Source organism: Collinsella aerofaciens (genome assembly GCF_040910185.1).
Classification (GTDB): Bacteria; Actinomycetota; Coriobacteriia; order Coriobacteriales; family Coriobacteriaceae; genus Collinsella; species Collinsella aerofaciens_BF.
In genome coordinates this window covers 1-56,449 of record NZ_JBDGBA010000014.1, presented here as the reverse complement: position 1 = coordinate 56,449, position 56,449 = coordinate 1, and the positions used below count along the sequence as shown (strand labels likewise).

Below are 56,449 nucleotides of genomic sequence, written 5' to 3'. Positions count from 1 at the left end.
GCGCCTCTGGCACTTCAACAACATTGTCGCAGCCCCGACCCGCGGTCACGAGCGGGGGCTCCTGTCGTTTCCGTGCCTTCGGATTGGGTCATAGTGTCTGACTCTGCCATTACATCGGTGTTGCCGTGGTTGTTGAGTAGTCATTGGGCGCTTGGCACTTGGGGACGTTCCTTTTGTGCCGGCACCTGGGGACACTCCTTATGTCAAGAGATTGGTGCAAGAGGGATAGATTGCCTTGCATCAATCTAATAAGTTGCGGTGAGATAGTTCTTGAATTGGCTTTTTGAGGGCTAAACAGGAACTATCTCACCGCAACTGCGTTGAGCGTTTTTTTGGCAGCTAGTTTACTTGCTCGCGAACAGCCAGATCAGGATGATCACCAGGATTGCGGCGACGATGCAGACGATGGCGCCGGTGAATTTGATGCGTGAGTCGCGGGTACGCTCGCGCACCGCGTCCTCGGTGGCCTCGAGCTGGGCAACTTCTCGCTCGGTCTCGGCGTGTTCGGCTTTGTCTCGGGCCAAGGATCCTGCAAGCGACTCAGTGATCTCTGGGTGGTCGTGTACTTCGGTCGCCTGCTCGATGATCGACTGCGCATGTGCGGTATCTGCTTGGGCGTTGGCGATGGTCTGCTCCTGGTCGCGGCGTGCCTTGTCCTCGGCGGCGATCTTCTCGCGCAGTTCGCGCTGGCGCGTCGTGGCGGCAGTTTTCGCTGTCTGCAGCTCGTCTCGCGCGGCATCGGCCTCAGTCGTCACGGCTTGGTGTGCGCGTTTGGCTTCGGCAATGGGGGCTTGAGCCTGTTCGACGGCCTGCTCGGCTGCGGCAAGCGAGTGCTCAAGGTCGGCGGTGATGCGCGGGACATCTTCTTCGGCTTTTCGCAGGGCATCTGCCGTGTCGGAGATCTGCATCGAGAGCTCGCTGGTGCGCACCGTATAGTTGGCGGGATTTGCCGAGGGATTGCGTTGCAGCTCGGCATACTCATGACGCAGCGTCTCGAGCTGGGCGCGCGTGGCGTCGACGGTTTGTTGTGCGGCGGCAATGCCGGCGTCTCGCTCGGCCTGCACCTTGTCGCGGATGCGCTTGGAATCCTCAAGACGGCGAACGAGGCGGTTGCCGGTCTCGCGCGAGCTCGCCTCGCGGGCCTCCACGGCATCGAGCGCGGCCTTCAGGCGGAGCTCAGTCGCGTCATCCTCTGTCTTCATTTGTTCGAACTGCCCCTTGAGCTCTGTCGCTTTGGCGGCGTGGGCATCACGGTCAATCTCGGCTGCCGCAGCGGTCTTTTGCGCTGTGGCGATCGCCTGGCGCTGGTCGGCGACGATCTGGTCGTAGCGGCCTGCGATATCCTGGCGCGTCTCGAGTTCCTCGGCCTGATCGGCAATGCGCTGCTCAAGTTCGGCCAGGTGGGCGCGGGCATCGGCAAGTGCCTTTTTCGCGGCGTTCATCTCGCGCATGGCCGAGGCGCCCTGGGCGATAAAGGTGCCCACGGCGTTCGCAGTGTTCGAGACAGCGGTCCCCAGATCGCGGCTCGCGGCGGGGGAGTGCGGGGCGGTCGGGCGAGCGGTGTCGGCAGCGTCCGCATCGGCAGCCTGCGGCGCGGCGATATTGCCGGTACCGCCCTCGACCACAGAAAAGCCTGCTGCGTGCGGATCGACCGCATCGGCGCCAATCGTGGGGTGCTCGAGCTGCAGAAACGAGGGCATGGTGCTGCCCTGGTCGGCAACCGGAGTCTCGCCGGGCACAAAGGTCGAGGCCGCCTCGGCGGCCTCCTCTTCCTCGGCATCGATATCGGCATCGGCGACGGCGTCTTTCATCGCTTTGACAGCATCCATCATGGAGTCCATGACGGCATCGAGCTCTTCTTCCGAAGACACCTCGATGGGGCCCGCTGCTTGCGGGGCGTCGTCCTGTACAGGGGCGTCGTCCTGAGCGGGCGCATCGTCGTTTTGCTCATCGGCGTTTTCTGTTTCGGGGGTTTCCGCCGTAGCGCTTTCGTTCAAGATGGGGTCGTCGATGTCGATACCATCGCAGGTCACAGCGTCAGTATCTGCGGTGACGTCTGCGGGATCATCAATATGCTGTTGAGTCTGGGGGTCCAGCTCGTCTGTCATAGGCATGTGCTCCTCATCGTTGTTTGTCACCCTATGATAAAGTCTCGCGCCGACATCCCGCGCGCCGCAGCAAAGTTTCAAAACGTGTTCGATGGCTCGATCTGATAGCAATAACTCGATCGCTTTATTCAGTTTGTACTTGACAATCCCTTCGCCGAACGACGTGGTGCCGTTCGCCCGCTGTGTCCTTTATTTTTCACTTGAACACGCTAAAGTTGCATTTCAGCTTTTGGCGCGTGAAGTTGGATGCGCGCAGTCGGCGGGCGTGCCCGTCGCGATTTGAAAGGACTTTGTATGGGACTTTTCACTGGTAAGACCGTGATCGTCACCGGCGGCGGCAAGGCCACGCTTAAGGACGGTTCCGCTGGCTCCATCGGCTACGGCATCGATATCGCATTTGCCAAGGAGGGCGCGAACCTCGTCATCACCGGCCGCAACGTCGCCAAGCTCGAGGCTGCCAAGGAATCCCTCGAGGCCGAGTACGGCGTCAAGGTTCTGCCTGTTCAGGCCGATGTTTCAGCCGGTCAGGACAACGAGGCCGTCGTCCAGAACGTCATCGACAAGGCCATTGAGGAGTTCGGCCGCATCGACGCCGTCGTCAACAATGCTCAGGCCAGCGCCTCGGGCGTGACCATCGCCGATCACACCATGGATCAGTTTAACCTGGCCATTTACTCCGGTCTGTATGCTACCTATCTGTACATGCAGAAGGCCTATCCGCACCTGAAGGAGACCAAGGGCTCCGTGGTCAACTTCGCCTCGGGCGCCGGCCTGTTTGGCAACTATGGCCAGTGCAGCTATGCTGCCGCCAAGGAGGGCATCCGCGGCCTGACCCGCGTTGCCGCCAACGAGTGGGGCAAGGACGGCATCAACGTCAATATCGTTTGCCCGCTTGCTTGGACCGCTGCGCTCGAGAACTTCCAGGATGCCTATCCCGAGGCGTTCAAGGCCAACGTCCACATGCCGCCGGCTGGTCACTACGGCGACGTCGAGAAGGAAATCGGCCGCGTGGTCGTTCAGCTCTGCGGCCCCGACTTTAAGTACATGAACGGCGAGACCGTCACCCTCGAGGGTGGCATGGGCCAGCGTCCTTAGGGGTTACGCGGTTTTACCAAACCGCGTAACCAGTTGACGCTGCAAACCCGCCAGAGCGGCAATCTGACGTTCAACTTCAAGGGCGCGACCAGAAGGTCAGCGCCCTTTCGTTTCACGTCACCTTGCTCGCTCTGGCGGGTTTTCGCTGTCGGTGCCATAACATCGGCGTTGCTGTGGCTGTCGGAAATGATCCGTTGGGGACGGAGGAAAACGGATCATTTTTATCCTGGTGCATTGGTGCATTGGTGCATTGGTGCATTGGTGCAAGGGGGCAGGTTTCCTTTGCACTAGTTTCTGTCGAGTCGGTGCTTCTTGCGGGTTGCCCGTATAATGGTTTGCGTATGAACCGCAACCAAGGAGTTCCAGTTTATGGACCAGAGCCTTTTTAAATTCGACCTGATCGCCGAGGATCCGACGACGCACGCGCGCGCCGGCGTGCTGCACACCCCGCACGGCGACATCGAGACGCCGATCTTTATGCCCGTGGGCACCAAGGCAAACGTCAAGGGCATCCCCACCGAGACCGTTAAGCAGCTCGGTGCGCAGATCGTGCTCGCCAACACCTACCACCTGTCCATGCGCCCCGGCGAGGACACCATCGCCAAGCTGGGCGGACTGCACAAATTTATGAACTGGCACGGCCCCATCCTCACCGATTCGGGCGGTTTCCAGGTCTTTAGCCATAACGACGCCGTTAAGCTCACCGACGAGGGCGTGCGCTTTATCGTCAACGACTACGACGGCCGCCACGTGTTCTGGACGCCCGAGGACAACATGGAAATCGCCATGAAGCTCGGCTCCGATATCTGCATGCAGCTGGACCAGTGCCCGGGCTATCCCGCCACGCGCGCCTACGTTGAGCGCGCGGTGGAGCTGTCGAGTATGTGGGCCGAGCGCTGCTATAAGGCCCACACCCGTGATGACCAGGCACTCTTTGGCATCGTCCAGGGCGGCATGCATCTGGACCTGCGCCTGCGATCGCTGCGCCACCTGGAGGAGTGCGGCGACTTCCCCGGCTACGGCATCGGCGGCTACTCGGTGGGCGAGGACCACGAGACCATGTTCGAGACGCTGGCGCCGCTGGTTTCCGAGTACATGCCTAAGCACAAGCCGCGCTACCTCATGGGCGTCGGCAACCCTACCACGCTCGTGCGCGGCGTGGGCGTGGGTATCGACATGTTCGACTGCGTGCTGCCGACGCGCACCGGCCGCATGGGTACGGCGTTCTCCAGCGAGGGTCGCCTTAACTTCCGTAACGCGCGCTTTGCGCACGACGACGGCCCTATCGACCCCACCTGCACCTGCCCGGTGTGCACGGGCGGCTACAGCCGTGCGCTCATCCGTCACATGGTCACGCAGAAGGAGATGCTCGGCGGTATTCTGCTGTCGATGCACAACATCTACTACCTGCTCAACCTTATGCAGCGTGCCCGCCAGGCCATTATCGAGGGTCGCTACGGCGCGTTTGTGAGCGACTGGATGAACAGCCCTGCGGCGGTGGATTACTAAGAGCGGCGCGGGCGCTTGTGGGGGCGTTCGCGCGGTGTCGAGATCGTGTGCCAATCGACCGCGCGCAACCGGCGCCGGGCATCGCATGCGCCGGCATCGGTTGCCCGACCGCTGACCGATAGCTTGCAAGCGCTTGATGCATCGTGGGTACCATACCGAATAGTTGATGTTCGGGCGGGTGTTTGGCGCATGGCGTCGACCCCGCCCGTTTTTCTTTTTCTCGATAGGAGCACCCATGATTAAGAACGAGAATGTCGAGGGCGAGCCTGCCTACGACGAGACGTACCGCCGCGGCCCCGTGGTCATGCGCGGCCCCATGATTCCTAAGGACAACACCTACGCCAACCTGCTGGCGCCCGAGGAGTCGACCGACTGGTTGCATGCCGATCCGTGGCGCGTACTGCGCATCCAGGCCGAGTTTGTCGATGGCTTTGGCGCACTTGCCGAGTTAGGGCCTGCGGTGACCATCTTCGGTAGTGCCCGTACGCCCAAGACCGATCAGCTCTACAAGGCGGCGCGCACGGTCGGCCGTAAGATTGCCCAGCGCGACGTGGCGGTTATCACCGGTGGCGGCCCCGGCATCATGGAGGCGGCCAACAGGGGAGCGGCGAGCGTCAACGGCAAGTCAGTTGGTTTGGGCATTGAACTGCCGCACGAGCAGGGGCTCAACAAATACGTGAACCTCGGTATGGACTTCCGCTACTTCTTTGTGCGCAAGACCATGTTCGTCAAATACAGCTCGGGCGCTATCGTGTTTCCCGGCGGGTTTGGCACGCTCGACGAGATGTTCGAGGTGCTCACGCTGGTGCAAACGCACAAGGTCAAGCGCATGCCGCTTGTGCTGGTAGGCAGCGAGTACTGGCAGGGCCTATTCGACTGGCTTAACGGTCCGGTGATGGACGCCGGTATGATTAGCCCGCTCGATCCCGAGCTCGTACACATCACCGACGACATCAATGAGGCCGTCGACATCGCCCTGAGCGGGCTGATGTAGAGTAGCTAAAATGGGACGGGGCTAAAAAGACTGGTCTGAAACGTTTGATATCAGTCTTTTTAGCCCCGTCCCAAATGAACTGCTTCTAAGTTGCGGTGGAATAGGGATTGATTTGCGGCTGATAAGCCAAAAATAGTCCCTATTCCACCGCAAGCGGTAAAGGTGCCCCTAGTGGATGGGCTGGTAGCGGGGGCAGTAGCTGATGGCGATGGCGTCGACGCCTACATGGGTGGCGATGGTGCAGCCGATGGGGCCGGTGCCGGCGTCTACATAGTCTTGGCCTGCGAGCGCTTGGCTGACGAGCTCCTGCTCCTCGGCGGCACCGGTCGTGAGCACGCGCACGCTGGAGCCCGGATGCTCGGCCAAAAATGCGAGGCAATCGGCCATGGTGTTGGCAACGATGCGCTTGGCGCCGCGGCCCTTCTTGATGGCCTTGATCTCGCCCGATTTCCACTCCGGCGAAACGGCCAGGCGAATGTTGAGCATCTGCGTCAGCTGGCCGGCGAGCTTGGGCGCGCGGCCGTTCTTGACCAGGTTCTCGAGTGTGCGCGGAATCAGCAGCAGATGGGCGTCGGGCAGCGTCGCGCGGATCTGAGCTTCGGTCTCGTCCAGGCTGCGGCCGTCCTCGCGCATGGCGAGCGCGTACTCCACCAGCAGGCCCTCGGCGCCCGAGCCGGTGCGCGAATCGATGCAGCGCGCGTCGAGCTCGTGGGTATCGGCCACCTGGCACGCGTTGGCGTAGCAGGCGGACCACTCGCTGCACAGCGAGATAAAGATGGCGCTGTCGTGGCCGTCGGCGCGCACGCGGTCAAAGAGTGCCTTGAACTCGCCGGCGCTCGGCTGCGAGGTGTGCGGCAGCTGCTCGGAGCCAGCCATGCGCGCGACGTACTCCTGGGCGGTAATCTGCACCTGGTCGAGCAGGTCCTCGCCCTCGATAATCACATGCAGCGGAATCACGTAAATGCCGAGCTCTTGAGCGCGGGCGGGGGAGATGTCCGACGTGGAGTCGGTTATGATGGCAAAAGACATAATTGCACCTTTCGTTGGGGCGCTTTCGCGCCGCCTTCTGAGAGCAAAGTGCGACAAGTATAGTGGAGTTGCTCTACATTGCTAGGTTCAATTGTTGAATAGTCAACAGTTTGAAGTGTCGGTGTGGAAATCATCAACTGGGGAAGAGGAGTGCCGATGGCGGCATTACAGCTATGCGAGCGGCCGGTCGTGCTGTTTGATTTCGATGGCACGGTGGCAGATACGGGTCGGGCGGTGATGACCTCGACGCGCAAGACGCTTGCCGCGCGCGGGTTTTCGGAGGCGCAGATGGGTGACCTGCGTCGCATGATCGGGCCTCCGCTGTGGAAGAGCTTCCATGACTTTTATGGCTTTTCCCGCGAGGAGTCGCTCGTGGTGGCCGACGAGTACCGTGCCTTTTTTGATGAGCTGGGACCGGAAGAGTATCCCGTGTTCGATGGAATCCCCGAGCTGCTCGATGGCCTTGTCGCGCAGGGGCATAGCTTGGCCGTGGCGACGTCACGCATGGAGGCAAAGTGCATTGACATGGTGGGCGAGCTGGGGCTTTCGCAGTTTGAGGCGGTGGTTGGCATGAATCCACCGCAGGGGCGCGAGACCAAGGCCGATTCGGTTCGCGACGCGTTGGCGGCCTTGGGTGCGGCCGCGGACGATGCCGTGATGATCGGCGATCGCTTTAACGATGTGGAGGGCGCGCACGCAATGGGCGTACCGTGCATTGGTATCTATTCGGGTGCGGCGGCGCCGGGCGAGCACGAGGCGGCGGGTGCCGATGCAGTGGTGCACTCGGTGGCCGAGCTTGCTAAACTTTTCGCTATATAAGAATTTGATGTGAGGGGCGGGCACGCTCGCCGCTCATTGGTAAGGAGGTCGTCCATGAATCAGGTGGAGCAGAGCGTTGCCGAGTATGTCGACGAGGTCTGGGAGGATGTCGTCGCCGATATCGAGCAGCTGGTGAGTTATCCGTCCGTAGCCGTTGCTGCCGATGCGGAGCCTAGCGCGCCGTTTGGCCGCCCGGTTCGTGATGCGCTCGATTGCGCGCTCGGCATTGCGCAAAAGCTCGGCTACCAGACGAGCGACGACGATGGGTATGTGGGCATTGCCGATATCCCGGGCCGCGGCGATAAGCAGCTTGCGACTATCTGCCATGTTGACGTGGTTCCCGCCGGTCCCGGTTGGAACACCGACCCGTTTGCGATGGAGCGTCGCGAGGGCTGGCTGCTCGGCCGCGGCGTGATCGACGACAAGGGTCCGGCCGTGCTGTCGCTCTACGCCGGCGCCTACCTGCTCAAGCACGGCATCGTTCCGCGCTACACCTTCCGCGCGCTGCTGGGCTGCGATGAGGAAGTGGGCATGTCCGACGTTCACCATTATCTGGAGAACTACGCGAATCCCGACTTTCTGTTTACGCCCGATGCCGAGTTCCCGGTCTGCAATGCCGAGAAGGGCCAGTTTGGGGCGACGTTTGTGAGCCCCAAGATCGACGGCGGGCGCATCGTGTCGTGGAGCGGCTCCGAGGCGAGCAATGCCATTCCGTCGCAGTCCATCTGCGAGCTTGCGATTGCCGCCGATGAGCTGCCGGCGCCCGTTGAGAACGCCGACCGCCTGGAGATCACGGCGCTTGATAACGGGCATGCGCAGATTTTCGCCCACGGTATTGGCGGCCACGCTTCGATGCCTGAGGGCACCATCAACGCCGTCGGCCTGATCGTGTCGTATCTGCGCGAGGCCGAGGACGCGTTTGGTGCACGCGACGAGCGCCTGCTGACGCCTGCCGAGCACGAGTTCGTCAAGTTCCTGGCCTTTGTGCACGCGGATGCCTATGGCCGCGGCCTAGGTATCGATGCGACGAGTCCGGCGTTTGGCCCGCTTACCTGCAACGCTGGCGTCATCCGCGTGGCGGATGGCCATATTGAGCAGGTCATCGACGTGCGCTTCCCCGATAGCACCAGTGCCGATACCATCCGCGAGCAGCTCGACCCGCTCGTGGGCCGTTTTGGCGTGACGTGTCAGCTGGGTCGCGCTAAGGTGCCGTTCTCAGTCTCTGCCGATGATCCGGCCGTGAAGGCGCTTATTGATACCTATAACGAGTTTACGGGCAAGCATGCTGAGCCCTTTGCCATGGGCGGCGGCACGTATGCGCGCAATTTTGCCCGCGCCGTGTCGTTTGGCCCCGAGGAGACCGGCCTTGAGCTGCCCGCGTGGGGCGGCCAAATGCACGGTCCCAACGAGTGCGCCAACGAGGAACAGCTCAAGCAGGCGCTCAAGATCTATATTGTTGCGATCCTCCGTTTGAATGAATTAGAGCTTTAAGGTCTCGCGGTTTCCCAATCTAAGTTGCGGTGGAATAGTTCCTAGAATGGGCCATTTGATGGCCAAGCAGGAACTATTTCACCGCAACTTTGTTTTTATTGGTGTAAAAGGCGGGTCATGCTTGGTGGCGGGTTTGTTATTCGTTTGTAAAGCCGAGCCGCGCTTGCGGTAAGGGTCTATCAGATGCCCGTAAGAAACCGCAGTTGGCGCGGGCGCTGCCCGATCGAGGTCGTATCTTTCCAAACAGCAAAGCGGGCGGGGTGCCCGCGAGTCGCATGTATGAAAGGAAGATCATGCTCGATCAGGCTTATTCTCGTCGTCAGTTCCTCGGCCTCGCTGGTGGTCTTGCCAGCATCGTCGGTCTCGGTCTCGTTGGTTGCGGCGGCTCCGGCGCATCCGACGCCGCCGACAAGGGTAGCGCCGCTGCTGCCGAGTCCGTCTCCGGCGAGGTGACCTACGACGGCGCCTCCTCGTTCCAGGCTCTCGTCGAGGCCGCTGCCGAGAAGTTCATGGATGCCAACCCGGACGTCTCCGTCTCCGGCTCGGGTAACGGTTCGGGCAAGGGCCTGACCGCTGTTGCCGCCGGCACCGTCACCATCGGCAACTCCGACGTCTTCGCCGAGACCAAGCTCGAGGCCGACCAGGTCAAGAACCTCGTCGACCACGAGGTTGCCGTCGTGGGCATGGGTCCCGTCGTCTCCAAGAACGTGACGGTCGACGACCTGTCCCTCGAGCAGCTCAAGGGCATCTTCTCTGGCCAGATCACCAACTGGAAGGAGGTCGGCGGCGACGACGCCACCATCGTCGTCCTCAACCGCAAGGCCGGCTCCGGCACCCGCGCCACCTTCGAGGCCGCCGTCTTTGGCGACGAGGCCGTCGACTTTAAGGGCGACGCCGAGCTCGACAAGTCCGGCGACGTCCAGACTCAGATGGGCAGCACCGATAACGCCATCTCCTACCTCGACTTCTCGCACTTCGATGACTCCAAGTTCAACGCCATCAAGGTCGAGGGCGTCGAGCCCAAGAGCAAGAATGTCACTGATGACTCCTTCAAGATCTGGGCTACCGAGCACATGTACTGCTCCAAGGACGCCGACGAGGCCACCAAGGCCTTCCTGGAGTTCATGCTTTCCGACGACGTCCAGGGCAAGCTCGTCGAGGAGCAGGGCTTCATCCCCGTCTCTGCCATGAAGGTCGTCAAGGACGCCAGCGGCAAGGTCTCTGCTAAATAAGTAATCGCCCCGGAAAGGTTTGCAATGGCAAAACAGCTGCCAAAGCGCGACCTTGAGAACGTGGGCCTGGGCGTCACGGGCGCGTGCGTAGCGCTCGTGACGCTTGTCGTTGCCGCGCTCATCTTTATGGTCGCCCAAAAGGGCCTCTCGGCTTTTGTCAAGGACGGCGTCTCGGTCGTCGAGTTTTTCACCGGCACCAAGTGGGACCTGGCCAACACAGCCGAAAACGGCCTGCCCTATACCGGCGCCCTGCCCCTGATCGTCACCTCGTTTGCGGTCATGGTGCTCTCCACGCTTATCGCGCTGCCCATCGCCATCGGCTCTGCCATCTTTGCGGTCGAGATTAGCCCTAAGTTTGGCTCTAAGATCTTTCAGCCGCTCATTGAGCTTTTGACCGGCATCCCCTCGGTCGTCTTTGGCCTGATCGGTTTTCACGTGGTCGTCGGTCTTATGAAGAGCGTTTTCCATGTGAGCACGGGCCTGGGCATCTTGCCCGGCGCCATCGTGCTGGCGGTCATGATTCTGCCGACGATGACCACGCTTTCGGTCGATGGCCTGCGCGCCGTGCCCGACGGCTACCGCCAGGGCTCGCTCGCGCTGGGCTACACCCGCTGGCAGACCATCTGGCACGTGGTGCTCAAGTCCGCCATGCCGTCGCTCATGACCGCGGTTATCTTGGGCATGACCCGCGCCTTTGGCGAGACGCTCGCCGTGCGCATGGTCATCGGCGGCATCGAGGCCATGCCGACGTCGCTGCTGTCGCCGGCTTCGACCATCACCACCACGCTCACCACGTCCATGGCAGTCTATGCCGAGGGCTCGGCCCAGGACGATGTTCTGTGGGCACTCGGCCTGCTGCTGATGGGCATGAGCCTCATCTTCATCCTGATCATCCATCTCATTGGCCGCAAGGGGGCGAAGGCTCGTGGCTAGCACGCGCATCCACATCGACGAGGCGAGGCTCGGGCGTGTCCAAAAACAGGATCGCATCGCCACGGGCGTGCTGACGGCGATCGTCGCCATCGTCATGCTCATCGTCATCTCCATGGTGGCCTATATCCTGTTCGAGGGCATCTCGACGCTGTTCCAGCCGGGCTTTCTCACAGAGCCGTCGCGCGCCAACGGAACGCAGGGCGGCGTGCTCTACCAGCTGTTCGACTCGTTCTACCTGCTGCTGATCACTCTGATCATCTCGGTGCCCATCAGCCTAGGCGGAGCGGTCTTCCTGGTTGAGTACGCGCCGAATGGGCCCATCCGCGACATCGCCTCCACCGCCATCGAGACGCTGTCCTCGCTGCCCTCCATCGTTGTCGGCATGTTCGGTTTCCTGGTGTTCTCGGTGCAGCTGGGCTGGAAGTACTCCATCATCTCCGGCGCCGTCGCTCTCACCATGTTCAATATCCCCATCCTGGTGTGCGTGATTCAGCAGGCGCTCGAGGACGTGCCACAGGCCCAGCGCGATGCATGCCTGGCCATGGGCCTTACCCGCTGGGAGGCCACGCTGCACATCCTGATTCCCGAGGCCATGCCCGCCATCGTGACCGGCATCGTGCTTTCGGCCGGCCGCGTCTTTGGCGAGGCCGCGGCGCTGCTCTTTACCTCGGGTATGAGCTCGCCGGTTCGCCTGAACTTCTTGAGCTTTAACCTGTCGAGCCCCACCTGCGCCTGGAACGTGTTCCGCCCCGGTGAGTCGCTCGCCGTGCACATCTACAAGATCTATGGCGAGGGCAGCCCCGAGGCCCAGCAGATCGTCTGGGGCACCGCCGCACTGCTGATGATCTGCGTGCTGCTGTTTAACGTAATCGCCCGCATCGTGGGCAAGCAACTGGCAAGGAAGATGACGGCCGAATGAGCGAGATGAATGCAACGCCCGCAACCGAGGCGGCCACGTCCGAGACCCAGGACTTTCTGTCGAGTGTGGGGGAGAGCGAGAAGCGCGTTCGCGTGAGCGGCAGGGCCGTGAGCGACGAGGTCGTGCTCTCCACCAAGGACGTCAACGTGTACTATGGCGACCACCATGCGCTACACGACACGTCGCTCGACTTTCACAAGGGTGAGATCACGGCGCTCATTGGGCCTTCGGGCTGCGGTAAGTCGACCTTCTTGCGCAGTCTCAACCTTATGAATCGCGAGATTCGCGGCTGCCGCGTGGAGGGCGAGATTAACTACCGCGGACGCAATGTGAACACCAGGACCGAGAACACCTACGAGCTGCGCCGCTCCATTGGCATGGTGTTCCAGCAGCCCAACCCGTTCCGCAAGTCCATTCGCGACAACATTACATTTGCGCCTAGGCGTCACGGCATCACCGACCGCGACGAGCTTGATCGTATGGTCGAGGAGAGTCTGCGCGGCGCGGCACTGTGGGACGAGGTCAAGGACAAGCTCGACAAGAGTGCCTACGCGCTTTCGGGCGGCCAGCAGCAGCGTCTGTGCATCGCGCGCACGCTGGCGCTCAATCCCGACGTGATCCTGTTTGACGAGCCCTGCTCGGCGCTCGACCCCATCTCGACGCTGGCGATCGAGGACCTGATGTCGTCGATCGTTGCCGACCGCGCCATCGTCATCGTGACGCACAACATGGAACAGGCGTCGCGTGTGTCCAACCGCACGGCGTTCTTCTACATGGGCGATATGGTCGAGTACGACGAGACTGACGAGATTTTCCAACGGCCCAAGGATCAGCGGCTGAACGATTACCTCACCGGCATGTTCTCCTAGTCCGGGACATGCTTGAGGCCCGCGGTGGCCACGGTCGCCACGGGACTGATTGGAGAGGCGGGTCATCTCTTGCGGGAGATGGCCCGCCTTTTTGCTCTGCGACCGAAACGACCGCCACAAAGGGGACAGGCGCCTTCGTGGTGGTTTGGGGTGGGGCTCGCTGCTATCATGGACAACGTTGAATTTCTACGAAGGAGCAGGGCATATGGCGATTCTTTTGGGATGCGATTCCGTCAGCCTAGAGTTTCCCACCAAGCATATTTTCGATAGCGTGACGCTCGGCGTGGGCGAGGGCGACCGTATTGGTATTGTCGGTAAAAACGGCGACGGTAAGTCGACGCTGCTGAGCGTGCTCGCCGGCACGTTGGAGCCCGACGACGGCCGCGTGACGCACCGCCGCGACACGACGATTGGATTGCTCGGCCAAAAGGACCAGCTTGTCGACACCGATACCGTGCATCATGCCGTTGTGGGCGACACGCCCGAGTACGAGTGGGCGTCGAGCCCCCGCACGCGCCAGATCCTCGCCGGCCTCATCAGCGATGTGCCCTGGGAGGGCACGGTGGGCGAGCTTTCGGGCGGCCAGCGCCGTCGCGTGGACCTCGCGCGCCTGCTGATCGGCGACTATGACGTGCTCATGCTCGACGAGCCCACCAACCACCTGGATATGCGCACCATCAACTGGCTCGCGCGTCACTTAAAGGCCCGCTGGCAGCGCGGTCAGGGCGCCATGCTCGTGGTCACGCACGACCGCTGGTTCCTGGACGAGGTCTGCACCAGCATGTGGGAGGTCCACGACGGCCAGGTCGATCCCTTCGAGGGTGGCTACTCCGCATATATCCTTCAGCGCGTAGAGCGCGACCGCATGGCCGCGGTTACCGAGGAGCGTCGTCGCAACATGGCGCGCAAGGAGCTCGCGTGGCTGAGCCGCGGTGCCCAAGCGCGCTCCACCAAGCCCAAGTTTCGTGTGGATGCCGCTCGCGAGCTCATCGCCGACGTACCGCCCGTACGCGACGAGCTGGAGCTCAAGCGCCTGGCGGTGAGCCGCCTGGGCAAGCAGGTTATCGATGTGGTCGACGTGGACGCCGGCTATGCGGATACCGATGGCGCGCCCAAGCAGGTACTTTCCGACGTGACCTGGCTCATCGGAGCGGGCGACCGCTATGGACTTTTGGGCGAGAACGGCGCCGGTAAGTCGACGCTGCTCGACGTGATCCAGGGTAAAATTGCGCCCACGCGCGGCCGCGTGAAGATTGGCCAGACAGTGCGCTTTGGCGTGCTGTCGCAGCAGCTCGAGGAGCTCGAGCCCTTCATGGGCGACACGATTCGCGAGGTGCTCAGCAACTATAAGAAGTATTACGTCATCGATGGCAAGGAGACCTCGCCCGAGAAGCTCTGCGAGCGCCTGGGCTTTACGACGCAGCAGCTCTGGAGCCGCATCGGCGATCTTTCGGGTGGCCAGCGCCGTCGTCTGTCGCTGCTGCTGACGATCCTGGACGAGCCCAACGTGCTCATCCTGGACGAGCCGGGCAACGACCTGGATACCGACATGCTCGCGATTGTCGAGGATCTGCTGGACGGCTGGCCCGGCACGCTGATCCTGGTGACGCACGACCGCTTCTTGATGGAGCGCGTGACCGACCAGCAGTGGGCGCTGCTCGACGGCCACCTGACGCATATGCCCGGCGGCGTGGACCAGTACCTGCGCCTGTGCAACGCTACCGCCGAGGGCGAGCCCGTGGGCGCGCCGAGCGCCAAGACCGGCACGTTTGACACCGGTGCCGCGGCGGCTGCGGCCGAAAAGCCTAAGGCAAGCGGTCAGCCCAATGGCCTTTCCAACGCCGAGCGCCAGAAGCTTCGCCGTGAGGTGAGCTCGCTCGAGCGCAAGATGGAGACGCAGCGCGCCCGCGTTGAGGAGGCCGAGGCAGCAATGGCCCAGGTCGATCCCACCAACTATACGGTGCTCGGCGAGCAGCAGGCAAAGATCGACGAGGCTCACGCTGCCATGGACGAGCTGGAGATGGCGTGGCTCGAGGCGAGCGAAAAGCTCGAGGGCGAGGAGTAGGCGAGAATGATCAAAGCCGCGTTTTTCGATATCGACGGCACGCTGCTGAGTTTTAAGACCCACCGGATTCCGGCGTCGGCGCAGCAGGTGCTCGACAGCTTTCGCGAGCAGGGGATTGCGTGCGTGATCGCCACGGGCCGTCCGACCTACCAGATGCCGGACTGGCTGTTCGACCTGGGCTGGGATGCGTACATTACGCTTTCGGGCCAGCACTGCTTTGATGCCGAGGGGGTTTACCGCAGCTGCCCGATCGATCCGGACGACGTCGCGGTGATTGTGGACCAGGTGGCGCAGGGGCGCTACGACTCGCTGTGCATGCAGGGCGAGAACTCGTTTGTGAACCGTCTGTCCGAGCGCGTGGTGACGGCTGGCAGCAACGCGGGAATCGTCTACCACGAGGAGCCGTTTGAGCATGCCTTTGACGCGCCGGTCTATCAGTTCTGCGCCTTCGTGGACCCTGCCGACGAACATATCGTGACCGACGCTGTGTCGCATTCGCTCACCACGCGCTGGTGCGACCTGTTCTGCGACATTATTCCCGCTAACGGCGGCAAGGACCTGGGCGTGGCGGCGACGCTCGAGCGGCTTGGTATCGACGCGAGCGAGGCGATTGCCTTTGGCGACGGCGAGAACGACCTGTCGATGTTCTCGGCCGTGGGCACAAGTGTGGCCATGGGCAACGCACAGGACACGGTGAAAGCTGCGGCGACCTACGTAGCGACCGCCGTGGACGACGACGGAATTTACAACGCCGCGAAGCACTTTGGACTGTTATAACTGCGGCTCGGCACTTAGGGATGCTCCTTTTCTGCCGGCAGCTGGGGGACACTCCTTGCGGGGCGTCCCCATTTTGTTTTCGTCCCGCACGTTTTGTGAAACACGGCTAACTTTTAGACAAAGTAGTAAGACATGGGCAACTTTTGCGGTAAAGTTAGCCGTGGAAAGTATCCAGAGGCTAACTAGCAATCATCGCGAAAGGCGGCCCATGGCCCTACGTGAATCCGGAGAAGACTATCTCGAATCGATCTACGTTCTGTCGGAACGTCAGGGCATCGTGCGCTCGATCGACGTTGCGGAGCACCTCGGCGTAACCAAGGCGAGCGTTTCCAAGGCCATGGCGACGCTGGAAAGCAACGGCTATGTCGAAATGGGCAAGCGCGACGTTCATCTGACGGAGCGTGGTCTGGAGGTCGCTCGCCAAATGTGGGAGCGTCACTGCTTTTTCGTGGGGCTGCTGGAGGATGCGGGTGTTTCGGTTGAGGTCGCGTCGCAAGAGGGCTGTCACATGGAGCACTGCCTAAGCGAGGAAAGCTTCGAGAAGCTGAGGGCGATGCTGGGACGGGACAGCGACCGGGACCAGTAGCCCCGCCAACTAAGTCCAACTCAGACAAGGAACCCCGCCAGCAAGCGATGCCCAAGAACCGCCAGCAACGTTACCGCAGGCCGGGGCCGGGCTTGGTTTTGAAAACATTCCGCAGACCAGAAGTGCCCCCGTTCGTAGCTCCGAAGGAGCAGAACGGGGGCACTTCATTGGTCGAGGACGTTTTCAAAACCAAGCCCGGCCCCGGCCGGACAGCCCACGAACGCTACAAGTTCTTGACACCCATCGCGCGCATGGCGTTCAGGATGGCGATGATCGCCACGCCTACGTCGCCGAACACGGCAAGCCACATGTTGGCGATGCCCAGCGCTGCCAGCACAAGGATCAGCAGCTTAACGCCCAGCGCAAAGATGATGTTCTGCCAGACGATCGTCATGGTCTTGCGTGCCACGCGGATCGCGCGGGAAATGTTGGACGGCTTGTCGTCCATGAGCACGACATCGGCGGCCTCGATCGCAGCGTCAGAACCCATAGCGCCCATGGCAATGCCCACATCGGCGCGCGTAAGCACGGGCGCGTCGTTGATGCCGTCGCCCACAAAGGCGAGCTTGCCCTTGCCACTCTCGGTTGCAAGCAGCGCCTCGACGCGCTCGACCTTATCGCCCGGCAGCAGCTGCGCGTGGAACTCGTCGAGCCCCAGCCGCTTGGCCACCGCAGCAGCCACTTCCTCGCGGTCGCCCGTGAGCATGACGGTGCGCTTGACGCCGGCGGCGTGCAGGTCGCGGATCGTCTGCTCTGCATCGGCCTTTATGGTGTCGGCAATTACAATGTGGCCGGCATAGATGCCATCGACTAGCACGTGGAGGATGGTGCCGACGACCTCGCAATCGGGCGCTTCGACTCCGGCCGCGGCGAGCATCTTTGCGTTGCCAACGACGACGTGCTTGCCGTCGATGGTTGCCGTCACGCCGTGGCCCGCGTCGTTGGCGGAGTTGCTAACGCGCTTGGGGTCGACCTCGCCCTGGTAGGCGACACGTACGGACTGCGCGATGGGGTGATCGGAGAACGACTCAGCAAGGGCTGCGACTTCGAGCAACGACTGCTCGGTATAGCCGGCCTCGGGGTGTACCGCGACCACCGAGAACGTGCCGTTGGTGAGGGTGCCCGTCTTGTCAAAGACGACGGTGTCCACGTCGGCGAGCGTCTCGAGGTAGTTAGAACCCTTGATGAGAACGCCCAGCTTGGACGCGCCGCCGATGCCGCCAAAGAAGCTGAGCGGGACGCTGATCACGAGCGCGCACGGGCAGCTGACGACCAGGAAAGTCAGGCCGCGCAGGATCCAGTCGGACCAGGCGCCGGTGACCAAGCCGCCGCCGAGCGCGAGTACCGCGGCAGCGCCGGTGACGGCGGGCGTGTAGATGCGGGCAAAGCGCGTGATGAAGTTCTCGGTGCGCGCCTTCTTTTCGCTGGCGTTTTCTACGAGCTCCAGGACGCGCGCGACGGTGGACTCGCCAAAGGGCTTGGTGGTGCGCACGTGGATGAGCCCCGTCATGTTGATGCAGCCGCTGATGATATCGTCTCCGGTTTTGGCCGGGCGGGGGACCGACTCACCGGTAAGGGCGGCGGTGTCGAGCTGGGTTTCGCCTTCGACGATGACGCCGTCGATGGGCACGCGCTCGCCGGGCTTGACCACAATCACGGTGCCGACGGCGATGTCATCGGGGAAGACCTGTTCGAGCGTGCCGTCGGGTTGCTCGACGTTGGCGTAGTCGGGTGCGATGTCCATCATGGCGCTGATCGATTTACGGCTTTTGCCCACGGCGTATGCCTGGAACAGCTCGCCGACCTGGTAGAACAGCATGACAGCGGCGCCTTCGGCCATGTGCGGGTCGGTATCGGGGAAGAGCACCATGGCAAACGCGCCGATGGTCGCGACTGCCATAAGGAAACTCTCGTCGAAGGCCTTGCCGCGGCGGATGTTATTGAATGCCTTTTGCAGTACGTCGTAGCCGGCAATCAAAAACGGCACGAGGAACAGCACAAAGCTGGCGTAGATGTCGCCCGGGGTGCCGAATGCGGCAGTGAGGGTGCCGAGCTCATCGAGGGCGTACACCACGGCAAAAATGCCCAGCGCTACCAGGATGCGGTTGCGCTTATGCTCGAGTGACTCTTTCTTCTTGCGCTTCTTCTTTTTCTTCTTGGGGTCGGCGGTGGCCATGACTCGTATCCTCCCATTTGAATGTATGAACACTCGCTCATATAATTTCGCGAGCAAAGGCCGCGGCAATCGCGGCCTTGCAGGTTGGCGTAAACCTGGGCTAGAGAATGATCTCGCAGTCCGGCTCGGCGTCGGCCGTAAACTCTACAACGCGGTTGAGCACCTCGTCGAACTCAGCATCATCGGCCTCGAGCGTCAGCTTCTGGGTCATAAAGTTGACGGACACGGATTTGACGCCCTCGAGCTTGGCCAGCTCGTCCTGAAGCTCGCGCGCGCAGTTGGCGCAGTCGATCTCGTCGAGTTTAAACTGCTTTTTCATGGTGGGTTCCTTTCTCTGTATTTGCGGCTTGGGTGCAGGCCGCGCTGGTACCGTGGTTGGTCGCTATTCGCAGATGTGGCTCATGCCTTGGTTGAGCATGGTGTAGACGTGGTCGTCGGCGAGCGAGTAGAGGATATTGCGCCCGTCGCGCCGGAATTTAACCAAGTGCGACTGCTTGAGTGTGCGCAGCTGGTGCGACACCGCGGACTGCGAGGTTTCGGTCGCTTCGGCGATGTCTGCCACGCAGAGCTCGCGGCCCATGAGGGCATAGAGGATCTTGATGCGCGTGGTGTCGCTGAAGACCTTGAACAGGTCGGCGAGGTCGTAGAGAAGCTCCTCGTCGGGAAGGTCCTCGGGCGAGCAGGTGGTCGGGATCGCGGGTTCGGTGGCCTCGATGTCGAGTTTCGTTTCATCAACGCGGATGCTCATTGCAATATCCTTTCATATGAACATGCGCTCATATAATTTTCTTTCGATTATATGAGTGCATGTTCATATGTCAATGACGTTCAGGTAATTCGTTGTACAAAATGATGGGGAATAGTGGACGAGATCCCGGACTGAGCGTTTTTTGATAGTCGATGCCAAGGTGGGTACCCTCGTGCCGTGCAAAAAATGGAGTATTCTGCAACTATAGGGGGTCCGCTAATTTATTGCAGGTCATATAATGCAGTTCAAAAGTTATCTTAGGGTGTTAATCTGATGAGTTCTTCCTCAAATGTTGCCTAACGCTCTCACGCAAGAGTGATTTCGCTCCACATTTGGATCCACTCGAGGGTGATAGACACCCGACCCTGCTGAATACTCGCAATTTTGCACGTCGCTAGGGTACCCACCTTGTTAGCCGGCCTAGTCTCCGGCCCCGAAGACCCTGCCCTCGGGCGTGAGGCTGCTTGTTTGGGCAAATGATGGGTTGTCGGATTCGACAGTCTGCATGTCATCGATTGTCGGAACTTCATTAATTGTCGGGTCATCCAGCGTGATGCCTTCGAGTGTTGCTTTTTCGAGGTCGATTCGTTGACGCTCTTTGGAATCCTGGCGAAGCTGCTTCTGAATTCGCTTTTTCTCTTTTATAAACCTTCTGAGAACAAACTGTCTCAGGTCCTCTTGCATGATTTGAAAGTCTTTTGGCAGACGCGAGGGGCGTATGCCCTCTTTCCGCTGGATTGCTTCCATGACCCTAACAAAAGAGCTGGCATGCATAAAGGAATAACGGCTGACGGTGATGATTCCGTACCCCATGGACGCAAGTGCATTCTTGCGCTCCTCATCGATGGCGCGGTCTTCTTCCGCGTCATGATAAAAACCGTTGTATTCAATGTCTGTGCGAGATTTCTTTAGATACGCATCCATAAAGAACTTTTTGCGTCTCGTGAGATTCTTTGCGGCAGTGGTGACCTGCACCTCGTAATCGGTCTCAATTCCCTTAATACCAAGCCCTCCTTCGCTTTTGGGCAGCGTTAGCATCATGACAAATGCCGTTTCCATGGGAGACCGGCATCCGTCGCGCACACATTGGATCGCCTTTCGGGCAAGGGCCAGACCGTCGCATCTGGTAATGGAATTAAAGAACTGCTTTAACCTCTCGGTCGAGGTGAGCGCGAAACGCTCGGTATAGGAGGTGGAAGAGTCGGTTCCAAGGGAATAAGCGCCGCACAGTTCAAAGTAGTACTCCACTAGTTCGCGAAAAGAAAGATAGGTGGCGGCCTGAAGTGCGCAAAGCTCAACGCCAACAATGAAGATGCCATCTTTGAGCTCTATAAAGCGTGAGTTCGAGAATCGTTTTGAAGAAACGTGGCATTGACAGTTCATTGCATAGTGCGCATTCCTGCGATCAAACACCATCACCTCGAGGGAATCGTTTGCGTCGAGGGAAACATCATGTTTGGTGAGCCATTCTGCGGCTGCGTCAAGGAGCGTTCCGGTGGGACATGATCCGTAAATCGCGGCAGGGTTACAGGACTCGATGCCTTTCGCAGACACCGAATGCGCGGCCTGGTAGACCGCTTTTGCAGTGGTATGTGACAATACGATACTCATGGTATATATCGTGTCAGCTAATGCCGTGTTGATGGCGCTGAGTGGAAAAGCCGTTTTAGAGGTCTAACCAAATGCTGTCCAAAAGCTTGACGCAGTTATGGGTTGGTATGCCATAAATAAACGTTTTCGCAGCTCGGCTATAGCATAGAAATACTCAATTGCTGCACATTTGATATCGATGCATCACCATCCGACAACGAATTGCGTGTCGGGAATTGGCCGAAATCGTTCAAAATGAGGGTTCAGAATTTGTGATGGCAGATCTATCTGTGGAACGTAGGGCGGCCCCGCTGCGGGGTTTCCCGCTGCGAGGCCGCTCGTGATCTACGCCGGAGTTTGTCGTAGACGTTTCTACTTGGCAAACAGGTTCTTGAGGTTGAACTCGGCCTGAACCGTGCGGAGCATGAGGTCGGTGTCGTCGAGGCCCAGATGCTGCTCGTTGGCGTCGGCGGCGAGGGTTCCACGGCGGCGCGCCCAGTTCTCGAGCGCAGCGGGGGCGGACTCGCGGGGGAGCGAGCGCACGTCGGCGTCCAAGCTGCGGCAAATCTGGCGCGAGTCGATGACGATAATCTTACCCGCGCGGCGTGCCTCGGCGTAGCCGTCCAGGTGGATCTTGAACCAGCTGTCCTCGAACGCGGCGTTATGCGCCATGTACGGGTACTTCTTCATAAGCTTGAGCAGCTGCTTTTGCAGCTCTTTGTTCTCGCGGAAGGGCGTTTTGCCGTCGATGTCGTCCCAGGTGATGTGGTGGATATTCGACAGCGGCACATCCTCGCCGCGGTAGATATCGGGCAGGCCGCAGTAGTGTGCCTCGGCGTCGTGCGGGACGGCGTCGCTGGTGAGCTCCATGATCTCCCAGCCCACGTTGATGATGTAGCCGCGCTCGGGTGCACGGCCGGTGGTCTCGATGTCGATGCCGAGCACTGTGCCTTGGATAGGCTTGCGGGCGTACGCCACGCCGAGCGCGTCGCGGTCGCCGCGGATCTCGCGCATGACGGACGCGGCGGTGCGCTTTTGCATCTTGCCGATGGCGGCGCAGGTGTCGGCGTCTGACAGACCGCGCGAAAGCGTCGCGGGCGTCACGTTGCGCAGGCGCGCCTCGCCAATCTGGTCGCACAGGTCGCGGTTGCGGTCAGCCAGGTCGCGCACGGTGGCAAAGTCGAAGCTGGGGTCGCCCTCGGCGGTAAAGTACTCGGTTTCGAGCACCTTAAGGGCCTCTTCGCCCTTCTGGCGCTCGGACTCCATGGCGCCATGATCGCCATAGATAAACATGGGAATAAACGGCTGGCGCTCGTATTCGAGTGCTTGTGAAACGTTCATATAACTGCTCCTTGGATGGGCCGCGGTGCGGCTTTGAGTCATTAAGATGTGGCGAGATGATAGTTTACCATGGGCAACTATTGGCATCGCGCCTAGGATAACTACAATACCCTAGTTGACCGCTAGGACTTTTACAATGCTGCCGAAAGACACGAAAGGTTCCATCCGTCATGGGTTTGTTGATTGATATTCTGCTCGACGCCGGCAAGGACACGCTCTCGCTGGTGCCGTTTTTGTTGGTGACATATCTGGCCCTCGAGACGCTCGAGCATGTTGCGGGCAACCGCGTTAACGGCGCCATCAAGCGTGCCGGAGCCGCGGGCCCCGTGGTTGGCTCGTTGCTGGGCATGGTGCCGCAGTGCGGCTTTTCGGCAATGGCGGCCACGCTGTACGCCGGTCGCGTCGCGACGCTGGGTACCCTGGTGGCGGTGTTTCTCTCGACCTCCGATGAGATGCTGCCGCTGTTGCTCGCCGAGCAAGTTCCCGTGCAGACCATGGCGATGCTTCTGGCTTCGAAGGCGCTGATCGCGCTGGTCACGGGCTTTATCGTGGACGCCGCCATTCGCGGCCTGCGTCGTAACGCTCGCGCACATGCGGCGATTCGCCGTACCGTGCTGGGGACCGCTGCTAATCCGGCTCATGTGAACTGCGCGCACGACGACCACACTGGCGGTGACATCATCGACGAGGTGGCCGAGGCGGGCGTGAGCGCCGATCACATCCATGAGCTGTGCGAGCGCGACCATTGCGGTTGCGATGAGGACGAGGACGAGGACGAGCACGAACACGGACATGGCCACGATCACGGTCATGAGGACGAGCATGAACACCATGATGGCCACGGTCACTCCCACTCTCACGAGGGCGCGCCCCTCCTGTCGATTATTCGCAGCGCCATCTCGCACACCGTGCAGGTATCGGTATTCATTTTTCTGGTGACGCTGATTCTGGTCGCCGTGCTCGAGACCTTCGGCGAGTCCGCGATCGAGCAGTTCCTGCGTGGCAACGAGACGCTCGCCGTCCTGGGTTCGGCGCTTGTCGGCCTGATTCCCAACTGCTCGGCCAGCGTCGTCATCACACAACTGTACCTGGAAGGCGCGCTGCAGCTGGCCCCGATGCTCGCCGGCACGCTCATCTCTGCTGGTGTGGGCTACCTGGTGCTGTTCCGCACCAACCGCAGCGCCCGCGAAAACGTCCTGTTCCTGATCATGATGTACGTCATCGGTGCCGGCTGGGGCCTCATCCTATCCGCCGTTGGCCTTTAAGTAGATTATTGGGACATGTCTTACGATCTACCCCTGTGACCAGGGCATTCCCCGCTGCCAAAACAAAAAGGTAGATTTTTAGGCACGTCCCAAAAATCTACCTTGGTTAGCGCAGCAGCTCGGTGAGGTTTCGCTTAAAACGAGCGCGGTCTTCGCTGGTAAATGCCGCCGGTCCGCGAGTGCGTCCGCCGGCGCGGCGCACCTTCTTTTCCTCGTGGCGAATAAACAGTTGCATGTCGATGGTCGCCTTGTCGTAGACGCGCCCGCGCACACCGATTGCGGCGGCATCGCGGCCGAGCACCATGCTCGCCAAGCCAATGTCCTGCGTCACGACTACGTCGCCCGCCTGCAGGCGTTCGACAATGGCAAAGTCGGCGCTGTCGGCGCCCACGCTCACATCGAGCGTCGTGACCCAAAAGCCGCGTCGCGCGTGCTCGGCATCACGCGGGTCGTCGCGGCGAATGTGCCGTTCCAGATTTTGCGTGCTGTTGCCGGCGATAACAACGGCGACGCCCGCCCGCCGCGCGCAGTCAATCGACTCGCGCGTGACCGGGCAGGCGTCGGCATCAATAAAGAGCGTTCGCGGCATCTAGTGCACCAGTTTGCCAAATTGAATAGCGCGAACAATCAGCGTAACGCCAAACACCAGCAGCGCGGCGCCGCTAAAGATAACGAGCATCTTGGCCGACCACAGCGGATAGATAAACACGAACATGCCGGCGATGATGGAGAGTGCGCCGCTCAGGATAGCGAGGGCGCGGTTGGACGAAAGCTCGGACTCCAGAATGGACATGACACCTTCGACAATCCAGCCAAAGCCGGCCACGATAACCACCATCGTGGTGAGCGTCGCGGTCGAGAAGGCCTGGTTGCGCAGGATTATGACGCCGCCCAAGATAATGAGTAGGTTGGAGATGATGCTCGTCACGCGCCAGCCGGTGGGCAGCAGCGGCTCAAAAATGGCAGTGAACAGCCTAATGGCAGCAGTGATTACAAAGTAAAAACCCAGGACAGTCGTCAAAAAGACGAGGGACTTGGCGGGTGCAAAAAGCAGCGCGATACCAGCAATGAGCGCTAAGACGCCCGTGATGGCGTAGATCCAGCGTACGGCCTTGACGGCTTTGCCCGCCATGCTTTTCTCGTCAAATCCAAACTGGCTCGATTTTTGGTCATCGTTCTTAAAGATGCCCATAATGTCTCCTTTCCGTGCGGCGTAAGCCTTGATCGTTACAACCAGTATCGCTTAAAGGCGCTGGCGTATGGGTCGGGAAGGGCGAAACGTAACCCAAAGGTCCCGAATTGTTTCCGTTGTTCCCCACGTCGCGATTTTCTATTCAACAGGTGTAGAACATTGCAGCCCTGTTCGTTATTGCCTAGGTTTTAGGTTAGATTCTCCTAAGGACAATTGGCTTGTATTGGGGGTCCCTATGAACGAAGCAGTTCCCGAGACGCCGTCGGGTGTCGAATCGATGGCAAAGCAAGGTTGTGAAAAGCTCGGCTTGGACGCGTTTGATGCGTTGGTTCGCCGCGCCCGCACGTGCCGTCGCTTTGACGAGTCCATGCGCGTGCCGCGTGAGCTTTTGCTTGAGCTGGCGGAGCTGGCGCACCTGACTCCCTGTGGTGCCAATGCTCAGCGTCTTCGTTTTCATGTGGTGAGCGGTGCCGAGGATTGCGCGCGTGTATTTGATGAGCTTGCATGGGCCGGCGCGCTTAAGGATTGGCCGGGTCCTGCCGAGGGCGAGCGCCCGACCGGCTACATCGCGATTTTGGCCGAGCGCGCCGTTCCGGGTAAGCCCGCCGCTCCCATTACCGAGGTCGACACGGGCATTGCCGCACAGACGATGATGCTCGCCGCCCGCAGCGCTACGCCCGAGGTGGCAGCCTGCATGTTCAAGGCCTTTACGCCCCACGCAATCGATGCCATGGGGCTCGATAACGACAAGTATGAGCTCAAGCTGATCATGGCGTTTGGCGTTCCGGCCGAGACACAGGTGATCGATGCGATCGATTCCAACCCCGACGGCTCCATCAATTATTGGCGCGACGAGGCGCGGGTGCACCACGTACCCAAGCGTCCGCTTGCAGACGTGCTGCTGTAGTTGTGCGTCGTTGCGGCGCAATCCGGCGGCAAAATCACCACAAAGACTCCTGTCCCCTTTGTGGTGGTACGAGGGGAGGGTGTGTGGCAGATCTGTATTTGGTGCGGCATGGGCAGACTGAGCTCAATGTGCAGAGCATTTTGCAGGGCTGGCACGATTCGCCGCTTACGGCGCGCGGGCGCGAGCAGGCGCTGACGGCGCGTACGGCGTTTGCGGCGCGTGGCGTGGCCTTTGATCATGTGTATTCCTCGCCGTTGGGCCGGGCGCGGCATACGGCCGAGCTTATCGTTGGCGAGGGCCGTTCCATTGAGCTGGTCGATGACCTGCGTGAGTGGCATTTTGGCTCGCTGGAGGGCACATCAAATCGCGAGATGCCGCCGCGGCCCTGGGGCGATTATCCGGTGGCCTTTGGCGGCGAGTCGGAAGTGCAGCTTCAGTCGCGCATGGTCGCGGCGCTGTCCCGCATCATGGCCAGGCCGCAACACGACTGCGTGCTGGCGGTTTCCCACGGCTCAGCCTGCCAGGAGTTTCTTGAGTATGTGACTGGCGAGGGAGAACTACCCGACAACGGTGCCGTGCTTCATTTTGGCTATTGCGACGGGGCGTTTTCGCTCTTGGGTTGGTAACGAACGAAAGGACCCCTATGAATAAAGATCTGTATCTGGTCCGTCATGGACAGACGATATTCAACCTTAAGCGCATTATTCAGGGCTGGAGTGACTCGCCGCTTACGCAGTTGGGTTGCGACCAGGCGGCGCGCGCCGGCATGTTTTTACGTGCTCGCGGCATTGAGCCCGATCATGCCTACACCTCCACGCTTCATCGCACCGAGCAGACTATCGCCAACTTGTGGCCGGGCTTGGCGTACGAGCGCCTGGACGGCCTGCGTGAGTGGTTCTTTGGCGACTTTGAGGCCGAGCGCGTGGTGCTCATGCCTGAGCGCCCGTGGCGCGACTTCTATCGCCAGTTTGGCGGCGAGGGCCAGATGCAGGTGCGCGAGCGCATGGTGGCGACGTTGACCGAGCTTATGCAGCGTCCGGACCATACGTGCGTGCTCGCGGTAAGCCATGGCTCTGCCATCAAGGAGTTCATGGACCACGTGAAGGGCGCGGCGGCCGACGAGCGCGACCGTGTGTCGGGCAACTGCTCGGTGCTGCACTTTGCGTTTGACGACGAATCCGACACGTTTGAGCTGATTGAGATTTTTACGCAGGAGGATTACGCACGCGAGCTGGGCCTTGAACCGCTTGTGGCTACTGCAGGTCCGCAGCGCGGATAACGCGAGCGTGGCGGCTCGGGTCGCCGGCATAACTTCTCGACGCAAAAGGGGCGGAGATGCATGCACCTGCTGCATCTCCGCCCCCTGTTTGTTGAGCTGCCGATTTTTGTGCCGGGCGGTTTGGTCTTGCTAGAACCGTGCGACCTGGTGCGTGAGCAGACCCGTCGGAACCTGCGGCACGCCGCCGCTGACCTGCGCGGCGGGGAAGAGCACAGCTACGGTAAAGTTGAACGGCTCTTTGCCCGTGTAGGTGCCGGCGGCACGGGCATCGTCGGCCAGGAGCTGTGATGCCCCGACCAGCGCGGCAGCGTAGGCGGGGTCGTCGGCCAGTGTCGGCTCCGGCGCCTGGTCGAGCATGGCACGGATGGCGCCGACGGCGTCCTCGCGCTTGACCTCCCACACGCGGTGCGTAATGCCGGCGGGGTCGGTGACGGCATAGAGTGAAGCGCCCTCTTTTGCGGCGCCGAGGATGATATCCATGACGGGCGAGGCTTCGTAGGCGAGCGACACGGGGCGCGGCTGAACTTTGAGCTCGGCGATCGCGTGCGCAGCGGCGGCCACGTCAGCGCTGGCATCGCCCTTGCCGCCCGCAAGTACACTCGTCGGGCAAATCGCCACGACACCCGTCACGCGTCCCGGCTCGCCCGAGCATTCGTACACGTAATACGCCGCACCCGGGTCTTTGAGCATCAGGCCATCGGCAAGGGCGCCGCGCAGGGCGTCGTTGCCGCTCAAGATGCCGCCCATCTGCGGCAGCGCTTCGAGCACGCGGTCCTGAGCCGGGCGGATGCAGGGAAACGGAAGTGCTTTCATGGGCGGTCCTAACGCGCGAGTCGGTTTGTTCGCGGCATATTATGCCCCAACTTGGCTATCCGCGCTCCAGAGCACGTTATCGGCGAGCGCGATTAGCACCTGCTGACAACGAACGATATCGGCGTGGGGCACATATTCGTTGGGCTTGTGCGCGAGCGCGAGCGACCCGGGACCGTAGCTCATGCAATTGCGGTTACCTGTCTTGCCGGCAATGACGGCGGTGTCGGTGTAGCCGGTAAAGAAGCCGACGGTCGTGTCCACGTCCGTCACGTCATCGGCGGCACGCATGAGCGCTGCTAGAAGGGGAGAGTTCGGGTCGCGCTCGATGGCGGGGCGGTCGCCCGTCACGGTGTAGCTGCCATGGCAACCGGGAACGGCGGCTTCGGCGACGGCGATGGCCTGCTCTACCATGCGCGTCGCGGCGGCCGTATCGGTCGGCGGGGTCAGACGCATGTCGACCCAGACTTTGGCGCGGTCGGGCACGACATAGGGGCGATATCCGCCCTCGATTTGGCCAAACGTGATGGTCGAAGTCCCCAGCTCATCGTGCGCGGGCAGCGCCATAAACGCGCGACGGAGCGAACACACGACCTCGGCTATGGCGGCGACGGCATCCGCGCCCTTCCAGGGCTGGCTCGCATGCGCCGTCACGCCAGCCATTTCAATCTCGAACCACGTACGCCCCTTGTGCGCCACCTGGATCTGTCCGTCGGTGGGCTCGGTGTCCAGCACCCATTCGCGCGAACCGACCCAGCCGGCATCGATGGCTGCCTCGGAGCCTCGCATAAAGTCTTCCTCGTCGACCGAGCAGATGAGCGAAAAGCCGCGGCGGGGCAGCGCGCCATCCGCCGCCACGCGCTCGAGCGTATGGACCAGTGCGGCAATGGCACAGGCCAGGCCACCCTTCATATCGCAGGCACCGCGGCCGTAGAGCTTGCCGTCGCGCACGACCGCCCCGAGCGGCGTAATGTCCGCGTCCCAGCCGTCGCCCAAGGTAACGGTATCCATGTGGCAGATATAGACCAGCCGCGCCTCGTCGCCCAGTCCCGGCACGGTGACCATAAGGTTGCGGCGCCCGGGGAGTACTTCGAGCTCTGCAATTTGCACGGCATCGAGTACCGGATGGCTCAGCTGCGCTAACCGTTCCTCAACCAACGCTTTGATATAGCGTTCAATCTCGCCCTCATACGCACCTGGGTCGGAACTGTCGATCCGCACGAGTCTTTGCGTAAGCCGCCAAGCAAAATCTGTATCAACCATAGGCACCTCACAGATAGTTAGGTCAACATACAGATTGTATGCCAAGAAGCGGCTCGGTGCATTTAATGGAGTGCTTACAAAAACGGGGGCGCCTCTCATGCGAAAGGCGCCCCCGCGGGCATTCAATGTCAGTAACGGGCAGGCCACATGGGGAACTGCCCGTCAGATCAGCCGGCGCTATTTGATTACGCGCACGCGATACATCGACGGAATCTGCTTGAGCGCCTCGATGGTGCTGCTGTCCAGGTGCTCATCGGTGTCGAACATGGTGTAGGCGTTCTCGCCAGCGGACTCGTTGGTCATACGCTGCACGTTGGCGTTGTCCTTGGCGAGAATGGCTGTGATCTGGCCGATCATGTTGGGCACGTTGGCGTGCAGACAGGCGATGCGGCTCGCGGCGCGCGCCTTGCCCATGCTGCAGGCGGGATAGTTGACGCTGTGTGCGATGTTGCCGTTCTCCAGGTAATCCTTGAGCTCGCTGATGGCCATATCGGCGCAGTTGGCCTCGGCCTCGCCGGTGCCGGCGCCCGAGTGCGTGGTGATAAACGTATTGGGCATCTTGACGGTCTTGGGCGTGGCAAAGTCACAGCTAAACCAGCTCAGCTTGCCCTCGCGCAGGGCAGCGTCGACGGCGTCCTCGTCAATGATGGTCTCGCGTGCGTAGTTGATGAGCACGGCGTCGGGTGCCAGCAGGTTAATCTGCTCGGTGCTGATCATGCCGATGGTGTCTGCCTTGCTGGGCACGTGCACGGTGAGGTAGTCGCAGCCGCGGCACAGATCCTCGAGCGTGCCCACGCGCTGCACCTCGCGGCTCAGCACCCACGCGTGCTCGACGGAAATGAACGGATCGTAGCCGTAGACGTCCATGCCCAGATCGACGCAGGCGTTGGCTACCTTGGAGCCCACGTTGCCCAGGCCGATGACGCCGATGCGCTTGCCCTTGAGCTCGCGGCCCACAAAGGCCTTCTTGGCCTTCTCGGCATCGACCTGGATCTCGGGGTCGTCGGCGTTGTCGCGCACCCAGTTCATCGACTGCACTACGCCGCGGCTCGAAAGCACCAACATGCCCAGGACGAGCTCCTTGACGGCGTTGCTGTTGGCGCCGGGGGAGTTAAAGACGACGACGCCCTTCTTGGCGTACTCCTCGACGGGGATGTTGTTGACGCCGGCGCCGCAGCGGGCGATGGCGCGGATGCCCTCGGGCAGCTCGTAGCCGTGCAGGTCGGTCGAGCGCATCAGGATCGCGTCGGCCTCTTCGGCGGTGCTTACAAATTCGTAGCCCTCGCCAAACTCGACTTTGCCGTCTTTAGTGATGTCGTCGATGGTCTTAATCTTACGCATGGAAAAACTCCTTAGCAGGTTTTGATCTAAACAGGGTGGTCTGAGATGGCTGGTCGGCCCGCGGGTTGCGGGCTAGTTAGATCGCGGACTCAAACTATGCTGCGCTTCGAAGTCCTTCATGTACGTGGCCAGCGCCTGCACGTCCTCCATGGTGACGGCGTTGTACACGCTGGCGCGCATGCCGCCGACGAGGCGATGGCCCTTGACGTTTTGAATCTGGTACTCGGCCGCACCTGCGACAAAGGCCGCGTCGAGGTCGGCATCGCCGGTACGGAAGGTGACGTTGGCGATGGAGCGGCTTGCCTCCTGCGCGGTGCCATGGAACAGCTCGCTTTGCTCGAGCAGGTCGTAGAGCAGGTTGGCCTTGGCCCAGTTGCGGTCGGCCATGGCTGCAAGTCCGCCGGTCTGTTCAACCCAACGGAACACCTTGCCGCACACGTAGATGCCAAAGGTGTTGGGCGTGTTGAGCATGGAACCCTTGGCGGCCTGGGTCTTAAGGTCCATGTACTGCGGCGTCTGCGCAAAGGCCGGGCCGTCGGCGATCAGGTCGTCGCGCACGATGACCACGGTGACGCCCGCGGCGCCGGCGTTTTTCTGCGCGCCGGCGTAGATGAGTCCGTAGCGCTCAACGTCGAGCGGCTGTGACAGAAAGCAGCTCGAGACATCGGCGACCAGCGGCACGTCGCCGCAATCGGGCAGCTCGTGGAACATGGTGCCAAAGATGGTGTTATTCTGGCAGATGTAGACGTAGTCGAGCCCGTCGCCCGCGGCCTCGGCGGCAATGCGCGCGTTGATGTCGGCCATGTTGGGGATGCGGTCGAAATTGGTGTCCTCGGAGCTCGCGAGCAGCACGGCCTCGCCGTACTTGGCGGCCTCTTTGTACGCCTTGTTGGCAAAGTTGCCGGTCACGACGTAGCCGGCGCGGCCGCGGCGCATGAGGTTCATGGGGATGCCCGCAAACTGCAACGTGGCGCCGCCCTGCAAAAACAGGACACGGTAGTTGTCGGGGATGCTCAGCAGCCGGCGCAGGGTTGCCTCGGCGTCATCGATGATCTGCTGGTACATGCTAGATCGATGGCTCATCTCGAGCACGGACATGCCGCAACCGCGGTAGTCCATCATCTCGTCGGCGATCTCGGCGAGCACGCTTGTAGGTAGCGCGGCCGGGCCAGCTGAGAAGTTGTGCACACGTGCCATCTTCTAGTTCCCCCTCGTAGTCGTTTGAACGTTCGGGATACTTTAGCACAGTGCAGCGTCAGGCGCGACCGCATCACAGCAAAACCCGAGTGCGCCGCTATGATTTACAGGGTTGTTACATGGGGGGAGGGTTTATCTCGAGGCTCGCATCCGATCCGCCTCGGCCTTCGCTTGTTTCCAGGGGCGCACGCGACCGTTGGTGAGGTCGTCGTAACCATGAGCGATGGTACGTTGAATGTGATCTTCGCGTTCCTGAATGGTAGTTAGCGCGCGCGTCTGATCAGAAATAGGCTTTACGACAGGCATATGAAACTTCTTACATAGAATCATATGTATAACTCTATGTTGAGCGTAGCGGAGGGTGGCGTTGGGCGTGTGCGTGCCTGCATTCGTAAGCGCGGTTGTCTGGCAAGTGTGATTTGGGGCGACCTCGTTAAAGTTTCTAAACTGCGAAAATGACCGTTAACCGGATTAAATTTTGTTACTCAACATTTGACACTCTGGGCGTGGTAACTTTTTACCAACAGGTATGATTATTGTCATGTGCGCCGCGCCTGCCTGCCGGGTTGCGGCGCACTTGTGACAGCCTTTGACACCCTTGGAGCGTGTACTGTGGATGTAACCACAAAAAGCGTTCGGGGGGGGGGGGTGCTCACTCGCGAGCAATTCCTCCCGCATGAGATGCGCATCGTCGCTGCCCTTCGTATGCAGGGCGCAAGCGACGAGCAGGTCATTGTACGCGTAAAGAGCGAGAACCTCTTTCAATATCCCACGGAGCGCATGGTCGCCAACCGCGCAACCGTGTGCCTTCGCCGCCTTGACGCCATGGTGCCCACGGACGCCGTATGCGCCGCGCGCGGCATCGACCCCAAAACCGCCGTCGAGGCTGCGTCATCCCTAACCAGGCTCATGGCATCCGGCACTCCCACGCAGGCGGACCAGGCCATCTTCTACAGCATGATCTGCCGCTACGATATCGTGCGCGAGTTCGTGTTCGTCGAGGTAGGGGAGCGCCTACAAAACTTCGATTATGCCTTTACGGCGGTTGACCTCAACGCCTTTATGACACGCTTTACCACGGAGTATCCGGACGCGGCCCGCTGGACTGAGGCCACGGTCAAGCGCATTAAGGGCTCGCTCCGCCAGACGCTCCGCCATGCCGGTCTTATCGGCGAGGGCCAGGGCCCGGAGTCCGAGCGCCTGTCACCACTCTTCCTCGATTCCGATGTCGAGCGAGCCTTGGTTCAGCTGGGCGAGCAGTCGCTTATCGCGGCCCTTACCGGCAGGGTGGTGATGTAGCGTGGCTCCCGTCAAAAGCGCCGTCGACCCTGTTATCACCCCGGCGACCGATCTCACCACCAATATCGGCATCCATTCCCGCAAGAGCGTCGTGGCGGCGCATGCCCGCTCCGAGCGCGCCTGTCAGGAATTTGAGCGCCGTGCGCAGCTTCTGCGCGAGTGCCTGTGCAGCGAGGACTTTTTGGCCAACAAGGGCATAGGCAATGAGATCGGCTTCCACACTTTTTGCTATGACCCCGCGCTGGAGTTTGAGGCGCGTGCATTATTTGACACCCTTTCACGCGATGCCGAGGCCGACAAGCTTCCATGCACGCTCAAGGTCGTGAACCTTTACGACGCCGTGCTGGCAATTCTCGAAAAGCGCCGTGTCCTCAAGGCTATCCCGCACCAAGAGGAGCGCCGCGGTACCCAGCGCGTGCTCGAGGACGTGGCCAAGTTCGCCTCGCCCGAGAAAGTCGCCGCGTACATCCTTGAGCAGACCGAGCCGCACGCGCCTGGAGACGTCGTTCTCCTCACCGGCGCGGGCGAGGTTTTCCCGTTCTTTCGCATACACACGCTTCTCCACTGCATGCTTGCGGATTTTGGTGAGGTGCCTGTGGTCGCCGCCTATCCGGGCAGTTTCAACGGCTCTTCTTTCCAGCTCTTTAACCGTCTGCCAGCCGACAACTACTACCGCGCCATCGATATCTCGTAAGCAAGGCTCCCCGCAGGCAAGTCCCTGCCGCTGGTAACAACCCTTTGCCATAACGTTCCCAAACCCAAAGGAGCACCCATGGACAACACGATCATTCGCGACCTCTTTGCAAAAGACATCAACCGCTCCATCAACGGCGTGGTCAAGGTCCAGGATTCAAAAGATGGGTCCATCCGCCAGGAGCTTGACGAGTACGTGGTGACGCGCGAGTTGCAGAGGCACTTTGCCACGTTCTTCAAGGCCTACGGCGATGCTATCGATGCGCGCACCGACAAGATCGGCGTGTGGATCAGTGGTTTCTTCGGTTCCGGTAAATCGCACTTCCTCAAGATGCTGAGCTACCTGCTCGAGAATCGCCAGATCGGCGGCAAGAGCGCCATCCGCTACTTTGACGGCAAGATCGTCGACCCCATGGTCGCGGCTGCCATGGAGCGCGCCTGCTCGGTGCCCACGCAGGCCATCCTCTTTAACATCGATAGCAAGGCGGGCCAGTGGAAGCAGGGCGATACGGCTCCCACGGCGCTGCTTCGCGGCTTTGAGCGCATGTTCTACGAGGCGCGCGGCTTCTACGGCGAGGACCTCAAGCTTGCAAAGCTCGAGGACTACATCGATTCCCTGGGCAAGACCCAGGAGTTCCGCGAGGCCTTTGAGCGCGTCAACGGCGAGTCCTGGCTCCAGGCCCGCGACACCTACAGCTACTTTGAGGACGACGTCGTCGAGGTGCTGCAGAGCGTGCTCGGCATGAGCGAAAAGGCCGCATGGAACTGGCTTGAGGGTTCTGAGGACGAGGTTTTGGCCCCCGATGTCTTTGCCAAAAAGGTCAAGGACTACGTGGACGCTCAGACGGCGGGCCACGGCGGCAACTTCCGTTTGCTCTTTATGGTCGACGAGGTGGGTCAGTTTATTACAAACGACAAGGACCCAAGCCTTATGCTGAGCCTTCAGACCATCGTCGAGGAGCTGGGTGCTGCCTGCGGTGGCCGCGTGTGGGTGATGGTCACGAGCCAGGAGGCCATCGACAACCTGAGCCTGCCCGTGGGCAACGACTTTTCAAAGATCCAGGGCCGTTTCAATACCCGCCTTTCGCTCTCCAGCTCCAGCGTGGACGAGGTCATCCAGCGCCGTGTGCTCGAGAAGACCGCGCCGGCGGCCGATATGCTTGCACGGGTCTACGAGCAAGACACCGCCGTGCTCAAAAACAACTTTACCTTTGAGGGTGGCTCGCGCTCCGACCTTGCCGGCTACGCCAACTCCAAGGATTTTGTGGCCAGCTACCCGTTTGTGGGCTATCAGTTTAAGCTCCTGCCCGACGTGATGACCGAGGTGCGCAAACACGGTGTCAAGGCCAAACACATGTCCACAGGCGAGCGCTCCATGCTGAGCGCGTTCCAGGAGAGCACTCAGGCCATCCAGCATGACCAGACCGGTGCACTCGTGCCGTTCTGGCGCTTCTTCAACACTATCTCCAAAGACCTTGAGCACGGCATCATCCAGGTGGTCGATCGCGCGGTCCGCGCGGCCGAGGACGCAAAGGGCCTTGAACCCTACGACGTTCAGGTGCTCAAGCTTCTGTACCTGATTCGTTACATCGGCTACGTCAAGGCCACGGTCGAGAACATCTCCATCTTCATGATAGACGGCATCGACGTGGACAAGCGCGCCCTCAAGGACCGCGTCAAGGAGTCCCTTGCCCGTCTGGAGCGCGAGAACTACGTGGCGCGCCAGGGCGATACCTATAGCTTCCTCACCGACGAGGAGCAGGAGATAGCGCAGGAGATCGCACGCACCTCGATCGATAACGCGCAGGTGATCGAGTCTATCAAAAAGCGTCTGTTCGACAGCATCTATACCGCGCGCAAACTCAACCGCGGGGCCAACGACTTTCCGTTTGACCGCTATGTGGACGGCTCAATCCACGGTACCAGCATGGGCGGCATGGAGCTTTACGTGGCGACTATGGCGAGCGACCTGGGCCGTGCGGACGATACCGAGCTGGCCTTGGCTTCTTCGGGCAAAGCCATCGTGGTCTTGAGTGACGAGGCGGATTATTGGGAGACGCTCGTCAACGCTGCCAAGATCCGTAAGTACGCCAAGACGCGAAATCTCCAGGAGCTTCAGCCGAGTACGCGCCAGATCGTCGAGTCCAAGATGCGCGAGGCGGCCTATAACGAGAAGGAGGCCGATACCCTTTTGAGCGAGGCCGTGCTCCATGCACGTTGCGCGGTCAACGGCCGCATGGTTGAGGTCCGCGCGGCCAAACCCGCCCAGGTCTTTGAGCAAGTGCTGGCGCAGCTGTGCGATGTGGTCTTTGAAAAGGCCGACTATATCGGCGCGCCGGTCACGAGCGATTCCGATATCCGCTCCACTCTGGCGGGCAACGTTCAAGCGGGGCTCGCTGGCATGGGCGCGGGTAACACGCGTGCGCTCAAAGAGGTCGAGGACTACCTCAAAGTTCAGCACCAGCGCCACCTGGATACCGCTATGGGCGATATCCAGCGCCAGTACCAGCAAAGGCCCTTTGGCTGGCGCGAGGTCGACATCGCAAATGTGGTGGCGCAGCTTGTGGTGGAGCAGCGCGCACGGGTGCTGTTTGGCGGTCAGACGGTTCAAGCTAACGACAGCCGCATGGTGGCACTCCTTCGCAAGGATGCCGATAAGGCCCAGGTGCGCTTGCGCATGCGCATAAGCGACCGGTTACTGCGCGCCACGGGCGAGCTCATGCGTGACCTGTTTGATCTCAAGACCGTGCCCTCCAACGAGGATAAGCTCGTGGCCGAGCTCAAGGAGCGCCTTGAGGACTTGCGCGAGGCGTGTCTCGCCATAGCACGCGACTACTACACGGGCATCAAGCCGGCCTACCCGTATCCCGGCGAGAACGAGTGCGAGAAGATGCGCTCGGAGGTCGCCGACGTCCTTAAGGATCAGAGTGAGTCCGAGGCGTTTTTGACTATGTTTACCAAGCATGAGGACCGCTTGCTCAATGCCAAGGAAGATTTTGACAAGGTGGTTGAGTTCTTCGAGTCCAACCAACGAACAGCGTTTGACCACGCCAAGGATTTCTTGAGCCGCACCGAGGGTATCGAGTATGCCTCCGATGACATTCCTAGCGCGGTTGAGAACGTGGCAAAGGTTCGCGAGATCCTCAAAGATCCCAAGCCCTACGGCCGCATTAAAGATCTGCAGCCGCTTATGAATCCCGTCGAGGACGACATGAAAAAGCTGCTGGGTATCCGTCGCAATGAGTTTTTGTGCCGCATCGAGAATGATCTGCAAGACCTGCAGGCGCAGGCTGAGAGTCAAAAGGGCTTTGTCAATCAAGCCAAGGATGCCATAGCGGATGCCGGCGCCAAATACGAGTCGTTCAAAAACCGTGCCCACAGTGCTCAAAGCCTCAACGAGCTGAGCGTTGCTGCGACTAACTGGGGCGACTGGCTCAGCGCGGCAGCCAACGAGATGTACGACGCCGTGGATGAGGCCCGCATGCGTATGGACAACGAGCGCCGCAGCATCGAGGTCACGAGTACGGGTGAGGTGGTCAAGAAGATCTCCAACAAGGGTGCCGCATCGTCTGCGCCCGTGCCCGCGTCCAAGCCCCAGCGCAAGATCAAGACCGTGCGCCGCGCCGATCTGGCCAAGCCGAGTCGTCTCTTGTCCGCAGAGGACGTGGAGCGCTACGTGGACGACCTGCGCTCTCGCCTTATGCAGGAGCTCGCTGCAAACGACGAGATCCGTATCAACTAACCCGCGGAGCCACCGGTACCAAAGCGCGCACCGGTGGCTTATGGCGTTTAGAAAGGCTCATCAACCATGAACGATTCTGCTCTTAAGAGCTTCTGCACCTGGGCCCGTACAGAGCTCATCAAAGGCGTGGAGGCACAGATGGTGCGCTACGGCATCACCGAACCTGCACCCGCGCCCGTTGGGTCCGAGACCGTCAACGGCCTGCCCCTAAGTCCGGCTGAGATTGAGCAACGCGACGAACTGCTGCGCATGCAGGCGGAGGTGGGTCACGAAGCGCTGCGCGACCGCGCGGCCTACACCTGGTTCAACCGCATCGTGGCCATTCGCTTCATGGATGCACGCGGATGGCTTCCCAGCCGTATGCGCATGCTAAGTCGTGCGGACGGCAGCCATGGCAGCGAGGCCGTGGAGAACGCACTGGACGTGGAAATAACGACGGCCGATACCGATCGCATAGCCGAGCTCAAGATGGCGGGCTTGGATGAACCGTTGTGGCGCTACCTGTTTGTTGCTCAGTGCGAGGAGCTTGCCGATTGCCTGGCGGGCGTCTTTGAACGCGTGGGCGGAGCCATGGAGCTGCTGTTGCCCCAGGGCCTCATGATGGCTGACAGTGTGGTGGGCAAACTCAATGCCATCCTCGCTGACGAGGACTGGCGCGAGGGCGTGACCGTTCTGGGCTGGATGTATCAGTACTACAATGCCGACGTTAAAGACGAGTTCTTCAAGTCCAAGCGCAAGGCAGCGGCGGCGGACATCGCGCCCGCCACGCAGCTCTTCACCCCCGAGTGGATCGTGCGCTATATGGTCGAGAACTCGCTCGGCCGTCTGTGGATGCTCAACAATCCGGGGAGTTCGCTACGCGAGCGCATGGAGTATTACATCGAGCCCGATGCTGAGCACGAGGACTTCATCCGCATTTCGAGTCCCGAGGAGATAACCCTCTGCGACCCCGCATGCGGCTCGGGCCATATCTTGGTCTATGCGTTTGAGCTGCTCTTCCATATGTACGAGGAGCGCGGCTATCGTGAGCGCGAGATTCCCGAGCTCATTCTTACTAAAAACCTTGCAGGTATGGAAATCGATTCCCGCGCGGCACAGATCGCGGAGCTGGCGCTTGCCATGTGCGCCCGCGAGCACGACCGTCGCTTCTTTAGGCGTGGCGTTCGCGCCGACGTTACCGTGCTCTCGAGCATCCCGCTAGGGGAGGACGAGCTGCCGGGTAACAAGAAGCTCGCCGAGGAGCTGAGTCATTTGGGCGAGATCGGTTCGCTGCTCAATCCCTCAGAGGACGAGATCGACGAGCTCAAGGCTGCCGCCGCGAGTTGTTCCGATGACCTTTTTGCCGCTACGGCCAAAACTAAGCTCGAAAGCGCTGCCGCCATCTGCGAGAAGCTGTCCCGTCGTTTTACCTGCACCGTTGCGAATCCTCCGTATATGGGCAGCAGCAGCTTTAACCCCTTCATGAGCAAGTGGGTCAAGAAGAACTACCCCGACGTGAAGAGCGACCTCTTCTCCAGCTTTGTCGTTCGCATGTTCAGTCTCGCCAAGGACCACGGCGAGTGCGGAGTCATGTCGCCTTTCGTCTGGATGTTCATCGGAAGCTATGAGAAGCTCCGCAACGAGATTATCGACAACAGAACGCTTACCTCCCTCATTCAACTTGAGTACTCGGGCTTCGCTGGCGCGACTGTGCCCATCTGCACCTACACGTTTCACAACTCACTCATCAAAGGCTACAAGGGAGGCTACGTGCGCCTTTCTGACTTCGTTGGCGCCGCTGTCCAGGCTCCCAAGGCCCTCGAGGCAATCCAAAACCCCGACTGCGGCTGGTTCTACCGCCGCAACGCCGAGACCTTCAGGCAGATCCCCGGCACCCCCATAGCCTACTGGGCCAGTGATGCCCTTGTTGAATCGTTCACAAAAGGAAGGAGGCTCGATGCTGTTGCTACTCCGCGACAGGGCTTGGCGACGAGCGATAATGGCCGCTTTTTGAGGAAATGGTGGGAAGTAGCGCCTTCCAACACATCGCGAGATTGTAGCGGCAGGCCTGAGGCAAAGCAGAGTGGCTCCCGTTGGTTCCCGATTATTCGGGGCGGCTCCTATCGAAAGTGGTGGGGTGACTACGACGAGGTGGTTAACTGGTTTGATGACGGTCGGGAGATGAAGGAAGCAATTCTGTCCAAGTATACTTATCTCTCTACACCTGATTTTGTGATCAAGAACCAGAACGACTATTTCAAGCCCGCAGTTTCCTGGTCTAAAATTTCTTCCAGCCTCGCCTCCTTTAGGTTTGCGCCTCGAGGGATGCTTTTTGAGGTAGCTGGAGCATGTCTTTTTGCGGAGCCGAACGAGCTCCGATACATCCAGGCTTTCTGCAACTGTTCCATTGCCGAAATTGATTTGGCGTTTATGTCGCCGACTCTAAACTTTGAGGTAGGCCAAATCGGTCAGTTGCCAATCATCCAAGATGAGGCTGCCGAGCCGACTGTCTGTTCACTCGTTGAAGAATCTCGCTCAATTTCAAAGGCGGACTACGATTCGTTTGAAACCTCTTGGGATTTTAAACGTAATCCTCTTGTCTAGGTGATCGCCATGGCTGAAAAGAAGAGGCGCAAGCCTGTCGATAAGACAAAAATTGAATATGTCGAACCTAAGCCAAGCTGGATAAAGGCTGTTAAGGTTAATGACCATAACGATGTCATGGGTTCTATTATTCAGTTTTTTCTGGTTGAATCTCCTTGTAAAGGTGTGAGTAGCAGAGGGATATCGCTTCTCGATTATGGATGGGCCGATAGTGTTCCTCCTAAATCCGGGTACCTTCACCGAAGATTATTGGAAGTGGCCAATCTCTGCGATGGGTCGACGCTATTTACGGCCACACGAAAAGAAGAGATGAAAAATAGGTTTGTTGATGCTGATATGCCTGGCAATTTTGCTTCAACTTGTACCTCAAATCGCGTTGTGGCGCTCATCAACAGCAATTTTGTGCTTGATTTATTTCGGATTATTAGAAATTCGTTGGCACATTGTCGCTTTCAATTGGTCGAAAAGAACGGTGTGGATTTCATTGCTTTTGAAAACGGTATGCCAGGAAAAGATCTTATTGGAGCGGATTCATTTGAGGTGAGCTCTCGTTTATTTCTTAAATGCAGCACTCTCATTGATTGGATTGCTGTGGTTAAGTCCGAGGCTATATATGAGGCGGAAGAAATTGCCCGCAAGAAAGAGACCTCAGAACGGGAGTGGGAAAACAAGCGTCAATTGGTTTTGTCTCGAATCTCGAGTGGGTCCTACTCAAATAAAGATGATCTCGGGAAGGACTGTGAGCTATCTAAGCGTAATTTAGATAAATTGCTTGGCGAGCTGAAGGCCCAAGGGCTTATTGCTTATTCACGTTCTAATCGAAAATGGGAACTTACTGGTGACGCAAATCCGTGAGTAAGAGATGCTTCATCTTTGATTGCAAAGAACGGCGTGTCGAATGAGCTTCTAACGTTTTTTATTGCAAAGAGACTCGCTGTCTCTCGAAAGTGACCTTTTAAATGAAATTAGTCGGCGTTTTTAAATGAGAGGGCGGTCAAATATGGCCACTTTACTTCAAGAAAAATACGAGGCTCGCAAGGCCGAGGTCAACGCTCGCTTTGAGCAGCTTCGCGCCAACGAGGAGGAGCTCAACCGGATCTTTGCCAAGATCTACAACATGGAGGGCGAGGTGCCCATCGAGGTCGAGGACAAGTACGTCTCGGTGGCGCGCATCTTCGATACGGCAGAAGAGATTCCGGAGAGCTACAAGGGCAACAAGTACGTGCGCACCAAGCGCGACGAGATTACCTCGCTCATAAGCTATGCCGTGGGCTGCATGTTTGGCCGCTATTCGCTCGATGTCGATGGCCTGGTGCTGGCAGACCAAGGCGCCACCGTTACCGACTATCTGGCCAAGATGCCCGACCCCGCGCATGTGACCTTTATGCCCGATGCCGATAACGTGCTGCCCATCACCGACGACGAGTACTTTGACGACGACATCGTGCGCTACTTTATCGACTTTGTGCGCACGGTGTATGGCGAGGAGACCCTCGAGCAGAACCTCGCGTTTATTGCCGAGGCCCTTGGCGGCAGGGGAGCCTCGCGCGAGGTGATTCGCGGCTACTTTTTGAAGGACTTCTTTAAGGACCACTGCCAGACGTATAAGAAGCGCCCCATCTACTGGCTGTTCGACAGCGGTAAGAAGAACGGTTTCAAGTGTCTTGTTTACATGCATCGCTACCAGCCTGACCTATTGGCTCGCATCCGCACCGACTATGTGCATGAGCAGCAGGAGCGCTACCGTGCCCAGATCGGCTATGCCAACGATGCCCTTGCTGGTGCCGAGCGCGGCGAGCGCGTGCGCTTGGACAAGCGCGTCAAAAAGCTCAACGACCAGCTCAAAGAGACCATTGGCTACGAGGAGAAGCTGCACCACTTGGCAGACCAGATGATTAAGATCGACCTGGATGACGGCGTCAAGGTCAACTACGCCAAGTTTCAGGATGTGCTAGCAAAGATTAAGTAACTGCAGATACGTAAGGATATTCATGCCCAAGATCGATGTAGAAGAACAGCTCAAGTTGCGGTTTTTGCAACCGTTGCTCGCATGCATGCCCCGCCGTGTGGTGGTTTGGCACGATGCGGACGGCGAGTTTGCTCCTGAGTTTGAACGTTTGGCCGCCGAGGGCTTCGACGGTGCGGGGACTGATGACAGCGTTATGCCCGCTCACGGTGACTTTGAGCGCCCAGTGCGGTTTGTTGAAGCCTGCGAGGGCCGCATGTTTGCCGTCAAGAAGCTCGTCAACCGCGATGACCTTGTGAGCGATATCTTGCTGTATCGCCGTTGCCCGCGCGGCAGGCTTGAGGGTGATTTGCTTGCCGATGTTGAGCTGTATGCCGATCAGTTCCAGGCTGACTATCTTTCGCTTTTGGCCGATCAGCTAGGCATCGAGAATATCGACGCCGTGCGCGAGAGCCTGCGCGAGCACAAGACGTTCTTTGATGCCAAGACCCGCTGCGCTAAGTTTGCCGCGTGTGTTCCGCATGCCTCGAGCGCATCCGATATCGAACTCGGCATCCTTACGGTGATTTTTGGCGGTAAAGAGCTTGGTGACGCGCGCCCCGCGTTTGTGCTGCGTGGCTGTATGACCATGCTGCTGCACGAGGGTCCCGAGGCGCTGGCCGAGTTGGTGGACAAGTACTGCGTGCATGATGTACTCTCTGCCTTCATCGTGCGTTGCTATGGGTTTGATGGGCCGCTTTACGAGCGTGACTCATTGCTTATGCTTGCATCCCATGTGCTCCTTACGGCGGCATCCACCGCGCTTCCCGAGGGAGCGCTCAAGGGACTCGAAAGCTATGTGGCTCCCGCCTACGGCTCCTATTGCCTTGAGGCGGTGCGTACGTGGGACCAGACCGCCGATACCCAGGCGTCGAGCGAGGACCTATTTGAGATTTGCCGTTTGGTTGAGGACGCCCGCGGACTCTTTGCACGGTTCGAGACCTTGCCGATCGATGTGCTGACCTCGCTTGATGTGTTTCCGTGCGTCAATGAGGCCGTGCTCTCGCAGCTGTTCTGCTCGTTTGCACAGGGCGCGGACCGTGTTGAGGATGCGCGCGCATTTGCTGCGCGTCGCTGCGACCTAAGCTGGTACCGTCGTGTCGAGAGCTACTTTGACCTGCTTGCCGCTGTGGCCGATATGTGCGCGTTTAGGCAGTCGCACGCGGGTGGCTTCCATCTGGCGCAGCCCCAGCAGGTGTGGGATGCCTATTCGTCCGATTGGTATGCCATGGATGCTGCCTATCGCCATATGTGCACCGCGTATCTGCGGGCACGCTCCGTCGAGTGCGATGCGCTCGAGGAACCTGCCCGCGCCGTGGCGGACTGGGCGGAGAATCTCTACAGCAACTGGTTCTTGGCGGATGCCAATGTCTGCTGGGCGGCTGCTGCGCAAGGGGAGTGGGCCGATTGCGGCTACATCGATGGTCCCGCACGGCAGGATGAGTTTTACTGGCATGTGCTGCCCGCCTTTGTGGGTTCTGCCAAAACAACGGTCGTTATCGTGAGCGATGCGCTGCGCTATGAGGTTGCCCGCGACGTTGCGGCGCTGCTCGAGCGCGAACGCGGCGGCAACGTCAAGGTTTCTAGCATGCAGGCGGTCTTTCCCTCCATTACCGAGGTGGGCATGCCTGCGCTGCTGCCGCACCAGGTGCTTGAGCTTGCAGAGGATGGCGCGTTTGTGTTGGCTGACGGCATGCCCACTGCGACGACTCCGCAGCGCGAGGCCGTACTTACCCACGTTGAGCCCACGGCCCGCGCTTTGCGCTCGAGCGCATACCTCAACATGGCGGGAACCGAGCGCAAAGCGCTGCTCAAAGACTCCAGGCTCGTTTATCTCTACCACAACAAGATCGATGCCACGGGCGAGAAGGCAGCTACGCAGGATGACGTTTTCGATGCCTGCGCGGACACCGTGGAGGAACTTGCCGCGTTGGCGCGCCGCGTGTGCACCGACGCCCCGGGCGCGCGTGTTGTTATGACGGCGGATCACGGCTTCATCTACACGCGTCGTGAGCTCAACGAGTGCCAGATGCTCGGCAAGCCAGACCTTCCCTTCCTTGACGCTCCTGTCATGCACGGCAAGCGTCATCTGGTGGTGCCCAACGAGGCCGTGGCCAAGCTTTCGGAAGAGGCATGCGAGATGTTTGTTAATGTTGGCATGGGACGTTTAGGTGCCGGTTTTGAGGGATTTGCCCCGCGCGAGAACGTGCACTTCAAGCGTCCCGGCGGCACTAACAACTACGTCCACGGCGGCATGAGCCTGCAGGAGCTCTGCGTGCCCGTTATCGGATTTTGGCGTGCGCGCTCGGGTTCCAAGGACTTTGTCGATACGCGCGTGGCGACGCTGCGCGTGCTAAGCGAGGGACGCCGAGTGACCAACTCGCTCTTCTCGGTCAACTTGATCCAGGAAGAACCCGCCCAAGGCAAGGTCTTGCCGTGCGAGTATGAGCTGGTGTTTACCGACGCAAGCGGCAACGAGGTGAGCGATACAGTCAAGGCGCATGCCAACAAGACTTCTGCTAACTCGCAGGAGCGCGTCGTGCATGCCAAGTTTGCGCTGCGTGCAGCGGATGGATTCTCGGCCAAGGGTCCGTACTATCTGGTCTGCCGCGAGCGCGAAACGGGCAAGATCGTTTGGCGCGAGACGTATACCATCGCTGTTTCGTTTGCCCCTGTTGCTGACTTTGGTTTTTAGGAGTGTGCCCTATGTTTGATAGCCATGACGACGGTCTGTGGGAAGTCCCCTTGATTGATGAGGATGTGCCTGCGGAGGCTGCGGTGCCTGAGGCCGCGCCCGTGAAGGCCCCGGAGGTCGAGACCGCTGCGCCTGCCCCGGAGACGGCGACTGCTGCTGCGCCCGCTGAGGCTGCGGTGGCCGCCGAGGACGAGTCCTCGACCGATGGCTATGACCAGGCTGCGGCCGAGGCTCCCGAGGATGAGGGCTACGACATGGACGGGCTGGACGGTAAGCTGCTCGAGCACTTTGGCGGCAAGATCGTGCGCAAGGACCTGACGGCCTTTATGAAGCGCGGCGCCAACGTGCCCACCTTTGTGTTGGAGTATCTGCTGGGCATGTACTGCTCAACCGATGACGAGGAAGCCGTGGCAGAGGGCCTGGATCGCATCCGCAGGATCCTCACCGATAACTACGTGCGTCCCGACGAGTCCGAGCGCATTAAGTCCAAGATTCGCGAGCTGGGCCGCTTTACCATCATCGACAAGGTGACGGCCAAGCTCGATGAGTACAAAGACATCTACGTGGCATCGTTTGCCAATCTGACCATCGAGCCGTTTGTGATGCCTGCCGAGTATGTGCGCGACTATTCCAAGATTCTGCAGGGTGGCATTTGGTGCATTATGAGCATCGAGTATCGTCACCCCTTGGATGAGGAAGACGAGTTTGGCATGGAGGTCTTTGGCGACGATGCGCCGCGCCGCTCCAAGGCCAAGCGCAAAAAGCGCGGGCCCGAGGACTCTCCGTTTAGCGTGGCGTCGCTCACGCCCATTCAGATGCCCAACCTGGACCTGGATGCCATGGTCGAAGAGCGCCAGTATTTCTCGCGCGACGAGTGGCTCAACATGCTGCTGCGCTCCGCTGGCTACGAACCCAGCGAGCTTTCCGAGAAAGAGCGCCTGCACTTTATCGAGCGTATGGTGCCGCTCATCGAGCGCAACTACAACCTGTGCGAGCTGGGTCCCCGCGGTACCGGTAAGAGCCACATCTACAAAGAGGTCTCGCCCTACGCCATTTTGCTTTCGGGCGGCCAGACCACCACGGCCAACCTGTTCGGCCGTATGAACTCCATGCGCGCCGACCGCGTGGGCTTGGTAGGTCACTGGGACTGCGTGACGTTCGACGAGGTCGCCGGCATGCGGTTTAAGGACACCAACGCCGTGCAGATCATGAAGGACTACATGGCGAGTGGCAGTTACGCACGCGGCCGCGATCAGATTAACGCCGACGCCTCCATGGTCTTTGAGGGCAACATCAACGACACCGTGCAAAATGTCCTTAAGACCACGCACCTGTTTGATCCGTTCCCGCCGGAGTTTAACAACGATTCGGCCTTCTTCGACCGTATCCATTACTACCTGCCGGGCTGGGAGATTCCCAAGATGCGCTCGAGCCTGCTGACCGGGCATTATGGCCTGATCACCGACTGTTTGTCGGAGTTTTGCAAGGAGATGCGCCGCAAAGACTTTACGCACCATATCGACCGGTATTTCCGCTTTAACAGCGACTTTAACAAGCGTGACGAGATTGCCGTGCGCAAGACCTTTAGCGGCCTTGCCAAGCTGCTGTTCCCCGACGAGGCCATGGACAAGGACGATGTGCGCTGGCTGCTGGACTACGCCATCGAGGGCCGTCGCCGCGTCAAGGAGCAGCTCAAGATTATGGCGGGCGTCGAGTTTATCGACGTCAACCTGGGCTATATGGATGCCGACAACCCGCAGGACGTGCACGTGGTGCGCGTGCCCGAACAGACCGAGGACACGCTGATTCCCGACGGGCCGCTGCTGTCCGGCCACGTATTTGGCGTGGGCAGGTCGCAGGGCGGCGAGGTTGCCGTATACAAGCTGGAGAACAAGGCCGTTGCCGGCGAGTGCAAGTTTAAGTACGAGGGCGTGGCCTTTAACAAGCCAGTGCGCGGTACGCTGGAAGCCGCGTTCGACAACTTTGTGAACCTGGCGAACCGCGTGGCGCCGGGCATGCACATTGGCTCCAAGGACTACCTGCTGTTTTACAACGACCTGCAGAGCAAGGGCCTGTCCGAGGAAGTTTCGCTCGCCGAGTTTGTGGGACTTTGCTCTGCGGCGTGCAACCGCCCGGTGATGCCTGCGCTGGCGATTCCGGGAATCTTGCGCATGTCGGGCTCTATGGACGAGATCCGCGGGCTCGAGGACATTATGCGCGTGACCAAAAACGCCGGCGCCAAGCGCGTGATTTTGCCGCTGAGTGCCATCGCGGGCCTGCAGAGCGTTTCGTCCGAGATTATCTCGGGCTTGAGCCCGGTGTTCTACATGGATGGCGATCCGGTTGATGCCGCGAAGAAGGCGCTAGATCTGTAGGAGTGCGGGCGTGCGGGCTTGCGTGCGCGTGGGCCCGCGGGCGTGTTGGCGTGTTCGAGTAGGGAGGCTTTGCCATGGCGGGTGAGCGTTCTGTTGGCGAGTTGCTCGACGAGCTGTTTGGCTTTGAGTCGGTGGCCAAGCGCCAGGCCGCGCTTGAACGGTACGATCGCGGAGAGTTGGTGCGAAAGGCGCGCTCCCACGAGCTGCTGGGCGTGCTTAGGGACGTCGAGGCTGCCGAGCGCGCTGCGCGCGAGTCTGCCGTACGGGCTGTTGACGGGTATGTCCGTCGTGTTGAGGGCGCTGCGCTTGCACACGCTCGCAAGCAGGCGGGCATTGTTGGTCCGCTGCGGATGGAGCGTCGCTATGCTGCCTTTTTGCGTATGGAGGACAAGGCCGAGCTGCTGGTCCGTTTGGAGCAGACGCTTGCGTTTATCGAGGTAAAGCTGCGCGCCAATACGGCGGACAGGGTTCGTGCGGCGTACGATGCTGCGGGGGCTATGGTGCTGCTGGACGTGGCGCGTCTGAGTGACGTGCGCATTGTGGATGCCGTGCCCCTAGATGTCGATCTGCTGTGCACGCAGCTGGAGCAGTTGCGTTGTGCCGCCGACGCAACGGACCTTGCGGGTATGATCGCGGCGACGTTTGAGTCTGAGCTGAGCGCGACCGGGCCGCAGGGCACTGACGGGTTTGCGGGCGATGTTGCTGGTGACGTGGCGTTGGAGCGTGAGCTTACCAACGTGCGCGGCGCTGCGCAGCGAGCACGCTTGGCGTCACAGGCATATCGGGCCGAGCGCGCCGCCCGCGTCGCGGGGAGCACGGTGGAGCCGGTATCGTTGCCCGAGCCTGCGTGCGTTGCGATCGAGACTGCGTGCGATACCGGAGAGCTTTCCGAGTTGCTCACTCAGGTTAAGAAGTCGTTTGAGACCTACCGTCGTGTTGTTGCCGACGGCGGGTTGTTCTGCGCGTTTGGCACGGGCTCGCCGCACGGCATTTGTTGTGGTACGAGCTATTTGGACTACGATTCTCGGCTTGATGAGGACGTGCTGGTGGGCGAGTACGATGGTGCAACCAGGCATACTGTTCGGCATGAGGTTGCGATTCCCGAGCTGGTGGATGGGGCTTCTGCCGAGGGCGGCGATTCACTCAAGGTTGCCGTGGCGCGCATGCGCGAGTTTAACGGGCGTCGCTACGATGGTGTGCTGGATGAGGATCCTGTGCGCCATGTGAATGCGTTTTGGTATGGACTCAAAAAGCTCGGCCAGTATTGTGAGGCCGCCGTGCGCGTGGATGAGCGTGCTTGGGATTGCTTTATCGATAAGGTGCAGTTCGCCTACGATGAGCCCGTGGGGCGTTTGGCTGCGCAGATGGACGACAAACAGGCGGCGGCTTTTGTTGCTGCCGTGGATGTGCTCGGCGTTGATGGGTAAGGTCCTGGTCTGGTAGGAGGCTACACCATGAAGATTGACGTTGATGTAGACCAGCTGCGCGAGAGCCTGCTCGACCGCGCGGGGTCTGCGGCGGGCGTGGGCTTTCCGGCCGCCATGCTCGACGCGATGGATATCGAGGACGAGTCGCCCCAAGAGCTCCTAGCCCGAGCCGAACGCGAAGGCCTCGACCTCCGCGACTTTGCCGTCGATGACGACTGCGGAGCGTCTGACGACTGGTGACCCCGGGTCAGTTCATCCTTTTCTTCCTGAGATATAAGAGAAATCCCTTTTTGAACGTCCTTCGGGTTCCAAAAAATAGCCGATCAGTCTTTGTATCTTCCTTGCTGTCAAACTTGATAGCCGTTAGCTCGATCGTACAGATGTAGTCAGCAACTTGGAATAGCCGGTAGGCTCGTGGTGTGGCTTCTCGGTATACGATGACATCCCTTGCTAGAACGTACTCAAGCGCAGAATGAATGACCTCCGTTACAATCGGTTGGCCGTTGTCGTAGTAAATCTTAACGGTGTCGTATCGCTGGAAGAATTCCAGATGGTCGAAAAGTTCAACTGTGAGGTCTCGCCTCATTCTCTCCGCGAGACCGTTTTGGTTGCCGGCGAATTCGCTCATTTGGTATTGCAGACAGAGATAGCGTATGGGGAGATGCTGAATGAACGCGCGAAATGCGCTCAACATGTGCCTTCGCTGCTCCTTGGGAAGATCTTTGTAGTCGCCGTTTCCATTCAGTAGGGGTCCTGCATGAAAAGGCGTATTGGGAAGCGAGGACTGCGACAGGGCGCGCTCGTAGCGGTCAATGCGTTCAACGATTGCATCGTTTTGATCGTGAAAAACGAGGGTGACGAGGTAGTAGTTGGAGACGCCTCCGAGGTCGCCAGATTCGTCAACAAAGACGGAGAGTTCGCTCATGATGAGCCTCCATTTTTGCAAAAAAAATGCCGGGGGTAAGACCCCGGCTCTTGGAGGCCCCTCTTTTGGAGGGAACCGTATTCTTTATACCATGAGATAAGGGGTGCTTTCAAGTAATATTATAATAAGCAAACATATGTTCGTCAAACTACCTGCGAAAAGTCCTTAGCCGTCCAGAGGTGGGTAGAGCGGCTCGTAAATTGCTGACGCAATGGGCCGGCGTTTTCCCGAGAAGTATTTAGTCTTGACTCGCATAAAAAATGCCGGGGGACATCCCCCGGCTTTTTTCATTTCGGTGTCAATTCAAATGTTTTTCAATCCATCCCCTCAATAAGTTGCGGTGAAATAGGGACTGAAATGGCTGTTCAGAGGCCTATTCAATCCCTATTTCACCGCAACTTATGGGTGGGGATGGCTGCGACGCGAGCGTGGCGATGACGGCTTCGTCGCCGGCGTATATTAGGGTGTTGCCGTCGGGGATGATCGTTTGGCCTTCGCGCTTGAGCATCACCACAATAAACGGATGCTTGCCTTGCGGCACATCGCGCAGGCGCTGGCCGGCCAGGCGACCGTGGGGCGTCACGGTGACCTCGCGCAGCGTAACCTCGGCACGCTCTTCAAACGTCGGGGCAGCCATCACCAATAGGTCGCCTTCCTCAATTACGGTATCGCCGTTGGGCAACACCGGGTGCGCACCGTCGCGCAGTACCAGGACCACCAGCATGTCCGTCGCGCTGCCAATATCGGCGAGCGAGCGTCCGGAAAACGGATGGCCCGCGCCCACCTTGAACTTGACAAACGACATGCCGTCCTCGTCGCGGTAATCGTTAAACGTACGGCGCACGTCGCCTTCCGCGTCGATCATATTGAGCTTTTTCGCCACCGCCGGTAGCAGCGAGCCCTGCACCACAATGCTCGACACGGCAATCACAAATACCAGGTCAAACAGGTCGTGACCGCCAGGAACACCGGCCACCACGGTAAAGAGGCTAAACACGACCGAAGCCGCGCCGCGCAGACCCGCCCAGCTTACGAGCGCAACCTGGCGAGGGTTCGTCTTAAAGGGCGCTAGGAGCACGCCGACGGCGATGGGGCGGCTCACAAAGAGCATAAACGCCATGAGCGCCAGGCCCGGCAGCAGCATCTGCGGCAGGCGTGCGGGCGTTACGAGCAGGCCGAGCAAGAAGAAGATCGTCATCTCGGCCATCTCGGTGAGGGTATCGAAGAAGTGCGCCATCTCGACCTTGCCGGTGATGTCGCTCGCACCCAGCACAATGCCGGCCAGGTACACGGCCAAAAATCCGTTGCCGCCCAGGTAGCTCGGCAGCGCGTAGGCGACGATGGCCACGGCGAACAAAAAGATGGTCTGCGCGCCCTCGGCCGTTGCGTGCGCGCGTTCAATCAGGCGGCCCGCCGCCCAGCCGATGGCGAGCCCCAGGCCCACGCCCAAGATAATCTGCTTGGCCAGCAGTGCGGGAATGTTGATGTCGCCGCCGGCCGCGAGTGTGGCGAGCACGGCGGTGAGCATGTAGGCGACGGGGTCGTTGGAGCCCGATTCGACCTCGAGCAGCGAGTCGGTGCCGCCCTTCAGCGACAGGCTGTGCTCGCGCAGAACGCTAAAGACGCTGGCCGCGTCGGTGGATGCCACGACTGATCCCAGCAGCAGGCCGCCGATCCAGTCGAAGCCCAGCACGAAGTGGGCGAACACGCCGGTGATGCCTGCGGTGATGACGACGCCGAGCGTGCTCAGCAGCACCGCGGGCACGGCGACGGGCTTGGCGCGGTCGATGTTGGTGTTAAAGCCGCCGTAGAACATGATGAACAGCAGCGCCGTGCTGCAGACGGTTTCGGTGAGCGCGTAGTCGCTAAAGTCGATATGCGCCGGGCCGTTGACGCCCAACAGCATGCCGAGCGCGATAAAGATGAGCAGGGTGGGGAAGGGGAGTTTTTTGCCGACGGGTTTGATGGTCAGGCACAAAATGATGACGAGGCCGATAAAGAGAAGGATCTGGTTCATAGATGGTGTCCGCTCCTGGGTGGTTGGCGTGGCACGGTCAGTTGTCTGCGGTTATTTGTACCCAAAGATGGTGGGTTTATGGGGTTGGATTGCGGGCGTGCGCGATATCGTCATAGACGGCTGCCGTCTTTGCCTCTGCTCGGAAACCCTTTCCAGCTTTATTGCAACGGAGTACAATGGGTAACGTTTAAGTTCAACTTGAAGTTTTAGTTGCGGCACCGGGCTTCGGCCGCAATGCAAGGAGAGGCGTACCATGGCGATCTATGTGACATCTGACGCTCACGGGCACGTGCGTGCGCTTGACGAGGCCCTGTCTAAGATCTCGTTGACGTCCGACGACACACTGTACGTGCTGGGCGACATGATCGATCGCGGGCCCGATCCGGTCGGTGTTATTAAGCTCGTGCGCTCGCTGCCCAACGCCCGCGTGCTCAAGGGCAATCACGAGCAGATCATGCTCGATGCCATCATTGGCCAGGATCCGCTCGATGCCGAGACCTGGGATATCAACGGTGGCTGGACGACGCGCGAGCAGCTCAACGACATGGAATTTGAGGCATACGAGGAGCTCGTGCGATGGATGGCCGCGCTGCCGCTCTACGCGGTGGTCGAGACTGCCGAGCGGCCGTACCTGCTGGTGCACGCCGGCATTCAGACCGAGGCGGCGCGTGCGTTTTTGCTTGAGCATGGTGTCGATTGTGCCGATGGCGTCGGAGCGGTGGGTGCTGATCGCGAGCTGCTGCAGCAGATGCTCGCAGTGCAGTCGTCCGATGACCTGCTGTGGATTCGTCACGGCTATTGGGATGTGCCGACCGGGCTGCTTTCTGCCGAGGGCAAGGGTCCGGTCGTGGTGAGCGGTCACACGCCAACGGTGTCGCTCGGGCGTTATTGCGAGGTCGGTGGTCTTGCGGGGCTCGATGAGGAGTCGGGCCGCGGGCAGATCGTGCGCCTGGGCGGCGAGGATGCCGCCGGTGTGCCCGATCGCATCGACATCGACTGCGCTGCCGCCACCGGCTCCGAGTTCGGTCGCGTGGGCATCCTGCGCCTGGACGACGGGGCGGAGTTCTACGCGAACATCAACCCGGGCGAATAATCGGTGCAAGGGGTAGCTAATTTGGGACGGGGCTTTTTTGACTACTTTTGCCCTTCTGCCCGCTAATTGATTTCTCTGGGACGGGGATTAAATAATCATTTGGCTGCCCGCTGGCTAAGTGAGTAGACTTTTTTGGAAATGCCGAGCACCCAACATATTTGCCTCAATAAAACCGCAGGTCACAGACTTGTGCTCTGTTGGTGTGGTCGGAGATTCGGTAAAAGTCTACTCACTTAGTTTTGCGTGATGAATATTGTCCGCAACGAGACCCCAGACGGGGTGATTCCATCGCAAATTCCGGTGACCGGGCAGCTAATTAGGCGCCGTATGGGTTGCGGTCGCGTTCTATGCGCTGGCGGATGTGGGCGTACTCGATTATCAGTAGCACCAGGAGTAGGGCCATGATGGCTAGGTAGCTCACCACAGCGCCCATCAGACCCAGCAGCTTAATCAAGATCACCGGCAGCACCACGCTTACGGCGAAGCAGATCAGGTAGATCTTGGTGACGTCTCCAGCGTGGCGTAGCACCGTGATGATGGCGTAGATAAAGTCGATGGCCGCGGTGACGCCGCCGGCGACGACCATCAGCAACGCCAGCGTACGGTAGCGCTCAAAGCTGAGGCCGTACATAAAGCTCATGAGGGGAATACCGGGACCTGCCATAAATGCGGCGCACACGCCGGTGATGGCCACGATCAGCGCCATAACGGCAACAATAATCAGGTCAAAGCGACGACGCTTGCGAGGATTAGCCCAAATGCTCGACAAGCGCAGGAGCTGCGGTTTATAGATAAATCCAATGCTCAACAGAATAGCCTGCGCCGGAAAGAACAGGGCATTAAAGTACAGCTGATATTTGTATGCCAGCTTGCCTTCCATCACAAACTTGGGCATGCTCTCAATTAGGTTGAACAGGAATAGCGCGCCAAAGAGTGGGGCGCACTGGACAAACAGGTGGCCGACCTCGCGCAGGCTTACGCGGCGCGATTTTTCGGTCTCGAGCAGGGCGAGCGGCGCGGTGACCAGCACGAGCGAGGCGATCGCGGCGATGCCCATGGCCATGGCCGCGATGGGCATGCTACGCGTGAGGAACAGCGCCACGCTGAAGACCGCGATGACGCCGACGGAGCGTAGCGTTTGACTCATGCCAGCCAAGTAGAGCTTGTCGGCCTGCTGCAGGCGGCCTTCGTACACGTCGGCGACGCCGTCGATCACCTTGTAGAGGTAGACGCCCAGGCCGATCGTCGCCATATGCGCGTCATAGCCGCGGGCGCTGCTGTACATGAGGCCGCAGCCTAGGGCGAGCGCTCCGCAAAGCCAGCGGTTGAGCTGGTAGGAGGCAAAGGACGTCTTTTCGTCGATGTCTGAGACCTGGAAATTGCGCACGCCGTAGTTGCACGCGATCATGATGAGCGTGCCGGTGACGAAGGCGATGGAGAATTTGCCTGCTTCTTCGGCGCCCACGAGCTGTGTGGACACGATGGTGAGCAGAGGAAACGCCATGCCCCACACGGCGGTGCCCAGGGTATTCCAGAGATAGTCGCGGCGGGTGGTGTGCTCCTCGTATTCCGCTTCCTGCATGGAGAAGCCGCCGCCGTAGATGGCGCCGAGCAGGCGGTTCCACCAAGCGTTGACCATGCGGCGGACGGGGCCGGGCTCCTGATCGCGTTCGCGCCGGCGACGTGTGGCTTGGCTGCTATCGGGTCCGCCGGCGTTGCGCTGACTCAGCTCCTGGATGCGTGCGAGCTCTTCGGCCGTGTGGGAGGCAGGGAAGAGGCCGTTCTCGATGCGGCCGCCCTGGGCCTTCGCGGCGCCGTCTTTCAATGCAGCGGGGTTGGAGATGCCGTTGCGGCGGGCGATGGCGCGGCGAATGCTATCGAGGGGCGTGATGCTCAAAGCGGGGTCCTTTCTATTGCTGCGCTCTAGTATAGTCGCGGTGGTATCCATTCGTGTTTTTGAACAGGTTGTTCAATAATTTCGGCGGCGCCATTCAGTAGTCGGCACTTAGGGACGTTCCTTATGTGCCGGCACTTTGGGAACGTCCCTAAGTGCCGGCATCCGGGGACGCTCCTTGAATGTTGCCTGTTCAAGAGTGTCCCCAATGACTAGTCGTTTAAGAACGTCCCCAATGACTGGGCCGCTTGCCTGCGATTTTTGACCGTTGGGCGGGCTTGCCGCCCTTGCCGCAAAAACGTTTTTGCATATCGGGTACAACGGGCTTTACGTGAGTAAAGTGCGCGCCGCGTCCACGTGCCGCGTTTTTAAAGGAGGCCCCATGCCTGGTGTTACCCCTGCAGAAGTTCTGTCCAATTTTGGCATTACGCTGGTCGAAGACCCCGCTGAGAACCAGCCCCGCCTGCTGGTTGACCTGCCGGCAGCCGAGCTCGTCGAGCATGCCATCCGCCGCAACGAAGGCCGCATGGCATCCAACGGCGCGCTGGTGATCGAGACGGGGGAGCGTACCGGACGTTCGCCCAACGACCGCTTTATCGTTGACACCCCCGATGTCCACGACAAGATTGCCTGGGGCGCCGTCAACCGCCCGCTGTCCGTCGAAAGCTACGAGGTCATCAAAGCCGGCATCGTCGACTATCTCAACGAGCGCGATGTGTTCGTCACCCGCGGCATGGCCGGCGCCGACCGCAACCATACGCGCCGCCTGCTCGTCGCCTGCGAGCGTGCCAGCCAGGCGCTCTTCATTAAGCAGATGCTCGCCCGCCCGCTCGCCCGCGAAATCGCGCGCACCGGCGAGCCGGACTTCTGCGTGCTCGCCGCGCCGGGCTACCAATGCGACCCTGCCATCAAGGGCCTCAACTCCAGCGCCGCCGTGGTCATCAACTTCCAGGAGCGCGTGATTTTGGTCGCGGGTACCGGCTACTCCGGCGAGATCAAAAAGTCCATCTTCAGCGTTATGAATTACCTGCTGCCCGTCGAGGACGACGTGCTGCCCATGCACTGCTCGGCCAGCATGGATCCCGTCACGCACGAGACCGCCGTGTTCTTTGGCCTGTCCGGCACCGGCAAGACCACGCTTTCGGCCAATCCCACGCGCCTGCTGATCGGCGACGACGAGCACGGTTGGTCCGACATGGGTATCTTCAACATTGAGGGTGGCTGCTACGCAAAATGCGAGGGCCTGGACGCCTTCCACGAGCCCGAGATCTTCAACGCCGTCCGTTTTGGCGCCATTTGCGAAAACGTGGTGCTCGACGAGAACCGCAAGCCCAACTATGACGACATCTCGATCACGCACAACACGCGCGTGGCCTATCCCGTGGAGCACATTCCTAACGCGTGGACTAAGGGCATGGGCACCACTCCGAGTGTCGTGCTGTTCCTGACTTGCGACGCTTTTGGCGTGCTGCCGCCCATCTCACGCCTGACGGCCGATGCCGCCATGTACCACTTTGTGACGGGCTTTACGGCTAAGATTCCCGGCACCGAGGTCGGCGTCACCGAGCCCACGCCCACGTTCTCTTCGCTGTTCGGCGAGCCGTTTATGCCGCTCGACCCCATGGTTTACGCCAAGATGCTTGGCGAGCGCATTGCCGACGGCCGCACGCGCGTGTACCTGGTCAACACCGGCTGGATTGGCGGCGGCTACGGCGTGGGCCATCGCATCGAGCTGGCCTACACGCGCTCGCTGGTCGCGCGCGCCCTCGATGGTACCATCGAGGACAGCGAGTTCGTGCACGACGACATCTTTAACGTCGACATTCCCACGACGTGCCACGGCGTGCCCGATGGCATCCTGGTGCCGCGCCAATACTGGCAGAGCACCGCGCGCTACGACGAGGCCGCGCACAACCTGGCTGTGATGTTCGAGGAGAACTTCGAGAAGAAGTACTCGCACCTGCCCGAGTCCGTCAAAGCCGCCGGCCCGCACGCCCAGGTGCCCGTCGAGGCCCGCCATCGCGGCCGCGGCCTGCTGGGACTCCGCCACTAGCGTCGCCTCAGACCCAAAACCACCACAAAGGGGACAGTGAACTGCGCCCCGAAACTTGGACTGAATAAATAGCGACTACGCCGCAAGGGCCCGGTTCCGGAACTCCTCCGGCG

The 56,449-nt window shown here is 60.2% G+C and carries 44 protein-coding genes; 28 read left to right on the top strand and 16 right to left on the bottom strand.

Annotation, left to right across the window (positions count from 1 at the left end; translation table 11 throughout):
* Positions 1-344 precede the first annotated feature (344 nt).
* Positions 345-2,108 carry a coiled-coil domain-containing protein gene (locus tag AB5Z54_RS06820; RefSeq protein WP_368160948.1) on the bottom strand — a complete coding sequence of 588 codons (1,764 nt, stop codon included), beginning with the start codon at positions 2,106-2,108 and terminating at the stop codon, positions 345-347.
* 294 nt (positions 2,109-2,402) lie between these two features.
* Here AB5Z54_RS06820 and AB5Z54_RS06815 point away from each other — a divergent pair, with 294 nt between their 5' ends.
* The 3 genes from AB5Z54_RS06815 (at position 2,403) to AB5Z54_RS06805 (ending at position 5,706) form a co-directional block, all read left to right on the top strand.
* A complete protein-coding gene (locus AB5Z54_RS06815) occupies positions 2,403-3,203 on the top strand; it encodes an SDR family NAD(P)-dependent oxidoreductase (RefSeq protein ID WP_006235414.1) in 801 nt (266 codons plus the stop codon).
* A 369-nt stretch (positions 3,204-3,572) separates the two neighbouring features.
* Positions 3,573-4,712, top strand: coding sequence for a tRNA guanosine(34) transglycosylase Tgt (tgt, locus tag AB5Z54_RS06810; protein WP_260700054.1), 1,140 nt, complete (start codon positions 3,573-3,575; stop codon positions 4,710-4,712).
* Between the two features lie 235 nt (positions 4,713-4,947).
* Complete coding sequence (locus tag AB5Z54_RS06805) at positions 4,948-5,706, top strand: TIGR00730 family Rossman fold protein (RefSeq protein WP_368160946.1); 759 nt, start codon at positions 4,948-4,950, stop codon at positions 5,704-5,706.
* Positions 5,707-5,874: 168 nt separating this feature from the next.
* On the opposite strand, the gene AB5Z54_RS06800 is transcribed toward AB5Z54_RS06805, so the two are convergent.
* Positions 5,875-6,735, bottom strand: coding sequence for a DegV family protein (locus AB5Z54_RS06800; protein WP_368160944.1), 861 nt, complete (start codon positions 6,733-6,735; stop codon positions 5,875-5,877).
* 156 nt (positions 6,736-6,891) lie between these two features.
* Between AB5Z54_RS06800 and AB5Z54_RS06795 the strand changes: the two genes are divergently transcribed.
* From AB5Z54_RS06795 to AB5Z54_RS06755, 9 genes are all read left to right on the top strand, one after another.
* On the top strand, positions 6,892-7,554 hold the full coding sequence (locus AB5Z54_RS06795; RefSeq protein ID WP_368160942.1) for an HAD hydrolase-like protein: 663 nt from the start codon (positions 6,892-6,894) through the stop codon (positions 7,552-7,554).
* Between the two features lie 54 nt (positions 7,555-7,608).
* Positions 7,609-9,045, top strand: coding sequence for a M20 family metallopeptidase (locus AB5Z54_RS06790; protein ID WP_368160941.1), 1,437 nt, complete (start codon positions 7,609-7,611; stop codon positions 9,043-9,045).
* A gap of 293 nt (positions 9,046-9,338) precedes the next feature.
* Positions 9,339-10,277 carry a phosphate ABC transporter substrate-binding protein gene (locus AB5Z54_RS06785; RefSeq protein WP_260700045.1) on the top strand — a complete coding sequence of 313 codons (939 nt, stop codon included), beginning with the start codon at positions 9,339-9,341 and terminating at the stop codon, positions 10,275-10,277.
* 24 nt (positions 10,278-10,301) lie between these two features.
* Positions 10,302-11,210 (top strand): phosphate ABC transporter permease subunit PstC, encoded by a 909-nt coding sequence (gene pstC / locus AB5Z54_RS06780; protein ID WP_006235426.1) that lies wholly within the window; start codon positions 10,302-10,304, stop codon positions 11,208-11,210.
* The gene (gene pstA, locus AB5Z54_RS06775) at positions 11,203-12,129 is read left to right on the top strand and encodes a phosphate ABC transporter permease PstA (protein ID WP_368160938.1); all 927 of its coding nucleotides are present in this window, start codon (positions 11,203-11,205) and stop codon (positions 12,127-12,129) included. The genes pstC and pstA overlap by 8 nt, the downstream gene beginning before the upstream one ends.
* Entirely contained in the window at positions 12,126-12,998 is an 873-nt protein-coding gene (pstB, locus tag AB5Z54_RS06770) for a phosphate ABC transporter ATP-binding protein PstB (protein ID WP_368160936.1), read from the top strand. Before pstA ends, pstB begins: the two co-directional genes overlap by 4 nt.
* A 205-nt stretch (positions 12,999-13,203) precedes the next feature.
* Positions 13,204-15,063, top strand: coding sequence for an ABC-F family ATP-binding cassette domain-containing protein (locus tag AB5Z54_RS06765; protein ID WP_368160934.1), 1,860 nt, complete (start codon positions 13,204-13,206; stop codon positions 15,061-15,063).
* A gap of 6 nt (positions 15,064-15,069) precedes the next feature.
* Positions 15,070-15,840, top strand: coding sequence for a Cof-type HAD-IIB family hydrolase (locus AB5Z54_RS06760; RefSeq protein WP_368160932.1), 771 nt, complete (start codon positions 15,070-15,072; stop codon positions 15,838-15,840).
* 208 nt (positions 15,841-16,048) lie between these two features.
* Positions 16,049-16,426: a metal-dependent transcriptional regulator gene (locus AB5Z54_RS06755; protein ID WP_349130136.1), complete on the top strand. Its 378-nt coding sequence runs from the start codon at positions 16,049-16,051 to the stop codon at positions 16,424-16,426.
* A gap of 223 nt (positions 16,427-16,649) precedes the next feature.
* On the opposite strand, the gene AB5Z54_RS06750 is transcribed toward AB5Z54_RS06755, so the two are convergent.
* From AB5Z54_RS06750 to AB5Z54_RS06730, 5 genes are all read right to left on the bottom strand, one after another.
* Positions 16,650-18,602 carry a heavy metal translocating P-type ATPase gene (locus AB5Z54_RS06750; RefSeq protein WP_368160930.1) on the bottom strand — a complete coding sequence of 651 codons (1,953 nt, stop codon included), beginning with the start codon at positions 18,600-18,602 and terminating at the stop codon, positions 16,650-16,652.
* Between the two features lie 100 nt (positions 18,603-18,702).
* Positions 18,703-18,921, bottom strand: a complete 219-nt coding sequence (locus tag AB5Z54_RS06745; protein ID WP_035137286.1) for a cation transporter — start codon at positions 18,919-18,921, stop codon at positions 18,703-18,705.
* 63 nt (positions 18,922-18,984) lie between these two features.
* On the bottom strand, positions 18,985-19,350 hold the full coding sequence (locus AB5Z54_RS06740) for an ArsR/SmtB family transcription factor (protein ID WP_035137284.1): 366 nt from the start codon (positions 19,348-19,350) through the stop codon (positions 18,985-18,987).
* Between the two features lie 420 nt (positions 19,351-19,770).
* On the bottom strand, positions 19,771-20,961 hold the full coding sequence (locus AB5Z54_RS06735; RefSeq protein ID WP_368160928.1) for a putative endonuclease domain-containing protein: 1,191 nt from the start codon (positions 20,959-20,961) through the stop codon (positions 19,771-19,773).
* Positions 20,962-21,312: 351 nt separating this feature from the next.
* Positions 21,313-22,281 (bottom strand): 3'-5' exonuclease, encoded by a 969-nt coding sequence (locus AB5Z54_RS06730; RefSeq protein WP_035137278.1) that lies wholly within the window; start codon positions 22,279-22,281, stop codon positions 21,313-21,315.
* Between the two features lie 170 nt (positions 22,282-22,451).
* Here AB5Z54_RS06730 and AB5Z54_RS06725 point away from each other — a divergent pair, with 170 nt between their 5' ends.
* Positions 22,452-23,546 (top strand): putative manganese transporter, encoded by a 1,095-nt coding sequence (locus AB5Z54_RS06725; protein WP_035137276.1) that lies wholly within the window; start codon positions 22,452-22,454, stop codon positions 23,544-23,546.
* Positions 23,547-23,652: 106 nt separating this feature from the next.
* On the opposite strand, the gene AB5Z54_RS06720 is transcribed toward AB5Z54_RS06725, so the two are convergent.
* Both AB5Z54_RS06720 and AB5Z54_RS06715 read right to left on the bottom strand, forming a co-directional pair.
* Positions 23,653-24,135: a YaiI/YqxD family protein gene (locus AB5Z54_RS06720; protein ID WP_006235439.1), complete on the bottom strand. Its 483-nt coding sequence runs from the start codon at positions 24,133-24,135 to the stop codon at positions 23,653-23,655.
* Positions 24,136-24,738, bottom strand: coding sequence for an HdeD family acid-resistance protein (locus AB5Z54_RS06715; protein ID WP_117797862.1), 603 nt, complete (start codon positions 24,736-24,738; stop codon positions 24,136-24,138).
* Between the two features lie 235 nt (positions 24,739-24,973).
* On the opposite strand from AB5Z54_RS06715, the gene AB5Z54_RS06710 reads away from it, so the two are divergent.
* From AB5Z54_RS06710 to AB5Z54_RS06700, 3 genes are all read left to right on the top strand, one after another.
* Positions 24,974-25,645, top strand: coding sequence for a nitroreductase family protein (locus AB5Z54_RS06710; protein ID WP_368160926.1), 672 nt, complete (start codon positions 24,974-24,976; stop codon positions 25,643-25,645).
* Between the two features lie 83 nt (positions 25,646-25,728).
* Positions 25,729-26,271 carry a histidine phosphatase family protein gene (locus AB5Z54_RS06705; protein WP_346978777.1) on the top strand — a complete coding sequence of 181 codons (543 nt, stop codon included), beginning with the start codon at positions 25,729-25,731 and terminating at the stop codon, positions 26,269-26,271.
* Positions 26,272-26,288: 17 nt separating this feature from the next.
* Positions 26,289-26,924 (top strand): histidine phosphatase family protein, encoded by a 636-nt coding sequence (locus AB5Z54_RS06700; protein ID WP_368160924.1) that lies wholly within the window; start codon positions 26,289-26,291, stop codon positions 26,922-26,924.
* A 129-nt stretch (positions 26,925-27,053) separates the two neighbouring features.
* Here AB5Z54_RS06700 and AB5Z54_RS06695 read toward each other — a convergent pair whose 3' ends face one another.
* From AB5Z54_RS06695 to serC, 4 genes are all read right to left on the bottom strand, one after another.
* Positions 27,054-27,737, bottom strand: coding sequence for a DUF1015 family protein (locus AB5Z54_RS06695; protein WP_368160922.1), 684 nt, complete (start codon positions 27,735-27,737; stop codon positions 27,054-27,056).
* A gap of 39 nt (positions 27,738-27,776) precedes the next feature.
* Complete coding sequence (locus tag AB5Z54_RS06690) at positions 27,777-28,955, bottom strand: M20 family metallopeptidase (RefSeq protein WP_368160919.1); 1,179 nt, start codon at positions 28,953-28,955, stop codon at positions 27,777-27,779.
* 219 nt (positions 28,956-29,174) lie between these two features.
* On the bottom strand, positions 29,175-30,338 hold the full coding sequence (locus AB5Z54_RS06685) for a phosphoglycerate dehydrogenase (RefSeq protein ID WP_006235446.1): 1,164 nt from the start codon (positions 30,336-30,338) through the stop codon (positions 29,175-29,177).
* A 72-nt stretch (positions 30,339-30,410) separates the two neighbouring features.
* The gene (gene serC, locus AB5Z54_RS06680) at positions 30,411-31,535 is read right to left on the bottom strand and encodes a 3-phosphoserine/phosphohydroxythreonine transaminase (RefSeq protein WP_368160917.1); all 1,125 of its coding nucleotides are present in this window, start codon (positions 31,533-31,535) and stop codon (positions 30,411-30,413) included.
* Positions 31,536-32,183: 648 nt separating this feature from the next.
* Between serC and AB5Z54_RS06675 the strand changes: the two genes are divergently transcribed.
* The 10 genes from AB5Z54_RS06675 (at position 32,184) to AB5Z54_RS06630 (ending at position 48,594) form a co-directional block, all read left to right on the top strand.
* Positions 32,184-32,834, top strand: coding sequence for a DUF1819 family protein (locus AB5Z54_RS06675; protein ID WP_368160915.1), 651 nt, complete (start codon positions 32,184-32,186; stop codon positions 32,832-32,834).
* A 1-nt stretch (position 32,835) separates the two neighbouring features.
* Positions 32,836-33,528, top strand: coding sequence for a DUF1788 domain-containing protein (locus AB5Z54_RS06670; RefSeq protein WP_368160913.1), 693 nt, complete (start codon positions 32,836-32,838; stop codon positions 33,526-33,528).
* A 78-nt stretch (positions 33,529-33,606) separates the two neighbouring features.
* A complete protein-coding gene (brxC, locus tag AB5Z54_RS06665) occupies positions 33,607-37,269 on the top strand; it encodes a BREX system P-loop protein BrxC (protein WP_368160912.1) in 3,663 nt (1,220 codons plus the stop codon).
* Between the two features lie 66 nt (positions 37,270-37,335).
* Positions 37,336-39,852, top strand: a complete 2,517-nt coding sequence (pglX, locus tag AB5Z54_RS06660) for a BREX-1 system adenine-specific DNA-methyltransferase PglX (protein WP_368160910.1) — start codon at positions 37,336-37,338, stop codon at positions 39,850-39,852.
* 9 nt (positions 39,853-39,861) lie between these two features.
* On the top strand, positions 39,862-40,707 hold the full coding sequence (locus AB5Z54_RS06655) for a hypothetical protein (protein ID WP_368160908.1): 846 nt from the start codon (positions 39,862-39,864) through the stop codon (positions 40,705-40,707).
* A 145-nt stretch (positions 40,708-40,852) separates the two neighbouring features.
* Positions 40,853-41,821: a BREX-1 system adenine-specific DNA-methyltransferase PglX gene (locus AB5Z54_RS06650; RefSeq protein ID WP_368160906.1), complete on the top strand. Its 969-nt coding sequence runs from the start codon at positions 40,853-40,855 to the stop codon at positions 41,819-41,821.
* 22 nt (positions 41,822-41,843) lie between these two features.
* Positions 41,844-44,552: a BREX-1 system phosphatase PglZ type A gene (gene pglZ, locus AB5Z54_RS06645; RefSeq protein ID WP_368160904.1), complete on the top strand. Its 2,709-nt coding sequence runs from the start codon at positions 41,844-41,846 to the stop codon at positions 44,550-44,552.
* Positions 44,553-44,563: 11 nt separating this feature from the next.
* Positions 44,564-46,927, top strand: coding sequence for a protease Lon-related BREX system protein BrxL (gene brxL / locus AB5Z54_RS06640; protein WP_368160902.1), 2,364 nt, complete (start codon positions 44,564-44,566; stop codon positions 46,925-46,927).
* Positions 46,928-47,001: 74 nt separating this feature from the next.
* On the top strand, positions 47,002-48,354 hold the full coding sequence (locus AB5Z54_RS06635) for a hypothetical protein (protein WP_368160900.1): 1,353 nt from the start codon (positions 47,002-47,004) through the stop codon (positions 48,352-48,354).
* A gap of 27 nt (positions 48,355-48,381) precedes the next feature.
* Positions 48,382-48,594 (top strand): hypothetical protein, encoded by a 213-nt coding sequence (locus AB5Z54_RS06630; RefSeq protein ID WP_368160898.1) that lies wholly within the window; start codon positions 48,382-48,384, stop codon positions 48,592-48,594.
* A gap of 7 nt (positions 48,595-48,601) precedes the next feature.
* Here the strand turns inward: AB5Z54_RS06630 and AB5Z54_RS06625 are convergent, their stop codons facing one another.
* Together AB5Z54_RS06625 and AB5Z54_RS06620 are read right to left on the bottom strand one after the other, a co-directional pair.
* Positions 48,602-49,279 carry a DUF3800 domain-containing protein gene (locus AB5Z54_RS06625; protein WP_368160896.1) on the bottom strand — a complete coding sequence of 226 codons (678 nt, stop codon included), beginning with the start codon at positions 49,277-49,279 and terminating at the stop codon, positions 48,602-48,604.
* A 373-nt stretch (positions 49,280-49,652) separates the two neighbouring features.
* On the bottom strand, positions 49,653-51,296 hold the full coding sequence (locus tag AB5Z54_RS06620) for a potassium/proton antiporter (RefSeq protein ID WP_368160894.1): 1,644 nt from the start codon (positions 51,294-51,296) through the stop codon (positions 49,653-49,655).
* A 253-nt stretch (positions 51,297-51,549) separates the two neighbouring features.
* Here AB5Z54_RS06620 and AB5Z54_RS06615 point away from each other — a divergent pair, with 253 nt between their 5' ends.
* Positions 51,550-52,389 carry a metallophosphoesterase family protein gene (locus tag AB5Z54_RS06615; RefSeq protein WP_349076683.1) on the top strand — a complete coding sequence of 280 codons (840 nt, stop codon included), beginning with the start codon at positions 51,550-51,552 and terminating at the stop codon, positions 52,387-52,389.
* 316 nt (positions 52,390-52,705) lie between these two features.
* Here AB5Z54_RS06615 and AB5Z54_RS06610 read toward each other — a convergent pair whose 3' ends face one another.
* Entirely contained in the window at positions 52,706-54,286 is a 1,581-nt protein-coding gene (locus tag AB5Z54_RS06610) for a lipopolysaccharide biosynthesis protein (protein ID WP_368160892.1), read from the bottom strand.
* Positions 54,287-54,665: 379 nt separating this feature from the next.
* On the opposite strand from AB5Z54_RS06610, the gene pckA reads away from it, so the two are divergent.
* Entirely contained in the window at positions 54,666-56,336 is a 1,671-nt protein-coding gene (gene pckA, locus AB5Z54_RS06605; protein ID WP_368160890.1) for a phosphoenolpyruvate carboxykinase (ATP), read from the top strand.
* The last annotated feature ends 113 nt before the right edge of the window (positions 56,337-56,449 follow it).

What these genes read in the sequence shown, in the direction of transcription:
- AB5Z54_RS06820 (WP_368160948.1), bottom strand. Translation starts at nt 2,108, where the DNA reads ATGACAGACGAGCTGGACCCCCAGACTCAACAGCATATTGATGATCCC.
- AB5Z54_RS06815 (WP_006235414.1), top strand. Translation starts at nt 2,403, where the DNA reads ATGGGACTTTTCACTGGTAAGACCGTGATCGTCACCGGCGGCGGCAAG.
- tgt (WP_260700054.1), top strand. Translation starts at nt 3,573, where the DNA reads ATGGACCAGAGCCTTTTTAAATTCGACCTGATCGCCGAGGATCCGACG.
- AB5Z54_RS06805 (WP_368160946.1), top strand. Translation starts at nt 4,948, where the DNA reads ATGATTAAGAACGAGAATGTCGAGGGCGAGCCTGCCTACGACGAGACG.
- AB5Z54_RS06800 (WP_368160944.1), bottom strand. Translation starts at nt 6,735, where the DNA reads ATGTCTTTTGCCATCATAACCGACTCCACGTCGGACATCTCCCCCGCC.
- AB5Z54_RS06795 (WP_368160942.1), top strand. Translation starts at nt 6,892, where the DNA reads ATGGCGGCATTACAGCTATGCGAGCGGCCGGTCGTGCTGTTTGATTTC.
- AB5Z54_RS06790 (WP_368160941.1), top strand. Translation starts at nt 7,609, where the DNA reads ATGAATCAGGTGGAGCAGAGCGTTGCCGAGTATGTCGACGAGGTCTGG.
- AB5Z54_RS06785 (WP_260700045.1), top strand. Translation starts at nt 9,339, where the DNA reads ATGCTCGATCAGGCTTATTCTCGTCGTCAGTTCCTCGGCCTCGCTGGT.
- pstC (WP_006235426.1), top strand. Translation starts at nt 10,302, where the DNA reads ATGGCAAAACAGCTGCCAAAGCGCGACCTTGAGAACGTGGGCCTGGGC.
- pstB (WP_368160936.1), top strand. Translation starts at nt 12,126, where the DNA reads ATGAGCGAGATGAATGCAACGCCCGCAACCGAGGCGGCCACGTCCGAG.
- AB5Z54_RS06765 (WP_368160934.1), top strand. Translation starts at nt 13,204, where the DNA reads ATGGCGATTCTTTTGGGATGCGATTCCGTCAGCCTAGAGTTTCCCACC.
- AB5Z54_RS06760 (WP_368160932.1), top strand. Translation starts at nt 15,070, where the DNA reads ATGATCAAAGCCGCGTTTTTCGATATCGACGGCACGCTGCTGAGTTTT.
- AB5Z54_RS06755 (WP_349130136.1), top strand. Translation starts at nt 16,049, where the DNA reads ATGGCCCTACGTGAATCCGGAGAAGACTATCTCGAATCGATCTACGTT.
- AB5Z54_RS06750 (WP_368160930.1), bottom strand. Translation starts at nt 18,602, where the DNA reads ATGGCCACCGCCGACCCCAAGAAGAAAAAGAAGAAGCGCAAGAAGAAA.
- AB5Z54_RS06745 (WP_035137286.1), bottom strand. Translation starts at nt 18,921, where the DNA reads ATGAAAAAGCAGTTTAAACTCGACGAGATCGACTGCGCCAACTGCGCG.
- AB5Z54_RS06740 (WP_035137284.1), bottom strand. Translation starts at nt 19,350, where the DNA reads ATGAGCATCCGCGTTGATGAAACGAAACTCGACATCGAGGCCACCGAA.
- AB5Z54_RS06735 (WP_368160928.1), bottom strand. Translation starts at nt 20,961, where the DNA reads ATGAGTATCGTATTGTCACATACCACTGCAAAAGCGGTCTACCAGGCC.
- AB5Z54_RS06730 (WP_035137278.1), bottom strand. Translation starts at nt 22,281, where the DNA reads ATGAACGTTTCACAAGCACTCGAATACGAGCGCCAGCCGTTTATTCCC.
- AB5Z54_RS06725 (WP_035137276.1), top strand. Translation starts at nt 22,452, where the DNA reads ATGGGTTTGTTGATTGATATTCTGCTCGACGCCGGCAAGGACACGCTC.
- AB5Z54_RS06720 (WP_006235439.1), bottom strand. Translation starts at nt 24,135, where the DNA reads ATGCCGCGAACGCTCTTTATTGATGCCGACGCCTGCCCGGTCACGCGC.
- AB5Z54_RS06715 (WP_117797862.1), bottom strand. Translation starts at nt 24,738, where the DNA reads ATGGGCATCTTTAAGAACGATGACCAAAAATCGAGCCAGTTTGGATTT.
- AB5Z54_RS06710 (WP_368160926.1), top strand. Translation starts at nt 24,974, where the DNA reads ATGAACGAAGCAGTTCCCGAGACGCCGTCGGGTGTCGAATCGATGGCA.
- AB5Z54_RS06700 (WP_368160924.1), top strand. Translation starts at nt 26,289, where the DNA reads ATGAATAAAGATCTGTATCTGGTCCGTCATGGACAGACGATATTCAAC.
- AB5Z54_RS06695 (WP_368160922.1), bottom strand. Translation starts at nt 27,737, where the DNA reads ATGAAAGCACTTCCGTTTCCCTGCATCCGCCCGGCTCAGGACCGCGTG.
- AB5Z54_RS06685 (WP_006235446.1), bottom strand. Translation starts at nt 30,338, where the DNA reads ATGCGTAAGATTAAGACCATCGACGACATCACTAAAGACGGCAAAGTC.
- serC (WP_368160917.1), bottom strand. Translation starts at nt 31,535, where the DNA reads ATGGCACGTGTGCACAACTTCTCAGCTGGCCCGGCCGCGCTACCTACA.
- brxC (WP_368160912.1), top strand. Translation starts at nt 33,607, where the DNA reads ATGGACAACACGATCATTCGCGACCTCTTTGCAAAAGACATCAACCGC.
- pglX (WP_368160910.1), top strand. Translation starts at nt 37,336, where the DNA reads ATGAACGATTCTGCTCTTAAGAGCTTCTGCACCTGGGCCCGTACAGAG.
- AB5Z54_RS06655 (WP_368160908.1), top strand. Translation starts at nt 39,862, where the DNA reads ATGGCTGAAAAGAAGAGGCGCAAGCCTGTCGATAAGACAAAAATTGAA.
- AB5Z54_RS06650 (WP_368160906.1), top strand. Translation starts at nt 40,853, where the DNA reads ATGGCCACTTTACTTCAAGAAAAATACGAGGCTCGCAAGGCCGAGGTC.
- pglZ (WP_368160904.1), top strand. Translation starts at nt 41,844, where the DNA reads ATGCCCAAGATCGATGTAGAAGAACAGCTCAAGTTGCGGTTTTTGCAA.
- brxL (WP_368160902.1), top strand. Translation starts at nt 44,564, where the DNA reads ATGTTTGATAGCCATGACGACGGTCTGTGGGAAGTCCCCTTGATTGAT.
- AB5Z54_RS06635 (WP_368160900.1), top strand. Translation starts at nt 47,002, where the DNA reads ATGGCGGGTGAGCGTTCTGTTGGCGAGTTGCTCGACGAGCTGTTTGGC.
- AB5Z54_RS06630 (WP_368160898.1), top strand. Translation starts at nt 48,382, where the DNA reads ATGAAGATTGACGTTGATGTAGACCAGCTGCGCGAGAGCCTGCTCGAC.
- AB5Z54_RS06625 (WP_368160896.1), bottom strand. Translation starts at nt 49,279, where the DNA reads ATGAGCGAACTCTCCGTCTTTGTTGACGAATCTGGCGACCTCGGAGGC.
- AB5Z54_RS06620 (WP_368160894.1), bottom strand. Translation starts at nt 51,296, where the DNA reads ATGAACCAGATCCTTCTCTTTATCGGCCTCGTCATCATTTTGTGCCTG.
- AB5Z54_RS06615 (WP_349076683.1), top strand. Translation starts at nt 51,550, where the DNA reads ATGGCGATCTATGTGACATCTGACGCTCACGGGCACGTGCGTGCGCTT.
- pckA (WP_368160890.1), top strand. Translation starts at nt 54,666, where the DNA reads ATGCCTGGTGTTACCCCTGCAGAAGTTCTGTCCAATTTTGGCATTACG.